This window comes from Pseudomonas sp. TH04 (assembly GCF_016651355.1).
GTDB classification, from domain to species: domain Bacteria; phylum Pseudomonadota; class Gammaproteobacteria; order Pseudomonadales; family Pseudomonadaceae; genus Aquipseudomonas; species Aquipseudomonas fluorescens.
On sequence record NZ_JAEKEA010000001.1, the window covers coordinates 4,237,495 to 4,292,559 of the forward strand.

At 58.8% G+C, this 55,065-nt stretch carries 60 protein-coding genes and 2 pseudogenes (2 of these 62 cut by a window edge); 51 read left to right on the plus strand and 11 right to left on the minus strand.

Features of this window, described 5'->3' with window-relative positions:
- The 31 genes from tuf to bfr form a co-directional block, all read left to right on the plus strand.
- Positions 1 to 685 carry the 3' portion of an elongation factor Tu gene (gene tuf, locus JFT85_RS18975; RefSeq protein ID WP_003176426.1) on the plus strand. The gene continues 509 nt to the left of window position 1, outside the view, so the window shows 685 of its 1,194 coding nt (coding positions 510–1,194); its start codon lies beyond the left edge, outside the window; its stop codon occupies positions 683 to 685.
- Between the two features lie 159 nt (positions 686 to 844).
- Positions 845 to 1,156, plus strand: coding sequence for a 30S ribosomal protein S10 (gene rpsJ, locus JFT85_RS18980; protein WP_003186070.1), 312 nt, complete (start codon positions 845 to 847; stop codon positions 1,154 to 1,156).
- Positions 1,157 to 1,237: 81 nt separating this feature from the next.
- Positions 1,238 to 1,873 carry a 50S ribosomal protein L3 gene (gene rplC, locus JFT85_RS18985; protein WP_003194649.1) on the plus strand — a complete coding sequence of 212 codons (636 nt, stop codon included), beginning with the start codon at positions 1,238 to 1,240 and terminating at the stop codon, positions 1,871 to 1,873.
- Between the two features lie 12 nt (positions 1,874 to 1,885).
- Entirely contained in the window at positions 1,886 to 2,488 is a 603-nt protein-coding gene (gene rplD / locus JFT85_RS18990) for a 50S ribosomal protein L4 (protein WP_017135963.1), read from the plus strand.
- Positions 2,485 to 2,784 (plus strand): 50S ribosomal protein L23, encoded by a 300-nt coding sequence (rplW, locus tag JFT85_RS18995; protein ID WP_002555488.1) that lies wholly within the window; start codon positions 2,485 to 2,487, stop codon positions 2,782 to 2,784. The genes rplD and rplW overlap by 4 nt, the downstream gene beginning before the upstream one ends.
- A gap of 14 nt (positions 2,785 to 2,798) precedes the next feature.
- Positions 2,799 to 3,623 carry a 50S ribosomal protein L2 gene (gene rplB / locus JFT85_RS19000; RefSeq protein WP_003210080.1) on the plus strand — a complete coding sequence of 275 codons (825 nt, stop codon included), beginning with the start codon at positions 2,799 to 2,801 and terminating at the stop codon, positions 3,621 to 3,623.
- A gap of 16 nt (positions 3,624 to 3,639) precedes the next feature.
- A complete protein-coding gene (gene rpsS / locus JFT85_RS19005) occupies positions 3,640 to 3,915 on the plus strand; it encodes a 30S ribosomal protein S19 (protein ID WP_002555486.1) in 276 nt (91 codons plus the stop codon).
- Positions 3,916 to 3,926: 11 nt separating this feature from the next.
- On the plus strand, positions 3,927 to 4,259 hold the full coding sequence (gene rplV, locus JFT85_RS19010) for a 50S ribosomal protein L22 (RefSeq protein WP_003103908.1): 333 nt from the start codon (positions 3,927 to 3,929) through the stop codon (positions 4,257 to 4,259).
- Between the two features lie 13 nt (positions 4,260 to 4,272).
- A complete protein-coding gene (gene rpsC / locus JFT85_RS19015; protein WP_003176422.1) occupies positions 4,273 to 4,959 on the plus strand; it encodes a 30S ribosomal protein S3 in 687 nt (228 codons plus the stop codon).
- 12 nt (positions 4,960 to 4,971) lie between these two features.
- A complete protein-coding gene (gene rplP, locus JFT85_RS19020; protein WP_003232424.1) occupies positions 4,972 to 5,385 on the plus strand; it encodes a 50S ribosomal protein L16 in 414 nt (137 codons plus the stop codon).
- Positions 5,385 to 5,576 carry a 50S ribosomal protein L29 gene (gene rpmC / locus JFT85_RS19025; RefSeq protein ID WP_002555481.1) on the plus strand — a complete coding sequence of 64 codons (192 nt, stop codon included), beginning with the start codon at positions 5,385 to 5,387 and terminating at the stop codon, positions 5,574 to 5,576. Before rplP ends, rpmC begins: the two co-directional genes overlap by 1 nt.
- Positions 5,577 to 5,578: 2 nt before the next feature.
- Positions 5,579 to 5,845, plus strand: a complete 267-nt coding sequence (rpsQ, locus tag JFT85_RS19030) for a 30S ribosomal protein S17 (RefSeq protein ID WP_003176419.1) — start codon at positions 5,579 to 5,581, stop codon at positions 5,843 to 5,845.
- A 23-nt stretch (positions 5,846 to 5,868) separates the two neighbouring features.
- A complete protein-coding gene (gene rplN, locus JFT85_RS19035) occupies positions 5,869 to 6,237 on the plus strand; it encodes a 50S ribosomal protein L14 (protein WP_002555479.1) in 369 nt (122 codons plus the stop codon).
- A gap of 11 nt (positions 6,238 to 6,248) precedes the next feature.
- Complete coding sequence (gene rplX / locus JFT85_RS19040) at positions 6,249 to 6,563, plus strand: 50S ribosomal protein L24 (protein WP_003176416.1); 315 nt, start codon at positions 6,249 to 6,251, stop codon at positions 6,561 to 6,563.
- Between the two features lie 20 nt (positions 6,564 to 6,583).
- On the plus strand, positions 6,584 to 7,123 hold the full coding sequence (rplE, locus tag JFT85_RS19045) for a 50S ribosomal protein L5 (RefSeq protein ID WP_003176415.1): 540 nt from the start codon (positions 6,584 to 6,586) through the stop codon (positions 7,121 to 7,123).
- Positions 7,124 to 7,136: 13 nt separating this feature from the next.
- Entirely contained in the window at positions 7,137 to 7,442 is a 306-nt protein-coding gene (rpsN, locus tag JFT85_RS19050) for a 30S ribosomal protein S14 (protein ID WP_003176414.1), read from the plus strand.
- Between the two features lie 207 nt (positions 7,443 to 7,649).
- A complete protein-coding gene (rpsH, locus tag JFT85_RS19055; protein ID WP_010566853.1) occupies positions 7,650 to 8,042 on the plus strand; it encodes a 30S ribosomal protein S8 in 393 nt (130 codons plus the stop codon).
- A gap of 12 nt (positions 8,043 to 8,054) precedes the next feature.
- Positions 8,055 to 8,588, plus strand: coding sequence for a 50S ribosomal protein L6 (gene rplF / locus JFT85_RS19060; RefSeq protein WP_003176412.1), 534 nt, complete (start codon positions 8,055 to 8,057; stop codon positions 8,586 to 8,588).
- Between the two features lie 10 nt (positions 8,589 to 8,598).
- Positions 8,599 to 8,949 carry a 50S ribosomal protein L18 gene (gene rplR, locus JFT85_RS19065; protein WP_017135964.1) on the plus strand — a complete coding sequence of 117 codons (351 nt, stop codon included), beginning with the start codon at positions 8,599 to 8,601 and terminating at the stop codon, positions 8,947 to 8,949.
- 3 nt (positions 8,950 to 8,952) lie between these two features.
- The gene (rpsE, locus tag JFT85_RS19070) at positions 8,953 to 9,453 is read left to right on the plus strand and encodes a 30S ribosomal protein S5 (protein ID WP_003176409.1); all 501 of its coding nucleotides are present in this window, start codon (positions 8,953 to 8,955) and stop codon (positions 9,451 to 9,453) included.
- A 2-nt stretch (positions 9,454 to 9,455) separates the two neighbouring features.
- Positions 9,456 to 9,632: a 50S ribosomal protein L30 gene (gene rpmD / locus JFT85_RS19075; protein ID WP_003176408.1), complete on the plus strand. Its 177-nt coding sequence runs from the start codon at positions 9,456 to 9,458 to the stop codon at positions 9,630 to 9,632.
- Positions 9,633 to 9,635: 3 nt separating this feature from the next.
- Positions 9,636 to 10,073 (plus strand): 50S ribosomal protein L15, encoded by a 438-nt coding sequence (gene rplO, locus JFT85_RS19080; protein ID WP_003176407.1) that lies wholly within the window; start codon positions 9,636 to 9,638, stop codon positions 10,071 to 10,073.
- Positions 10,074 to 11,402: a preprotein translocase subunit SecY gene (gene secY / locus JFT85_RS19085; RefSeq protein WP_016969470.1), complete on the plus strand. Its 1,329-nt coding sequence runs from the start codon at positions 10,074 to 10,076 to the stop codon at positions 11,400 to 11,402.
- Positions 11,403 to 11,430: 28 nt separating this feature from the next.
- A complete protein-coding gene (gene rpmJ / locus JFT85_RS19090; RefSeq protein WP_002555468.1) occupies positions 11,431 to 11,547 on the plus strand; it encodes a 50S ribosomal protein L36 in 117 nt (38 codons plus the stop codon).
- A 129-nt stretch (positions 11,548 to 11,676) separates the two neighbouring features.
- Complete coding sequence (gene rpsM, locus JFT85_RS19095; RefSeq protein ID WP_003210063.1) at positions 11,677 to 12,033, plus strand: 30S ribosomal protein S13; 357 nt, start codon at positions 11,677 to 11,679, stop codon at positions 12,031 to 12,033.
- Between the two features lie 30 nt (positions 12,034 to 12,063).
- Entirely contained in the window at positions 12,064 to 12,453 is a 390-nt protein-coding gene (gene rpsK / locus JFT85_RS19100) for a 30S ribosomal protein S11 (RefSeq protein WP_002555466.1), read from the plus strand.
- An 18-nt stretch (positions 12,454 to 12,471) separates the two neighbouring features.
- Positions 12,472 to 13,092, plus strand: coding sequence for a 30S ribosomal protein S4 (gene rpsD / locus JFT85_RS19105; RefSeq protein ID WP_003210056.1), 621 nt, complete (start codon positions 12,472 to 12,474; stop codon positions 13,090 to 13,092).
- Positions 13,093 to 13,114: 22 nt separating this feature from the next.
- Complete coding sequence (locus JFT85_RS19110) at positions 13,115 to 14,116, plus strand: DNA-directed RNA polymerase subunit alpha (protein ID WP_003176403.1); 1,002 nt, start codon at positions 13,115 to 13,117, stop codon at positions 14,114 to 14,116.
- Positions 14,117 to 14,157: 41 nt separating this feature from the next.
- Positions 14,158 to 14,544 (plus strand): 50S ribosomal protein L17, encoded by a 387-nt coding sequence (gene rplQ / locus JFT85_RS19115; RefSeq protein ID WP_003176402.1) that lies wholly within the window; start codon positions 14,158 to 14,160, stop codon positions 14,542 to 14,544.
- 249 nt (positions 14,545 to 14,793) lie between these two features.
- Positions 14,794 to 16,233, plus strand: a complete 1,440-nt coding sequence (locus JFT85_RS19120) for a catalase (RefSeq protein WP_207201042.1) — start codon at positions 14,794 to 14,796, stop codon at positions 16,231 to 16,233.
- 155 nt (positions 16,234 to 16,388) lie between these two features.
- A complete protein-coding gene (gene bfr / locus JFT85_RS19125; protein WP_015886133.1) occupies positions 16,389 to 16,853 on the plus strand; it encodes a bacterioferritin in 465 nt (154 codons plus the stop codon).
- A 64-nt stretch (positions 16,854 to 16,917) separates the two neighbouring features.
- On the opposite strand, the gene uvrA is transcribed toward bfr, so the two are convergent.
- Entirely contained in the window at positions 16,918 to 19,752 is a 2,835-nt protein-coding gene (uvrA, locus tag JFT85_RS19130; RefSeq protein ID WP_069553225.1) for an excinuclease ABC subunit UvrA, read from the minus strand.
- 178 nt (positions 19,753 to 19,930) lie between these two features.
- Between uvrA and JFT85_RS19135 the strand changes: the two genes are divergently transcribed.
- Both JFT85_RS19135 and JFT85_RS19140 read left to right on the plus strand, forming a co-directional pair.
- Positions 19,931 to 21,325, plus strand: coding sequence for an MFS transporter (locus JFT85_RS19135; protein WP_053258269.1), 1,395 nt, complete (start codon positions 19,931 to 19,933; stop codon positions 21,323 to 21,325).
- A gap of 9 nt (positions 21,326 to 21,334) precedes the next feature.
- The gene (locus JFT85_RS19140) at positions 21,335 to 21,862 is read left to right on the plus strand and encodes a single-stranded DNA-binding protein (protein WP_010467282.1); all 528 of its coding nucleotides are present in this window, start codon (positions 21,335 to 21,337) and stop codon (positions 21,860 to 21,862) included.
- A gap of 66 nt (positions 21,863 to 21,928) precedes the next feature.
- Here the strand turns inward: JFT85_RS19140 and JFT85_RS19145 are convergent, their stop codons facing one another.
- Positions 21,929 to 22,837, minus strand: a complete 909-nt coding sequence (locus JFT85_RS19145; protein ID WP_169875955.1) for a LysR family transcriptional regulator — start codon at positions 22,835 to 22,837, stop codon at positions 21,929 to 21,931.
- A 101-nt stretch (positions 22,838 to 22,938) separates the two neighbouring features.
- Here JFT85_RS19145 and tam point away from each other — a divergent pair, with 101 nt between their 5' ends.
- On the plus strand, positions 22,939 to 23,700 hold the full coding sequence (gene tam / locus JFT85_RS19150; RefSeq protein WP_053258267.1) for a trans-aconitate 2-methyltransferase: 762 nt from the start codon (positions 22,939 to 22,941) through the stop codon (positions 23,698 to 23,700).
- Between the two features lie 21 nt (positions 23,701 to 23,721).
- On the opposite strand, the gene JFT85_RS19155 is transcribed toward tam, so the two are convergent.
- Positions 23,722 to 24,285, minus strand: coding sequence for a cysteine hydrolase family protein (locus JFT85_RS19155; RefSeq protein ID WP_053258266.1), 564 nt, complete (start codon positions 24,283 to 24,285; stop codon positions 23,722 to 23,724).
- Between the two features lie 240 nt (positions 24,286 to 24,525).
- Here JFT85_RS19155 and JFT85_RS19160 point away from each other — a divergent pair, with 240 nt between their 5' ends.
- Both JFT85_RS19160 and JFT85_RS19165 read left to right on the plus strand, forming a co-directional pair.
- Positions 24,526 to 25,635 (plus strand): DUF3182 family protein, encoded by a 1,110-nt coding sequence (locus JFT85_RS19160; RefSeq protein ID WP_201230267.1) that lies wholly within the window; start codon positions 24,526 to 24,528, stop codon positions 25,633 to 25,635.
- Positions 25,625 to 26,380 carry an alpha/beta hydrolase family protein gene (locus tag JFT85_RS19165; protein WP_069551255.1) on the plus strand — a complete coding sequence of 252 codons (756 nt, stop codon included), beginning with the start codon at positions 25,625 to 25,627 and terminating at the stop codon, positions 26,378 to 26,380. Before JFT85_RS19160 ends, JFT85_RS19165 begins: the two co-directional genes overlap by 11 nt.
- Before the next feature lie 32 nt (positions 26,381 to 26,412).
- Here JFT85_RS19165 and JFT85_RS19170 read toward each other — a convergent pair whose 3' ends face one another.
- The 4 genes from JFT85_RS19170 to JFT85_RS19185 all read right to left on the minus strand — a co-directional run bounded on the left by JFT85_RS19170 (position 26,413) and on the right by JFT85_RS19185 (position 30,709).
- Positions 26,413 to 27,369: a lysylphosphatidylglycerol synthase domain-containing protein gene (locus JFT85_RS19170; RefSeq protein WP_053258263.1), complete on the minus strand. Its 957-nt coding sequence runs from the start codon at positions 27,367 to 27,369 to the stop codon at positions 26,413 to 26,415.
- The gene (clsB, locus tag JFT85_RS19175; protein ID WP_201230268.1) at positions 27,359 to 28,621 is read right to left on the minus strand and encodes a cardiolipin synthase ClsB; all 1,263 of its coding nucleotides are present in this window, start codon (positions 28,619 to 28,621) and stop codon (positions 27,359 to 27,361) included. The genes JFT85_RS19170 and clsB overlap by 11 nt, the downstream gene beginning before the upstream one ends.
- Complete coding sequence (locus JFT85_RS19180; RefSeq protein WP_053258261.1) at positions 28,618 to 29,397, minus strand: endonuclease/exonuclease/phosphatase family protein; 780 nt, start codon at positions 29,395 to 29,397, stop codon at positions 28,618 to 28,620. The genes clsB and JFT85_RS19180 overlap by 4 nt, the downstream gene beginning before the upstream one ends.
- Before the next feature lie 109 nt (positions 29,398 to 29,506).
- Positions 29,507 to 30,709, minus strand: a complete 1,203-nt coding sequence (locus JFT85_RS19185) for an MFS transporter (protein ID WP_053258260.1) — start codon at positions 30,707 to 30,709, stop codon at positions 29,507 to 29,509.
- Between the two features lie 176 nt (positions 30,710 to 30,885).
- Between JFT85_RS19185 and JFT85_RS19190 the strand changes: the two genes are divergently transcribed.
- On the plus strand, positions 30,886 to 33,006 hold the full coding sequence (locus tag JFT85_RS19190) for a mechanosensitive ion channel family protein (RefSeq protein WP_073638347.1): 2,121 nt from the start codon (positions 30,886 to 30,888) through the stop codon (positions 33,004 to 33,006).
- A 130-nt stretch (positions 33,007 to 33,136) separates the two neighbouring features.
- Here the strand turns inward: JFT85_RS19190 and JFT85_RS19195 are convergent, their stop codons facing one another.
- Complete coding sequence (locus tag JFT85_RS19195) at positions 33,137 to 37,384, minus strand: DEAD/DEAH box helicase (protein WP_201230269.1); 4,248 nt, start codon at positions 37,382 to 37,384, stop codon at positions 33,137 to 33,139.
- Positions 37,385 to 37,550: 166 nt separating this feature from the next.
- Between JFT85_RS19195 and JFT85_RS19200 the strand changes: the two genes are divergently transcribed.
- From JFT85_RS19200 to JFT85_RS19260, 14 genes and pseudogenes are all read left to right on the plus strand, one after another.
- Entirely contained in the window at positions 37,551 to 38,441 is an 891-nt protein-coding gene (locus JFT85_RS19200) for a sugar nucleotide-binding protein (protein ID WP_078827418.1), read from the plus strand.
- 480 nt (positions 38,442 to 38,921) lie between these two features.
- The gene (locus tag JFT85_RS19205; protein WP_242486544.1) at positions 38,922 to 41,792 is read left to right on the plus strand and encodes a PAS domain-containing sensor histidine kinase; all 2,871 of its coding nucleotides are present in this window, start codon (positions 38,922 to 38,924) and stop codon (positions 41,790 to 41,792) included.
- The gene (locus JFT85_RS19210) at positions 41,792 to 42,421 is read left to right on the plus strand and encodes a response regulator (RefSeq protein WP_201230271.1); all 630 of its coding nucleotides are present in this window, start codon (positions 41,792 to 41,794) and stop codon (positions 42,419 to 42,421) included. The genes JFT85_RS19205 and JFT85_RS19210 overlap by 1 nt, the downstream gene beginning before the upstream one ends.
- A gap of 201 nt (positions 42,422 to 42,622) precedes the next feature.
- A complete protein-coding gene (locus JFT85_RS19215; RefSeq protein WP_069551248.1) occupies positions 42,623 to 43,768 on the plus strand; it encodes a methyl-accepting chemotaxis protein in 1,146 nt (381 codons plus the stop codon).
- Positions 43,769 to 43,781: 13 nt separating this feature from the next.
- The gene (locus JFT85_RS19220; protein ID WP_053258253.1) at positions 43,782 to 44,150 is read left to right on the plus strand and encodes a response regulator; all 369 of its coding nucleotides are present in this window, start codon (positions 43,782 to 43,784) and stop codon (positions 44,148 to 44,150) included.
- Positions 44,151 to 44,183: 33 nt separating this feature from the next.
- The gene (locus JFT85_RS19225) at positions 44,184 to 44,501 is read left to right on the plus strand and encodes an STAS domain-containing protein (RefSeq protein WP_069551247.1); all 318 of its coding nucleotides are present in this window, start codon (positions 44,184 to 44,186) and stop codon (positions 44,499 to 44,501) included.
- A 4-nt stretch (positions 44,502 to 44,505) separates the two neighbouring features.
- Positions 44,506 to 46,659, plus strand: a complete 2,154-nt coding sequence (locus JFT85_RS19230) for a chemotaxis protein CheA (protein ID WP_242486545.1) — start codon at positions 44,506 to 44,508, stop codon at positions 46,657 to 46,659.
- A 47-nt stretch (positions 46,660 to 46,706) separates the two neighbouring features.
- A pseudogene (locus JFT85_RS28745) lies at positions 46,707 to 47,936 on the plus strand (methyl-accepting chemotaxis protein); the annotation flags it as partial.
- 192 nt (positions 47,937 to 48,128) lie between these two features.
- A pseudogene (locus tag JFT85_RS28750) lies at positions 48,129 to 49,103 on the plus strand (methyl-accepting chemotaxis protein); the annotation flags it as partial.
- A gap of 3 nt (positions 49,104 to 49,106) precedes the next feature.
- Positions 49,107 to 49,613: a chemotaxis protein CheW gene (locus tag JFT85_RS19240; RefSeq protein WP_053258250.1), complete on the plus strand. Its 507-nt coding sequence runs from the start codon at positions 49,107 to 49,109 to the stop codon at positions 49,611 to 49,613.
- 61 nt (positions 49,614 to 49,674) lie between these two features.
- A complete protein-coding gene (locus JFT85_RS19245; protein WP_069551245.1) occupies positions 49,675 to 50,223 on the plus strand; it encodes a chemotaxis protein CheW in 549 nt (182 codons plus the stop codon).
- Entirely contained in the window at positions 50,220 to 51,023 is an 804-nt protein-coding gene (locus JFT85_RS19250; protein ID WP_201230274.1) for a CheR family methyltransferase, read from the plus strand. Before JFT85_RS19245 ends, JFT85_RS19250 begins: the two co-directional genes overlap by 4 nt.
- Complete coding sequence (locus tag JFT85_RS19255) at positions 51,016 to 51,537, plus strand: chemotaxis protein CheD (RefSeq protein WP_053258247.1); 522 nt, start codon at positions 51,016 to 51,018, stop codon at positions 51,535 to 51,537. Before JFT85_RS19250 ends, JFT85_RS19255 begins: the two co-directional genes overlap by 8 nt.
- Positions 51,534 to 52,604, plus strand: coding sequence for a protein-glutamate methylesterase/protein-glutamine glutaminase (locus JFT85_RS19260; RefSeq protein ID WP_053258246.1), 1,071 nt, complete (start codon positions 51,534 to 51,536; stop codon positions 52,602 to 52,604). The genes JFT85_RS19255 and JFT85_RS19260 overlap by 4 nt, the downstream gene beginning before the upstream one ends.
- A 63-nt stretch (positions 52,605 to 52,667) precedes the next feature.
- On the opposite strand, the gene JFT85_RS19265 is transcribed toward JFT85_RS19260, so the two are convergent.
- The 3 genes from JFT85_RS19265 to JFT85_RS19275 form a co-directional block, all read right to left on the minus strand.
- Positions 52,668 to 53,366 carry an OmpW/AlkL family protein gene (locus JFT85_RS19265; protein WP_053258245.1) on the minus strand — a complete coding sequence of 233 codons (699 nt, stop codon included), beginning with the start codon at positions 53,364 to 53,366 and terminating at the stop codon, positions 52,668 to 52,670.
- A gap of 133 nt (positions 53,367 to 53,499) precedes the next feature.
- Entirely contained in the window at positions 53,500 to 54,021 is a 522-nt protein-coding gene (locus JFT85_RS19270) for a DUF3299 domain-containing protein (RefSeq protein WP_201230276.1), read from the minus strand.
- An 11-nt stretch (positions 54,022 to 54,032) separates the two neighbouring features.
- On the minus strand, positions 54,033 to 55,065 hold the 3' portion of the coding sequence (locus JFT85_RS19275; protein ID WP_201230278.1) for an ABC transporter permease. It continues 233 nt past the right edge of the window; only the last 1,033 of its 1,266 coding nucleotides appear in the window; the start codon falls outside the window, past its right edge — the gene reads right to left on this strand; the stop codon is at positions 54,033 to 54,035.

A 55,065-nucleotide genomic window follows, 5' to 3' on the forward strand; every position in this document is an offset into this window, starting at 1 on the left:
CATCATCGGTTCTGCTCGTATGGCTCTGGAAGGCAAAGACGACAACGAAATGGGCACCACGTCCGTTCGTAAACTGGTTGAAACTCTGGACAGCTACATCCCAGATCCAGTTCGTGTTATCGACAAGCCGTTCCTGATGCCAATCGAAGACGTGTTCTCGATCTCCGGTCGCGGTACTGTTGTGACTGGTCGTATCGAGCGCGGTATCGTTAAGGTTCAAGATCCACTGGAAATCGTTGGTCTGCGTGACACTACCGTCACCACCTGCACCGGTGTTGAAATGTTCCGTAAGCTGCTCGACGAAGGTCGTGCTGGCGAGAACTGCGGCGTTCTGCTGCGTGGTACCAAGCGTGACGACGTTGAGCGTGGCCAGGTTCTGGTTAAGCCAGGTTCGGTTAAGCCGCACACCAAGTTCGAAGCTGAAGTCTACGTACTGAGCAAAGAAGAAGGCGGTCGCCACACTCCGTTCTTCAAAGGCTACCGTCCACAGTTCTACTTCCGTACTACTGACGTGACTGGTAACTGCGAGCTGCCGGAAGGCGTTGAAATGGTTATGCCGGGCGACAACATCAAAATGGTTGTTACCCTGATCAAAACCATCGCAATGGAAGACGGTCTGCGTTTCGCTATTCGCGAAGGCGGCCGTACCGTTGGTGCTGGCGTTGTAGCTAAAATCATCGAGTAATTATCTCTTTTGAGATTGCCTTGATGTTTTGAAAAGGCCCCCGCTCAGCGGGGGCCTTTTTTATTGGGTTGACACCTATCTGGGCCGTCTATAGAATTGCGCCTCCTTTTAACGGGCGTATTGCGCTCGCTGGGAATAGCAGCCGGAGTCTGAAATCCAATGCAAAATCAGCAAATCCGTATCAGGTTGAAGGCTTTTGACCATCGCCTGATCGACCAATCCACCCAGGAAATCGTGGAAACCGCGAAACGTACTGGTGCACAAGTGCGTGGTCCAATTCCACTGCCTACCCGTAAAGAGCGGTTCACCGTTCTGGTCTCCCCGCACGTCAACAAAGACGCGCGTGACCAGTACGAGATCCGTACTCATAAGCGCGTACTGGACATCGTCCAGCCAACGGATAAAACCGTTGATGCACTTATGAAGCTTGATCTGGCGGCCGGTGTGGAAGTACAGATCAGCCTCGGCTAAGACTTGGGTCTTAGTCGTGTAACGCTCTGAAATGGGCGGCCATAGCGGGTGAAAGCCCCGTACACTCATGAGGTTTACAACATGACTATTGGTGTAGTCGGTCGTAAATGCGGTATGACCCGTATTTTCACCGAAGAAGGTGTCTCCATTCCGGTCACGGTCATTGAGATCGAACCGAATCGCGTCACCCAGTTCAAAACTGAAGAGACCGATGGCTATCGTGCAGTGCAAGTCACTGTCGGCGAGCGTCGTGCTTCGCGCGTGACTGCTGCTCAAGCAGGTCACTTCGCTAAAGCAAACGTTGCAGCTGGTCGCACTGTTATGGAGTTCCGTCTTGAAGATGGCGACTACCAGGCTGGCGATCTGATCAACGCTGAAATCTTCGCTGCTGGTCAACTGGTTGATGTAACCGGTCAGTCCAAAGGTAAAGGCTTCCAGGGTACGATCAAGCGTTGGAATTTCCGTGGCCAAGACAACACTCACGGTAACTCCGTTTCCCACCGCGTCCCGGGCTCTATTGGCCAGTGCCAGACTCCTGGTCGTGTATTCAAGGGCAAAAAAATGTCCGGTCATATGGGCGCTGAGCGCGTGACCGTGCAGTCCCTCGAAGTAGTGCGCGTCGACGCTGAACGCAATCTGTTGTTGGTCAAGGGTGCTGTTCCTGGCGCTACTGGCGGCAACCTGGTTGTACGTCCAGCGGCCAAGGCTCGCGGTTAAGGGGAAGCTGACATGCAATTAAATGTAAATGACGCTCAAGCGATCGAAGTTTCCGAACTGACGTTTGGCGGCGAGTTCAACGAGACGCTGGTTCACCAAGCAGTCGTGGCCTACATGGCCGGCGGCCGTCAAGGTAGCAAGCAGCAAAAGACCCGTTCCGACGTACGTGGTGGCGGTAAGCGCCCTTGGCGTCAGAAAGGTACTGGCCGTGCTCGTGCCGGTACTATCCGTAGCCCAATCTGGCGTGGCGGCGGTACCACTTTCGCAGCTCGTCCACAGGATCACACTCAGAAGCTCAACAAGAAGATGTATCGCGCAGCACTGCGCTCCATCCTTGCTGAACTCGTGCGTACTGATCGCCTGGTCGTGGTTCAGGACTTCGCTGTTGAAAGTCCAAAAACCAAAGATCTGCTGGGCAAACTGAACAACATGAGCCTGACCGATGTTTTGATCGTGTCTGAAGCTGTTGATCAGAACCTGTACCTGGCTGCTCGCAACCTGCCACACGTTGATGTACGTGACGTGCAAGGTTCCGATCCAGTTAGTCTGATCGCATACGACAAGGTGTTGATCACCGTGTCGGCCGTGAAGAAATTCGAGGAGCTGCTGGGATGAACCAGGAACGCGTATTTAAAGTTCTGCTTGGCCCGCACGTTTCCGAAAAGGCTACGGTTCTGGCTGACAAGAAAGGCCAGTTCGTTTTCAAGGTTGCAACTGACGCAACCAAGCTGGAAATCAAGAAGGCTGTCGAAAGCCTGTTCAGCGTGAAAGTTGAGCGTGTTACTACCCTGAATGTTCTGGGTAAGAGCAAGCGCACTGCTCGCGGTCTGGGCAAGCGTAATGACTGGAAGAAGGCGGTTATCTCCCTTCAGCCAGGCCAAGATCTCGATTTCAGCAGCAGTGCTGAGTAAGGAAGGGGTGCATCATGGCAATCGTTAAATGCAAACCGACTTCCCCTGGCCGCCGTTTTGTGGTCAAGGTGGTCAACCAGGAGCTGCATAAAGGCGCTCCTCACGCACCGCTGCTCGAGAAGAAATCGAAGACTGGTGGTCGTAACAACAATGGTCGTATTACCACTCGTCACATCGGTGGTGGCCATAAGCAGCATTATCGTCTGGTCGACTTCCGTCGCAACGACAAAGATGGCATCGCTGCCACTGTCGAGCGTATCGAATACGATCCAAACCGTACTGCTCACATCGCTCTGCTGCTGTACGCAGATGGCGAGCGTCGCTACATCATCGCCCCTAAAGGCGTGAGTGCTGGTGACCAGCTGATCGCAGGTGCTCTGGCACCGATCAAGCCGGGCAACGCTCTGCAACTGCGTAACATTCCAGTTGGTAGCACCGTACACGGCATCGAATTGAAGCCAGGTAAAGGCGCGCAAATCGCTCGTTCCGCTGGTGCTTCGGCTCAGCTGATCGCTCGTGAAGGTGTCTACGTGACGCTGCGTCTGCGTTCTGGTGAGATGCGTAAAGTGCTGGCTGAATGCCGCGCGACCCTGGGTGAAGTCTCGAACTCCGAGCACAGCCTGCGTTCGCTGGGTAAAGCTGGTGCCAAACGCTGGCGTGGCGTTCGCCCAACCGTTCGTGGTGTTGCCATGAACCCGGTTGACCACCCACACGGTGGTGGTGAAGGTCGTACCTCTGGTGGTCGTCATCCGGTATCGCCATGGGGCTTCCCGACTAAGGGTGCGAAGACTCGTGGTAATAAGCGTACCGACAAAATGATCGTCCGTCGTCGCAAGTAAATAGAGGGATACGACAGTGCCACGTTCTCTGAAAAAAGGTCCTTTTATTGATCTTCACCTACTGAAGAAGATCGAAGTGGCGGCGGAAAAGAACGATCGCAAACCAGTTAAGACCTGGTCGCGCCGTTCTATGATCCTGCCACAAATGGTCGGTTTGACCATCGCAGTACACAACGGTCGTCAACACGTCCCAGTTCTCGTTAACGAAGACATGGTCGGCCACAAACTGGGCGAGTTTGCCGGTACCCGCACATATCGTGGGCACGTGGCAGACAAGAAAGCCAAGCGTTAAGGGGTTAGGAAATGGAAGTAGCCGCTAAGTTGTCGGGCGCTCGAATCTCCGCCCAGAAAGCCCGCTTGGTCGCCGACCAGATCCGCGGGAAGAAGGTGGGCGAAGCGCTCAACCTGTTGGCTTTCAGCAGTAAGAAAGCCGCCGAGATCATGAAGAAAGTGCTGGAGTCGGCCGTAGCCAACGCCGAGCATAACGAAGGCGCAGACGTTGATGACCTGAAGGTCAGCACCGTTTTCGTCAACGAAGGGCGTTCGCTGAAGCGCATCATGCCACGTGCCAAAGGCCGTGCTGATCGCATCGTCAAGCGGTCTTGCCATATCACTGTCAAGGTTGCTGACAAGTAACGGAGTCGAAGAGATGGGTCAGAAAGTACATCCCATTGGCATTCGCCTGGGAATCGTCAAGGAGCACACCTCCGTCTGGTACGCAGACGGTCGGACTTATGCGGACTATTTGTTCGCTGATCTGAAGGTGCGTGAGTATCTCCAAGACAAACTAAAAAGCGCGTCCGTAAGCCGTATCGATATCCATCGTCCGGCGCAAACTGCACGTATCACCATCCACACCGCTCGTCCAGGTATCGTTATCGGGAAGAAAGGTGAAGATGTTGAGAAACTGCGTCAGGACCTGACCAAGCAAATGGGTGTGCCTGTGCACATCAATATCGAAGAGATCCGTAAGCCGGAGCTCGACGGTATGCTGGTTGCGCAGAGCGTAGCTCAGCAGCTGGAGCGTCGCGTAATGTTCCGTCGCGCTATGAAGCGCGCCGTACAGAACGCCATGCGCATTGGTGCCAAAGGCATCAAAATCCAAGTGAGCGGTCGTCTCGGCGGTGCTGAAATCGCACGTACTGAATGGTATCGCGAAGGTCGTGTGCCACTGCACACCCTGCGTGCCGACATCGACTATGCCAACTACGAAGCTCACACCACTTACGGTGTGATCGGTGTAAAGGTTTGGATCTTCAAAGGCGAAGTAATTGGTGGTCGCCAAGAAGAACTGAAACCACAAGCACCAGCGCCTCGTAAAAAAGCTGCTAAGTAAGGGGTACGCCAAATGTTGCAACCAAAGCGTACGAAGTTCCGCAAGCAGATGACAGGCCACAACCGTGGTCTGGCTCAGCGCGGTAGCAAAGTCAGCTTCGGCGAGTTCGCGCTGAAGTCTGTAGCTCGTGGTCGTCTCACCGCTCGTCAGATCGAGTCAGCGCGTCGTGCTCTGACCCGTCACGTAAAACGTGGCGGCAAGATCTGGATCCGTGTATTCCCGGACAAGCCGATCTCCAAAAAACCTCTCGAGGTTCGGATGGGTAAAGGTAAGGGTAACGTGGAATACTGGGTAGCCCAGATTCAGCCAGGCAAAGTCCTGTATGAAATCGAGGGTGTAACTGAAGAGCTGGCGCGTGAGGCTTTTGCCCTGGCTGCTGCAAAGCTGCCGCTCGCCACCGCCTTTGTTAAACGGACGGTGATGTGATGAAAGCGAATGAACTTCGTGAAAAATCCGCACAGCAGCTGAACGAGCAACTGCTCGGCCTGCTGCGCGACCAGTTCAATCTGCGTATGCAGAAAGCAACTGGCCAGTTGGGGCAGTCTCATCTGCTCTCGCAAGTTAAGCGTGACATCGCTCGCGTGAAGACTGTGCTCAACCAGCAGGCAGGTAAGTGATCATGGCTGAAGCCGAAAAGACTGTCCGTACGCTGACTGGCCGTGTTGTCAGCGACAAGATGGACAAAACCATCACCGTACTGATCGAGCGTCGCGTTAAGCACCCGATCTACGGTAAATATGTTAAGCGTTCGACTAAGCTGCACGCGCACGACGAAACCAATCAGTGCCACATCGGCGACAAAGTCACTATTCGTGAAACTCGTCCGCTGGCCAAGACCAAGTCTTGGGCACTGGTTGATGTTCTCGAACGCGCTGTGGAAGTCTAAGGACTAGGGGTCGGAGAAATTATATGATTCAGACTCAATCCATGCTCGATGTGGCCGATAACAGCGGCGCTCGCCGTGTTATGTGCATCAAGGTGCTGGGTGGCTCCCATCGTCGTTACGCTGGTATCGGTGACATCATCAAAGTTACCGTGAAGGAAGCAATTCCTCGCGGTAAAGTGAAAAAAGGCCAAGTGATGACTGCTGTTGTAGTCCGCACTCGTCACGGCGTACGTCGTGCTGATGGCTCCATTATCCGCTTTGATGGCAACGCTGCTGTTCTTCTGAACAACAAGCAAGAGCCGATCGGCACCCGTATCTTTGGGCCAGTGACCCGTGAACTTCGTACTGAGAAGTTCATGAAGATCGTCTCGCTCGCCCCAGAAGTGCTGTAAGGAGATCCGACATGCAAAAGATTCGTCGTGACGACGAGATCATCGTGATCGCCGGCAAAGACAAAGGTAAGCGCGGTAAGGTGCTTAAGGTTCTCGCTAATAACCGTCTGGTTATCGGTGGTCTGAACCTGGTTAAGCGTCATACCAAGCCTAACCCGATGTCGGGCGTACAAGGCGGTATCGTCGAAAAAGAAGCTCCACTGGACGCTTCTAACGTCGCCATTTTCAACGGCGAAACCAACAAGGCTGACCGCGTTGGTTTCAAAGTAGAAGACGGCAAGAAAATTCGTGTCTTCAAGTCGACCCAAAAAGCGGTTGATGCTTGAACACTGCTAGGTAGAAGACCATGGCACGACTAAAAGAGATTTACTGGAAAGAAATCGCACCGAAGCTTAAGGAAGAACTTAAGCTTTCGAACGTGATGGAAGTTCCACGCGTTACCAAAATCACCCTGAACATGGGTCTGGGCGAAGCAGTCGGTGACAAAAAAGTCATCGAGCACGCTGTTGCTGACCTGGAAAAGATCACCGGTCAAAAAGTCGTTGTGACTTACGCTCGGAAATCCATCGCTGGCTTTAAAGTCCGTGAAGGTTGGCCGATCGGCGTCAAAGTGACTCTGCGCCGTGAGCGTATGTATGAATTCCTGGATCGTCTGCTGTCGATCTCCCTGCCTCGGGTTCGCGACTTCCGCGGCCTGAATGCCAAGTCCTTCGATGGTCGTGGTAACTACAGCATGGGCGTGAAAGAGCAGATCATCTTCCCGGAAATCGACTACGACAAGATCGATGCTCTCCGCGGTCTGGACATTACCCTGACCACCACTGCCAAGAACGATGATGAAGGTCGCGCCCTGTTGCGTGCTTTCAAATTCCCGTTCCGCAACTGATTGGAGTAGGACCATGGCCAAGATGAGCATGAAAAACCGCGAGCTGAAGCGTCAGCTCACGGTTGCCAAGTACGCCAAGAAGCGTGCAGCACTGAAAGCAATCATCGTTGATCTGAACGCAAGTCCAGAAGCACGTTGGGAAGCGACAGTTGCTCTGCAGAAGCAGCCACGTGACGCAAGCGCTTCGCGCATGCGTAACCGCTGCCGCCTGACCGGTCGTCCACACGGCGTTTACCGCAAGTTCGGCCTCGGCCGTAACAAACTGCGTGAAGCGGCAATGCGTGGTGACGTACCAGGTCTGGTTAAAGCCAGCTGGTAAGTACTTCAACGTCCAGGTGGGCAGAATCGCAAGATACTGACCGCCGGTGACCTTGAATCTGGATCAAGCCCCTTTTGGGGCTTGTTTCATTTCCGGAGTATGTCTAAAATACGCGGCTCGCCTGAGCCCGTGTTTTTTATGCCCGGAGATTCTCGGCGACATATGTAGCCGCAAGGCTAATTTTTTTGTATTAGGAGCGTCTAGCCCATGAGTATGCAGGACCCGTTAGCGGACATGCTAACTCGTATCCGTAATGCCCAGATGGCTGAAAAGTCCGTCGTAAGCATGCCATCTTCCAAGTTGAAGGTAGCTGTTGCCAAAGTCCTGAAAGACGAAGGCTACATTGCGGGTTATCAGATCAGCAGCGAAACCAAGCCACTGCTGTCCATCGAGCTGAAGTACTTCGAAGGCCGTTCGGTCATCGAAGAAGTGAAGCGCGTTAGCCGTCCAGGCCTGCGTCAGTACAAGTCCGCTGAAGATCTGCCGAAAGTTCGTGGCGGTCTGGGCGTGTCTATCGTCTCCACCAACAAAGGTGTGATGACGGATCGTGCTGCGCGCGCTGCCGGTGTCGGCGGCGAAGTTCTTTGCACTGTGTTCTAAGGGGGGATAAGCATGTCTCGCGTCGCTAAGAACCCCGTTAAGCTGCCAGCCGGTGTCGAAGTAAAATTCGCAGGCCAACAGCTTTCGGTGAAGGGTGCCAAGGGCACTCTTGAACTGAACATCCATTCGTCCGTTGAGATCGTTGAAGAAGCTGGTGAGCTGCGTTTCGCTGCTCGCAATGGCGATCAACAAACTCGCGCAATGGCCGGTACCACGCGTGCGTTGGTAAACAACATGGTCCAAGGCGTAAGCCAAGGCTTCGAGCGCAAGCTCCAGCTGGTCGGTGTTGGTTACAAAGCGCAAGCAAAAGGCACGGTTTTGAACCTTGCCCTTGGCTTCTCGCACCCAGTGGATTACGAACTGCCGGAAGGCATCACCGCTGAGACCCCTAGCCAAACCGATATCCTGATCAAGGGTATTGATAAGCAGCTGGTAGGTCAGGTGGCCGCTGAGATCCGCGACTTCCGTCCACCAGAGCCGTACAAAGGCAAAGGTGTGCGCTACGCGGACGAAGTCGTCCGTCGTAAAGAAGCCAAGAAGAAGTAGGGCATAGCAAATGACCGACAAAAAAGTTACTCGACTGCGTCGCGCTCGCAAAGCACGCCTGAAAATGCACGAACTCGAAGTCGTGCGTCTCTGCGTGTACCGCTCGTCGCAGCACATCTACGCCCAGGTCATCTCGGCCGACGGCAACAAAGTCCTGGCAAGCGCCTCGACTTTGGATAAAGAACTGCGTGATGGTGCCACCGGCAACATCGACGCGGCCACAAAGGTTGGCCAGCTGGTCGCTACACGTGCTAAGGCCGTGGGCGTCTCGCAAGTGGCTTTCGACCGCTCTGGCTTCAAGTACCACGGTCGCGTGAAAGCGCTGGCTGATGCTGCTCGTGAAGCTGGGCTGGAGTTCTAAGTTATGTCAAATAACGACCAAAAGCGCGACGAAGGCTACATTGAGAAGCTGGTTCAAGTTAACCGCGTAGCCAAAACCGTTAAAGGCGGCCGTATCTTCACTTTCACCGCGTTGACCGTGGTTGGTGATGGTAAAGGGCGCGTTGGCTTCGGCCGTGGCAAGTCACGTGAAGTGCCTGCTGCGATCCAGAAGGCAATGGAAGCTGCTCGTCGCAACATGATCCAAGTTGATCTGAACGGCACCACGCTGCAGTACGCAATGAAGTCCGCCCATGGCGCTTCGAAGGTGTACATGCAGCCTGCTTCTGAAGGTACCGGTATCATCGCTGGCGGCGCTATGCGTGCTGTCCTCGAAGTTGCTGGCGTTCAGAACGTTCTGGCCAAGTGCTACGGCTCGACTAACCCGGTAAACGTGGTTCACGCCACTTTCAAAGGTTTGAAAGCTATGCAATCTCCTGAGTCCATCGCTGCGAAGCGTGGTCTGACTGTCAAGGAGATCTTCTGATCATGGCTACCGTTAAAGTAACGCTGATCAAAAGCATGACCGGCCGCATCCCTAACCACAAACTGTGTGTTAAAGGTTTGGGTCTGCGTCGCATCGGTCACACTGTAGAAGTCCAGGATACTCCCGAGAATCGCGGGATGATCAACAAGGCTTACTACATGCTGCGTGTAGAGGGTTAATCGATGAAACTCAATGATCTGAGTCCAGCGCCGGGTTCCCGTCGCGAAAAGCATCGTCCGGGCCGTGGTATCGGTAGCGGTTTGGGTAAGACTGGTGGCCGTGGCCACAAAGGTCAAACCTCCCGCTCCGGTGGCACCATCGCTCCAGGCTTTGAAGGCGGTCAACAGCCGCTGCATCGTCGCCTGCCTAAGTTCGGTTTCGTATCCCTGAAAGCCATGGACCGCGCAGAAGTGCGTCTGTCCGAGCTGGCTAAAGTGGAAGGCGACATCGTTACTGTGCAGACCCTGAAAGATGCCAACGTGATCAACGTCAACGTACAGCGTGTGAAAATCATGCTGTCCGGTGAAGTGACTCGCGCTGTCACTATCGGCAAGGGAATCGGCGCCACCAAAGGTGCGCGTTCGGCTATCGAAGCAGCTGGCGGCAAGTTCGAGGAATAAATGGCTAAGCAAGGTGCTCTCTCAGCGCTCGGCAAAGGCGGTATGTCTGAACTTTGGGCTCGTCTGCGTTTTCTGTTCCTGGCGATTATCGTCTACCGAATAGGCGCACACATCCCGGTTCCAGGTATCAACCCGGACCGACTCGCAGACCTGTTTCGACAGAATGAGGGGACCATTCTTAGCTTGTTCAACATGTTTTCCGGCGGCGCGCTGGAACGGATGAGCATCTTTGCACTGGGGATCATGCCGTACATTTCGGCATCGATCATCATGCAACTGATGACCGCCGTCAGCCCGCAGCTGGAGCAGTTGAAGAAGGAAGGTGAAGCTGGCCGTCGCAAGATTAGCCAGTACACCCGCTACGGCACTGTCGTCCTCGCCCTGGTTCAAGCTATCGGCATGTCCGTTGGTCTGGCGGGGCAGGGCGTTGCGTTCACTGGTGACTTTGGCTTCTATTTCGTCGCGGTATCCACGTTTGTGGCTGGTGCGATGTTCATGATGTGGCTGGGTGAGCAGATTACTGAGCGTGGTGTTGGTAACGGTATCTCGATGTTGATTTTCGCAGGTATCGTCGCCGGTCTTCCGAGAGCAATTGGGCAGTCTTTCGAGTCTGCACGTCAGGGTGATATCAACATCTTCGCTCTGGTTGCCATCGGTTTGCTGGCAGTAGCGATTATCGGTTTTGTGGTGTTCATTGAGCGTGGCCAGCGTCGTATTGCTGTTCACTACGCCAAGCGTCAGCAGGGCCGTAAGGTTTTTGCTGCGCAGACCAGCCACTTGCCGCTGAAAGTGAATATGGCCGGTGTTATTCCGGCAATTTTCGCGAGCAGCATTTTGCTGTTTCCGGCTTCGTTGGGTACCTGGTTTGGTCAGTCTGAAAATATGGGCTGGCTGCAGGACCTCTCTCAGTCGATCGCTCCTGGTCAGCCGTTGAATATTCTGCTGTTTAGTGCAGGGATTATTTTCTTCTGCTTCTTCTATACGGCGTTGATGTTCAATCCGAAAGACGTAGCGGAAAACCTGAAGAAGTCCGGTGCCTTTATTCCGGGCATCCGTCCAGGTGAGCAGTCTGCACGCTACATTGATGGCGTTTTGACTCGTTTGACCCTGTTCGGTGCTCTATATATGACGGCCGTGTGCTTGCTTCCCCAGTTCCTGGTGGTTGCAGCAAACGTTCCGTTCTACCTTGGCGGGACCTCGTTGCTGATCGTGGTCGTGGTTGTGATGGACTTCATGTCCCAAGTACAATCGCACCTCGTTTCGCACCAGTACGAATCCCTGATGAAGAAAGCCAACCTGAAGGGCTACGGCAGCGGCATGTTGCGCTGAGTACCCCATAAGGTTCGAGGAGTTGGTGATGAAAGTTCGTGCATCGGTGAAAAAGCTGTGCCGTAACTGCAAGATTATTCGCCGCGAAGGTGTTGTTCGAGTAATTTGCAGCGCGGAACCGCGTCACAAACAGCGCCAAGGCTGAGTGTGATCCGCTTGAAGCCCGGCAGCTAGTGCGCTGCCGGGTTGATTATTTGTTATTACAGCGATATTATCTCGCGCCCTATTTCTTGGCTTCCGGGGCGTAGGTAGCTGTCAATTGGAGTCCCACTGAATGGCCCGTATTGCAGGCGTTAACATTCCAGATAACAAGCACACTGTTATCTCGCTGACCTACATCTATGGTGTTGGTCGCACTACTGCGCAGAAAATTTGCGCAGACACTGGGGTAAACCCAGCCGCTAAGATCAAAGATCTGAGCGACGAGCAGATTGAGCTGTTGCGTGGCGAAGTGGCGAAGTTCACCACTGAAGGTGACCTGCGTCGCGAAATCAACATGAAAATCAAGCGTTTGATGGACCTCGGTTGCTACCGTGGTCTGCGTCATCGTCGTGGTCTTCCAGTACGCGGTCAGCGTACCAAGACTAACGCGCGTACCCGTAAAGGTCCGCGTAAGCCGATCCGCAAGTAATCGCCCACGCGAATCGACAGGAAAATTATCATGGCAAAACCTGCTGCTCGTCCTCGTAAAAAAGTTAAAAAGACAGTGGTTGATGGCATCGCCCACATCCATGCATCTTTTAACAACACCATCGTGACCATCACCGACCGTCAAGGTAACGCGCTGTCTTGGGCTACCTCTGGTGGTTCGGGTTTCCGCGGTTCCCGCAAGTCCACCCCGTTTGCTGCTCAAGTAGCTGCTGAACGTGCTGGTCAAGCTGCGCTGGAATACGGCCTGAAAAACCTCGACGTTAACGTCAAAGGTCCAGGTCCAGGTCGTGAGTCTGCTGTCCGTGCTTTGAACGGCTGTGGCTATAAGATCGCCAGCATCACCGACGTGACGCCAATCCCGCACAACGGGTGCCGTCCGCCGAAGAAGCGCCGCGTGTAATCCAGGAGATTGTAAAGAATGGCTCGTTACATTGGTCCAAAATGCAAACTCGCTCGTCGCGAAGGCACCGATCTCTTCTTGAAGAGCGGCGTGCGCGCGATCGAATCGAAGTGCAACATTGAAGCAGCACCTGGTATCCACGGCCAACGCCGCGGTCGCCAGTCCGATTACGGCACCCAACTGCGTGAAAAGCAGAAGGTCCGTCGTATTTACGGCGTTCTCGAGCGTCAGTTCAGCGGCTACTACAAAGAAGCTGCTGGCAAGAAAGGTGCAACCGGTGAAAACCTGCTGCAACTGCTCGAATGCCGTCTGGACAACGTTGTATACCGTATGGGCTTTGGTTCGACTCGTGCCGAATCCCGTCAGCTGGTATCGCACAAATCCGTCAGCGTAAACGGCCAAACCGTTAACGTTCCGTCGTACCAGGTTCGTGCTGGTGACGTTGTCGCGATTCGCGAGAAAGCAAAAAACCAACTTCGCATTGTCCAAGCTCTCGATCTGTGTGCCCAACGTGGCCGCGTAGAATGGGTAGAAGTAGACACTGAGAAGAAGTCGGGCGTTTTCAAGAACGTTCCTGCTCGCAGTGATCTGTCCGCCGACATCAACGAAAGCCTGATTGTCGAGCTCTACTCCAAGTAAGGGCTAGAAAATAGGTGCATCCATGCAGATTTCGGTAAATGAGTTCCTGACACCCCGCCACATTGATGTGCAGGTTGTCAGTCCAACCCGCGCCAAGATCACTCTCGAGCCTCTCGAGCGTGGTTTTGGCCACACCCTGGGCAACGCGCTGCGCCGCATCCTGTTGTCCTCAATGCCCGGCTGTGCAGTAGTCGAGGCCGAGATTGACGGTGTGCTCCACGAGTACAGCGCCATCGAAGGTGTACAGGAAGACGTAATTGAAATCCTGTTGAACCTTAAAGGTCTGGCTATCAAGCTGCATGGCCGTGACGAAGTTACGCTGACCTTGTCGAAGAAGGGTTCGGGGGTGGTTACCGCTGCCGATATTCAGCTGGATCATGATGTCGAGATCGTTAATCCCGATCACGTAATCGCTAACCTGGCGTCTAACGGCGCCCTGAACATGAAGCTCACTGTAGCTCGTGGTCGTGGTTATGAACCGGCCGACTCGCGTCAGAGCGATGAAGACGAAAGCCGCAGCATTGGTCGCTTGCAGCTTGACTCTTCGTTCAGCCCGGTTCGCCGCATCGCATACGTGGTGGAAAACGCCCGTGTCGAGCAGCGTACTAACCTGGACAAGCTGGTTATTGATCTGGAAACCAACGGTACTCTGGATCCTGAAGAGGCTATCCGCCGCGCTGCAACCATCCTGCAACAGCAGTTGGCTGCGTTCGTCGACCTCAAAGGTGACAGCGAACCAGTGGTAATCGAGCAGGAAGACGAGATCGATCCGATCCTGCTTCGCCCGGTTGACGATCTGGAACTGACTGTACGTTCGGCTAACTGCCTTAAGGCGGAAAACATTTACTACATCGGCGACCTGATTCAGCGTACCGAAGTAGAACTGTTGAAGACTCCGAACCTGGGCAAGAAATCCTTGACTGAAATCAAGGACGTTCTGGCCTCCCGCGGTCTGTCCCTCGGCATGCGCCTCGACAACTGGCCGCCTGCAAGTCTTAAGAAGGACGACAAGGCGACTGCCTGATCGTCGTAATCACCGAACGTGAGTTTGGTAAGGAATGAACCATGCGTCATCGTAAAAGTGGTCGTCACCTGAGCCGTACCAGCTCGCACCGCAAGGCCATGTTCCAAAACATGGCGGTGTCGCTGTTCGAGCACGAGCTGATCAAAACTACACTGCCGAAAGCTAAAGAACTGCGTCGCGTTGCTGAGCCGCTGATCACTTTGGCCAAGACAGACAGCCTGGCTAACCGCCGTCTGGCTTTCGACCGTACTCGTTCGAAAGCTATCGTTGGTAAGCTCTTCAACGACCTGGGCAAGCGCTACGCTACCCGTGAGGGTGGCTACCTGCGCATCCTCAAGTGCGGTTTCCGCGCTGGCGACAACGCGCCTATGGCGTACGTCGAGTTGGTTGATCGTGCTACTGCCGGCGAAGCTGTAAGCGCCGAGTAAGACGACAGTCTGCAACGAAAAACCGGGCCTAGTGCCCGGTTTTTTGTGGGCGGTAGAAAAGCCTTCTATATTCTTCAGGTCGCTACCGCGACGCTCTTACTAAACCAAAGCTATTTGCCAGGACGGTTCGTTAGTTATTTTCTATCAAAGTCCATGATTTAATGCATTTGATGGTGTCATCTTGATGGTCAATACTCCCTCCAAGCCGATTAGCCGGCAGTTCTTAGCCTGACCTGAGGAAGATTGAGCATGAGTAATATCCTTACTACCGCCAGCGGCGCACCCGTCGCGGATAACCAGAACTCCCGTACCGCCGGCCCGCGCGGTCCTTTGCTCCTTGATGATTTTCATCTGATCGAGAAGCTCGCGCATTTCAACCGTGAGAATATTCCTGAGCGCCGTGTACATGCCAAAGGTTCTGGCGCCCACGGTACGTTCACGGTTACCCGCGATATCACCCAGTACACCCGCGCCAAGCTGTTTGAAGCCGTTGGCAAACAGACACCTACGTTCCTGCGTTTCTCCACCGTGGGCGGCGAGCGTGGTTCGGCGGATACCGCGCGTGATCCGCGTGGTTTCGCTTTGAAGTTCTATACCGAAGAAGGTAACTGGGACATCGTGGGCAACAACACGCCGGTGTTCTTTATTCGCGACCCGCTGAAGTTCCCGGACTTCATCCACACCCAAAAGCGTGTGCCGCAAACGAACCTGAAAAGCGCGCAAATGGTCTGGGACTTCTGGTCTCTCTCTCCCGAGGCATTGCACCAAATCACAATTTTGTTTTCGGACCGTGGCACTCCAGATGGCTATCGTCATATGCATGGCTTCGGTAGTCATACCTACAGCTTGATCAATGCCAAAGGCGAGCGCCACTGGGTCAAATGGCACTACAAAACCAAGCAAGGTATCAAGAACCTGACTCCCGAGGAGGCAACCCGCATTGCCGGCACTGACCCTGATTACGCTCAGCGTGACCTGTTTGACGCGATTCAGCGCGGTGATTTTCCGAAGTGGAGTGTCAATATCCAGATCATGACCGAAGCTCAGGCCGTTGCTCATTACGAAAACCCCTTCGATGTGACCAAAACCTGGTCCCAGCAGGAGTTTCCGTTGATCGAGGTCGGCGAGCTGGAGCTGAACCGTAATCCAGTGAATTACTTCGCTGAGGTTGAGCAGGCATGCTTTGGTCCAAGCAACATGGTCCCGGGTGTGGGGCTGTCACCAGACCGCATGCTTCAAGGCCGTGTTTTCGCTTATGCCGATGCTCACCGTTATCGTGTCGGTACCAACCACCAGCAGTTGCCGATCAATTCGCCATTGAGTCCCGTCAATACTAATCAGCGTGACGGTTCCATGTCCTTTGGTTACGGTGGTGCGGCGCCTAACTACGAGCCAAACAGCGTTGCGGGTACGCCCCAACAAGCGCCTCAGTATGCCGAGCCGCCTTTGGCATTGAATGGTGCGGCAGATCGTTATGATCAGCGTGAGGATACCGACTACTACAGCCATGCCGGTGCGCTGTACCGGTTGATGGACGATGGTCAGAAAACTCTCCTGATCAACAACATTGTCGGTGCCATGGCTGGAGTCACCAGTGATGTGGTCCAGCGGCAGCTGCAACACTTTGTAAAAGCTGATGCTGATTACGGCCAACGTATCGCAAGAGGATTGGGCGTAACCATTAACTGACTCTAAACGATAAGCAGAACCGCCCTCATTTGGGCGGTTTTTGCGTTATTTCAGCTACTTTTCACCACAAATCTTCACTTTTCTGCCGTTGATCCCGTGACCTCCGGGTCATCATGGTTCAAACTACAGACTTTCAAGCAGGGAGATGTAGGGCGATGCAAGGTCACCCCGACGTAATCGATTACCTCAACACGTTGCTGACGGGCGAACTGGCAGCTCGTGACCAATATTTCATCCATTCGCGCATGTACGAAGACTGGGGCTTTACCGAGCTCTATGAGCGTATTAACCATGAGATGGAAGAAGAGGCACAGCACGCCGACGCACTGATGCGCCGCATTCTGATGCTCGAAGGCACGCCGCGTATGCGTCCAGACGACCTGGATGTGGGCACCACAGTGCCTGACATGCTCGCCGCTGACCTTCGCCTGGAGTACAAGGTGCGTGCCGCACTCTGCAAGGGCATCGAGCTCTGCGAGCAACACAACGACTATGTCACCCGCGAAATTTTGCGAGTCCAGTTGAACGACACCGAAGAAGATCACACCTACTGGCTGGAAAAGCAGTTGGGCCTGATCAAGCTGGTTGGCCTGGAAAATTACCTGCAATCGCAGTTCTGATTCCGGTTACAAAAAAGCCCCTGTCACCGCAACGTGACAGGGGCTTTTTCATGCGCCCGACCAATCAGGCTTTGTCGCGCGCCAATAACGGCTTCAAGTAGTAGCCGGTATGTGACTGCGGCATCTCCGAGACCTGTTCCGGCGTACCCACCGCGATGATCTGGCCACCCTTGGAGCCGCCTTCCGGCCCGAGGTCCACCAGCCAGTCGGCGGTCTTGATCACATCAAGGTTGTGCTCGATCACCACCACTGTGTTGCCGTGGTCACGCAAGCGGTGCAGCACGTCCAGCAATTGCTGAATATCGGCAAAGTGCAAGCCCGTAGTCGGCTCATCGAGGATGTACAGCGTCTTGCCGGTATCGCGCTTGGACAGCTCGCGAGACAGCTTCACTCGCTGCGCCTCACCACCGGACAAGGTGGTCGCCGACTGCCCCAGCTTGATGTACGACAGGCCTACATCCATCAATGTCTGCAGCTTGCGCGCCAATGCAGGCACCGCGTCGAAGAACACCCGGGCTTCCTCGATGGTCATCTCCAGGGTTTCGTGGATGCTTTTGCCCTTGTACTTGATCTCCAGGGTTTCGCGGTTATAACGCTTGCTCTTGCACACATCGCACGGCACGTAGATGTCCGGCAGAAAGTGCATCTCAACCTTGATCAGGCCATCGCCCTGGCACGCTTCGCAGCGCCCGCCCTTCACGTTGAACGAGAACCGGCCAGGCCCGTAACCGCGTGAGCGAGACTCCGGCACACCCGCAAACAGTTCGCGTATCGGTGTGAACAACCCGGTATAGGTCGCCGGGTTGGAACGCGGTGTGCGGCCAATCGGGCTTTGGTCGATATCGACCACCTTGTCCAGGTGTTCCAGGCCTTTGATGCTGTCGTGTGCAGCGGCCTCCAGCGTGGTGGCACCATTCAGGGCGGTGGCACTCAGCGGAAACAGCGTGTTGTTGATCAGCGTCGACTTGCCAGAGCCGGAAACGCCGGTCACACAGGTCAGCAGGCCGAGAGGGATTTCCAGGTCCACATTGCGCAGGTTGTTGCCGCGCGCTCCCTTGAGGTGCAACGCCATCTTTTTGTTACGCGGCGTACGCTTGGCGGGCACTTCGATCTTCACCCGGCCGGACAGGTACTTGCCGGTCAGCGAATCCGGATGAGCCATCACTTCGGCAGGTGTGCCTTCGGCGACGATGTGCCCACCGTGCACACCTGCACCCGGGCCAATGTCGACCACATAATCCGCCAGGCGAATCGCGTCTTCATCATGCTCGACCACGATCACGGTGTTACCGATATCCCGCAGGTGTTTAAGCGTTCCCAGAAGGCGGTCATTGTCGCGTTGATGTAAGCCAATCGACGGTTCATCAAGGATGTACAAAACGCCCACCAGGCCGGCACCAATCTGGCTGGCCAACCGAATCCGCTGGGCTTCACCGCCAGACAGCGTGTCGGCGCTGCGATCCAGGGACAGATAATCCAGGCCAACGTTGACCAGGAACTGCAAGCGCTCGCGGATTTCCTTGAGGATCTTGTCGGCAATTTCCCCACGACGTCCGGTCAGCTTGAGCACACCAAAGTATTCGCAGGCATCGCCGATCGGCAGGTTGGTCACCGCCGGCAAGGTCTTCTCACCGACCCACACATGGCGCGCCTCGCGACGCAGGCGAGTGCCCCGGCAGTCCGGGCACGGTTGGGTACTGAGGAACTTGGCCAGCTCCTCGCGCACGCTCGCCGATTCGGTTTCGCGATAGCGCCGCTCCAGGTTCGGCACGATGCCCTCGAACGGGTGCGAGCGTTTGACGATATCGCCACGGTCGTTCAGGTATTTGAAGTCGACGTTCTGCGAACCACTGCCGTGCAGGATGACTTTCTGCTGTTCTGCCGGCAGTTGGTTGAATGGCACTTCCAGGCTGAACTTATAGTGGGACGCCAATGACCCGAGCATCTGGAAGTAATAGACGTTACGCCTGTCCCAGCCGCGTATGGCACCCTCCGCCAATGTCAGGTCACCATTGACCAGGCGCTTGATGTCGAAGAACTGTTTAACCCCCAGGCCATCACAGGTCGGGCAGGCGCCAGCCGGGTTGTTGAACGAAAACAGCTTGGGTTCGAGTTCGCTGATGGCGTGGCCGCAGATCGGGCAGGCGAAACGTGCGGAGAAGATGATCTCTTCACCCGGCTCGTCATCCATCGGCGCGACCAGTGCAATGCCATCCGCCAGCTTCAGTGCGGTTTCGAACGATTCCGCCAAACGCTGCTGCAAGTCGGCGCGCACTTTGAAGCGATCGACCACTACATCAATCGAATGCTTTTTCTGCTTGTCGAGCTTCGGCGCTTCGTCCAGCTCATAGAGCTTGCCGTTGATGCGCGCGCGCACGAAACCCTGGGCGCGCAGTTCCTCGAAGACCGAAAGGTGTTCGCCCTTGCGCTCGCGAATGACCGGCGCCAGCAGCATCAGCTTGGCGCCCTCAGGCTGGGCCAGCACCAGGTCAACCATTTGGCTGACAGTCTGGGCTTCCAGGGGAATGTCGTGGTCCGGGCAGCGCGGAATGCCTACGCGCGCATACAGCAGACGCAGGTAGTCGTAAATTTCGGTGATGGTGCCCACGGTGGAGCGTGGGTTATGGGAAGTCGACTTCTGCTCGATGGAAATCGCCGGCGACAAACCTTCGATGGTGTCGACGTCAGGTTTTTCCATCATCGACAGGAATTGCCGGGCATACGCCGACAGTGACTCTACATAGCGACGTTGACCTTCGGCATACAGCGTGTCGAACGCCAGGGACGATTTGCCGGACCCGGACAAGCCGGTGATGACGATCAGTTTGTCCCGGGGCAGGGTCAGGTCGATGTTCTTCAGGTTGTGGGTTCTAGCCCCACGAATCAGGATCTTGTCCAAGATGGCCTCGCACGGCGGGCGTAAATAATGCAGGAGTATACGGCTAAAGACTGGATGAATATACACTGTCAAAGTGCCGGGTGCAGCCTTACATGAAAGCTGCGCGGCAAAGCGCCGCATATACCCTCTCTATCGATGGGACTGGTAGAATCGCCGCCGGTTCACACGAGGTTTTTCCATGCACGATCCCCACAGCGAACGCATGAGTAGCGGCGAGACCCGAGCAGCAAGCGGTCTGGCCCTGGTGTTCGCCTTCCGTATGCTTGGCATGTTTATGGTGTTGCCGGTGCTGGCGACCTATGGAATGGATCTCGCAGGCGCGACCCCCGCCCTGATCGGCCTGGCGATTGGCGCCTATGGCCTGACCCAGGCACTTTTTCAGATTCCGTTCGGGATCATTTCCGATCGTATCGGCCGGCGGCCGGTGATTTACCTGGGGCTGATCGTGTTCGCCCTCGGCAGCGTGCTCGCGGCTCAGTCAGATTCGATCTGGGGCGTGATTGCCGGGCGCGTGCTGCAAGGCGCCGGCGCGATTTCCGCCGCCGTCATGGCGCTGCTTTCGGACCTGACCCGCGAACAACACCGTACCAAGGCCATGGCCATGATCGGTATGACCATCGGCTTGTCGTTCGCTGTGGCGATGGTTGTCGGCCCGTTGCTGACACGTGCCTTTGGTTTGCACGGGCTGTTCCTCGCCACCGGCGGTATGGCGCTGTTCGGGATCGTGATCGTTGCGTTCATGGTGCCGCGCTCCACCGGCACGCTGCAGCACCGCGAATCCGGCGTCGCACGCAAAGCATTGCTGCCGACGCTCAAGCACCCGGACCTGCTGCGCCTGGATTTAGGTATCTTCGTATTGCACGCGATGCTGATGTGCAGCTTCGTCGCGCTGCCCCTGGCACTGGTCGAAAAAGCCGGCCTGCCCAAGGAACAGCACTGGTGGGTCTATCTGACCGCGCTGTTGATCTCGTTCTTCGCCATGATCCCGTTCATCATCTACGGCGAGAAGAAACGCAAAATGAAACGAGTTCTCCTGGGCGCCGTCGCGACATTGATGCTCACTGAGCTATTCTTCTGGAAATTCGGCGACAGCCTGCGGGCGCTAGTAATCGGCACCGTGGTGTTCTTCACCGCGTTCAACCTGCTGGAGGCTTCGTTGCCTTCGCTGATCAGTAAAGTTTCACCGGCGGGCGGCAAGGGCACGGCCATGGGGGTGTATTCCACCAGCCAGTTCCTCGGTTCGGCGCTGGGCGGCATCATGGGTGGCTGGATGTTCCAGCATGGCGGTTTGTCGGTTGTGTTCCTCGGATGCGCCGGGCTGGCTGCACTTTGGCTGGCCTTTGCTGTTACCATGCGCGAACCTCCGTACGTCACAAGTCTGCGCCTGCCGTTGTCGCCCGAAGCAATTCGTGAAGCTGGCCTGGTAGAGCGCCTGAAGGCCGTCGTCGGGGTAACAGATGCAGTAGTGGTCGCTGAAGAGGCGGCCATTTACATCAAATTGGACACCGAATTATTGGATCGCGCGACGCTCGAGCAACTGGTCAACCCAGTGCCGACAGCGCGCCCAGCTTAGGAGAACGTTATGGCCCGTGGGGTTAACAAAGTCATATTGGTCGGTACATGCGGCCAGGATCCCGAAGTTCGCTACTTGCCTAACGGTAACGCCGTGACCAACCTGAGTCTGGCGACCAGCGAACAGTGGACTGACAAGCAGACCGGCCAGAAGGTCGAGAAGACCGAATGGCACCGCGTGTCGATGTTCGGCAAGGTTGCAGAGATCGCCGGTGAATACCTGCGCAAAGGTTCGCAGGTCTACATCGAAGGCAAACTGCAAACCCGCGAGTGGGAAAAAGACGGCATCAAGCGTTACACCACTGAAATCGTGGTCGACATGCAAGGCACCATGCAACTGCTGGGCGGCCGTCCACAGCAGGGCGATCAACAAGGCGGGGGCAATAACTACCAGCAGTCCGCTCCGGCCCCACGCCAGCAGGCTCCGCGCCCGCAGCAGTCGGCACCGCAACAATCGCGTCAGGCGCCGCCTCCACAACAGGCCGCTCCACAGCCTGCTCCGGATTTCGACAGCTTTGATGACGATATCCCGTTCTAAGGTCTCAGACCCGGAACGCGCGAAACCCCCGATGGCCAAGCCTCGGGGGTTTTTTATTGCCCACGCTCAAGCCTCCCTCGCAGCCGCTGTCACTACCAGCTCCTTGAAACGCTGCAAAACCGCCGAGCCGTCACCGAGGCGCGTCGCCAAATGCAACGGCGCTACCAGGCTGCGGCACTCCGTGAGTTCGCGATAAACAATGCCGTCGCCGCGCAACCGTTGCATCGACGCCGGTACGATAGATACCCCAAGGCCCGCCGCCACCAGGCTCAGCGTCGCGGTCATGCGCGGTGCCTCCTGGACCACTTGCGGGCTGAACCCGGCTTCCCGGCAGGCCACCAGAATTGCGTCATACAAACCCAGCCCTACGCGGCGGCGGTAAAGCACAAACGCTTCGGTTGCCAGGGCGGCCAAGGGCAGGGGTGATAGAGCGTCGAGTGCCAGCGGATGGTCGGTCGGCAGCGCCAGCAACATGGGCTCCACCAGAATCGGTTCGTCCTGCAGCGAGCGGGTGCCAGTGAGCGGCGAGCGGATAAACGCGGCATCGAGTTTTTCATGGGCCAGCGCGTCCAGCAGCTCACCGGTGCCGGCTTCTTCCAGCACCACCGAGACACCGACAAAGGTTTCGCGAAACAGCCGCACTATGCTGGGCACAAAAGGATGCAGTGCCGCCGAGCTGGTAAACCCAATCGCCAGTCGGCCCCGTTCACCCCGAGCCGCGCGACGAACCACATCGGCTACATCGTCGGCCCGCGCCAGGAGTGCGCGCGCTTCATCCAGCAACGCCAGTCCAGCCGTGGTCGGGCGCACACCGCGAGGCAAACGCTCCATCAATACAACGCCGAGTTCGGCTTCCAGGCTTTGCAGCATTCGCGTCAGCGGCGGTTGTTGCATGCCCAGGCGTTCTGCGGCGCGGGTGATATAGCCTTCCTCGGCAATCGCCACGAAGGCTTTAAGCTGGCGAAGTTCCAACATAGGCATACTTTCAAGGTATGGGAGGTTGCCAATCCTGGCATTTGTTCTCATGGCTCACAAGATTTAGGCTGTCGCCAACCTCAAAAAGAAGGAGCGCCGCGATGACCTGGTCAGCCAAGCAGTACACGATGTTTGAACAACAACGTACGCGTCCGGTCCGTGACCTGGTCGCGGCGATTCCCGCAACCGACGTGCGCACCGCCGTCGACCTGGGCTGTGGCCCTGGCAATTCCACTGAGGTATTGGCCGCACGCTTCCCGCAGGCGCACGTCACCGGTATGGACAGTTCCGACGATATGTTGGTCGATGCCCGCAAGCGCCTGCCGGCACTGAACTTCGAATTAGCGGATATCGGCGCCTGGAATCCCGCACACACCTTCGACGTGATTCTGGCCAACGCTTCCCTGCAATGGCTGCCGAATCACGCCACGCTCTATCCGCACCTGATCAACCAACTGACGCTGGGCGGCACACTGGCGGTGCAGACTCCGGATAACCTCGACGAGCCTGCCCATCGACTCGCTCGCGCAGTCGCGGCCGAAGGGCCATGGTCGGTAAAGATTGGCGCGGTTAAACACAATGAGCGGCACACAGCGAGCTACTACTACGAGCTGCTGAGCAAACATTGCAGCACTGTCGACGTGTGGCGCACCACTTACCTGCACCCGCTGGCGGATCATGCGGCAGTGGTGGAGTGGTTCAAGGCTTCGGCGTTACGGCCGTTTCTCGCGCCATTGTCCGATAGCGAAAAAACCGCGTTCCTGCAGGACTACCAGGCGCGGATTACCCAGGCCTACCCAGCCCTGGCCGATGGCACCGTGTTACTGCCCTTCCCGCGCCTGTTCATCATCGCGACGCGCTGAAACCCGGCAAACAAGCGGTGGTCACACAGCCGCCGCTTGGCTCTGCAGATACTCATCCGCCGACATCACGCTGGCGTAGGCAAAGCCCAGCGATGCCATAAAAGCCCCCTGCACTTGGGCCGCCGGAATCACCTGCCCGTTGAACTCCAGATCCCGCGTAGCACACGCATCGTGAATCAACGTGACCTTGTAGCCCAGGTCCGCGGCCGCGCGCACGACGCCGTCGATGCACATATGGCTCATGCTCCCAACCACCACCACTTCGGTGATGGCGCGTTGTTCCAGGACGGCCTGTAGATCGGTGCCGCGAAACGCATTCACGAAGTGTTTAAGCACCACTGGCTCACTGCCTTCGTTCAGCACCTTGGCGTGCAGGTGCGCGCCCTCGGAACCCGGCGTGAAGAAAGGCGCGTCTTCGGAGGTGAACTCATGGCGTACATGAATCACGGCATCGCCCGCCTGACGAAACGCCTGCAGTAGCTGGGCTGCCTTGTCCGCCGCAGCCTCTACGCCGTCGAGCGGCCACTTGCCCTGGGGGAAGTAGTCGTTTTGTATGTCGATCAGGATGAGCGCTTGCTTGGCCATAACGGGTTCTCATGATGGGTGGATAGGCCCAGTATCTTAGCTGGCGCCGGAGAAGAGGGCGGGGCGAGTCGTGCAGAACGCCGCGTATTTAGCGCGGCTTCGTGCAGAATCAGGCAGGCCTACTGCCATTACTTTTTCAGTAACGGATTGATTTAACAACCCTCCTGTTCCGCCGCGCCTTGGCTTGATCCGTGCAACCCTCTCTGCACACACACATGGCAGGATGGCCAAGGGGGACGCATGACCCCGACTCAACGAAAAAAATGGGTGGTTGCTCACTCCACGAGAGACGGTGCGCCGCAGCACGAAGTCGACACCAACCGCGCCTTGGCGCGATGGCTGGCGCAGATACTCGGGCTTAAATTCGGCGGCAGCTATGACCCCCAACGCCATAGCGACCGTGACCTGTATCTGTTGCCCACGCAAACGCTGATCGGCGCGGCCCAAGCACTGCGCCTGAATGTAAAAGGGCCGCAAGACCTGTGGGGTGGCTATGTCGATTACGATTTTATCTGCACCAAAGCCATCACTCATGGCCTGTTAAGCCCGGATGCCACGGCGCCTGAGGGCTGGTCGCCGTTGTTTGGCGAGCGCGTGCGCGACGTTGTTCTTGAGGGTTTCAGCGTGTTCGCGTTGCAGGATGCGCGGCCCGCTGCCAGGCGCTTGCTCAGTCGCGGGCCGATTCGTCTGAAGCCCGTGCATGCCTGCGCTGGGCGCGGCCAGGCAGTTATCCACAGTGTCGACGCATTCGAGGCCCTGCTGGCCCGGCCCGATGCAGCGCAGCTGTTCAGTGAGGGCGTGGTGCTGGAGCAAGACCTGCACGAGGTAGTTACCCATAGCGTGGGCCAGAGTTTTATCGGCGATCACCTGTTCAGCTACTGCGGCGAGCAATACCTCACTCAGGACGGGCAGGGCGAAGACGTCTACGGCGGCTCCGACTTACTGGTGGTGCCCGGTGCTTACGAGGACTTGTTAATGCTCGACCTGCCCGCCGACGTGCGCGAGGGCATCGAACAGGCGCGGGTTTTCGACAGCGCCGCCAACCAGGCCTACCCTGGTTTCTACGCGTCACGACGCAATTACGACATCGCCCAAGGCCTGGACAGTGATGGCCAACGCTGCAGCGGCGTGCTTGAACAGTCCTGGCGCATGGGGGGCGCCAGCAGCGCAGAGGTCGCGGCGCTGCAGAGCTTCATCAATAACCCCGGCCTGCGCGCTATTCGTGTGTCCTCGGTGGAAACCTACGTGGACCAGGCGCTGCCGGCGGATGCCATTGAGGTGTACCGCGGCCCGGCCGAAAACAGCGACTTTCTTCTCAAGTATGTGACGGTTAATTCTTATGACGGCTAGAAGCGAAAGCATTGCGATCGATATCGACGACGAACAGATGAGCGGCACGTTCCTGACCCCCAAATCGAAGGTCCCAGGCGTGCTGTTTGTGCACGGCTGGGGCGGTAGCCAGGAACGCGACCTGGAGCGGGCCAAAGGCATCGCCGGCTTGGGGTGTGTGTGCCTGACGTTCGACCTGCGTGGGCATGCGAGCACCGGTATCCCGTTGTCCCGCGTCACTCGCGAAGACAACCTGCGCGACCTGTTGGCCGCGTACGACCGGTTGCTGTCACACCCGGCCATCGACACCTCGGCGGTGGCGGTGGTGGGCACCAGTTATGGTGGCTACCTGGCGGCGATTCTCACCTCATTGCGCCCGGTGCGTTGGCTGGCGCTGCGGGTGCCGGCGCTTTACCGTGATCAGGAATGGCTCAAACCCAAGCGCGACCTGGATAAGGCCGACCTGATGGATTACCGCAGCACACGGGTGCACGCCGAAACCAACCGCGCCCTGCATGCCTGTGCGCAATTCACCGGCGATGTGCTGATTGTCGAATCGCAAACCGATGACCATGTGCCGCACGCCACCATCATGAGCTATCGCGCGGCATGCCAGCAGACCCACTCCTTGACCCACCGCATCATCGACGGCGCAGACCATTCGCTCAGCGATCCGGTATCGCAGCAGGCCTACACGTCGATCCTGGTCGACTGGATTACCGAGATGGTCGTGGGCGAGCGCTTGAGCATCATCCAATCCCAATAACGGCGGCGCTTTGGGGAGCCTTCAACACCTGGTCAAGCAGGGGTTTTCTTCACCCGCAACGCTTTGGCTTTGGCTTCGACCGCGAGGTACATGACCAGCGCAATCAGCAGCGGCAAAATAAAGTAGATCGCCCGGTAGGCAATCAACCCGGCAAGCAAACTGCCGCGCGACGCTTCATGTTGCATCAGCGCGATAAACACCGCCTCCAGCACCCCCAGCCCGGCCGGGATATGGGTGATGACCCCGGCAATCGCGCTGATCAGCAGGACCCCCAGCACCAACGGATAGTCCAACTTGGCCGGCAACAAGGTAAAGATCACCGCCGCCATCAATGACCAATTCAACGCGCCCAACGCTAACTGCAAACACGCCATGCGCAGCGACGGTAAATTGATCTCGATGCCTTTGATCGACCACGCGCGTTTTTTCGAAAACCGGCAGGCCGCCAGATACCCGAGACTGGCCAGCACCAGCAACACACCAATGCCCTGCAACGCATCGGTGCTGACCTTCCAGCCCGGCGGCATCGTCACCCAGCCGCTGCTGAACACCACGCCGGCCAATGCCATGTAACCAAACCAATTGGTCGCCAGGCTCAGCCCAAGAATCTTCGCGATATTGCTGGTGCTCACCCCGAGCCGCGAGTACAGCCGGTAACGCATGGCGATCCCGCCGACCCACGCGCTCAGGTTGAGGTTGAACGCGTAGCTGATGATCCCCACCGGCAAGATCTGCTTCCAGCGCAATGGCTGGCGAACATAGGTGCGCCCGATCAGGTCGAAGCTGGCGTAGACGAGGAAACTGCACAAGGTCAGCCCACCGGCCATCAACAATGTGCGCAGCTTGAAGTCGCCGAGCGTCTGCAGCACTTCGCTCCAGTCGATGCGCCGCGCCAGCAGGGTGAACAGCACGATCAGCAGCAGGAAGAAGCCAATCGTCAGCGGCTTCTTCCAGCGTTTGAATCGCGAACCCTCAGTATCAGCGTTCATCGGGCTGGCTCTGGAATGGTTTCAAACGGGGTTTATGCGCCGGTAGCCAACCCGTCAGCGCGGGGAAATGGCGCATCACATGAAATACCAGGAAACCGACGGTCAATCGCCACAGCCACAGCCGTGGCTTGCGGTTTTCCGGCATGGTCCGGCAATGGTCTTTGGCGAGGATGGCCAAGCGTTCATACAGCTGTTGGTTGAAGGCGCGGTCGCGAATCAGCACGTTGGCTTCCAGGTTCAGCGACAGGCTCAACGGGTCGAGGTTGCTTGAACCCACGGTGCTCCAATGGTCATCCACCAGCGCGACTTTGCCGTGCAGCGGGCGTTGGCAATACTCGTGAATCACCACGCCGTCCTTGAGCAAATAGTCATAGAGCATGCGCGCCGCCAGCTTGGCCAATAGCACATCAGGCTGGCCCTGCATGATCAATTGCACCTGCACGCCACGGCGCGCGGCGTTGCGAATTTCGCGCAGCAGGCGGTAGCCGGGAAAGAAATACGCGTTGGCGATTACCACACGTTGCTGGGCCTTGCTCAGCGCGTGGATATACGCTTCTTCGATGTCGTCGCGATGCTGCACGTTGTCGCGGTAGATCAGGCGGACAAGGCCGTCGCTATTATCAGTTGCCCACAGCGCGGGCCGTTGCTGGCGCCGCCGCCAGCCGCGCCGCGTGCGCACCTGGCGACCACTTTGTGCAAGGGCGAAATGATGCAGGTCGGCCACCGCCGGGCCGGTCAATCGCAGCGCATAATCCTGTTTGGCTTCGGGGCCGAAATCCCCGAGGTGGTCGGCAGAAAAGTTGATCCCGCCGATAAACGCCACGGTGGCGTCCACCACCACAATCTTGCGATGCAGGCGGCGAAACCAGTTGGTGCGAACCCCCAACATTTTTGGTGCCGGGTCAAACATCTGCACCTCCACACCCGCCGCTGCCAGCTCGCCGAGAAAAGCCGGGCTCAGTTCGCCGCAGCCAAACCCATCGAGGCTGACCACCACCTTCACGCCACGTTGCGCCGCCTCTATCAGAATGCCCTGCAACTCATGGCCGACCTTGTCTTCAAACAGGATAAAGGTCTCCAGCAGAATCTCCCGCTGCGCCTTGCGCATGGCGTCGAAGACGCTCGGAAAGTACGCCTCGCCGTTTTCCAGCAGCTCGATCTGGTTGTTGCTCTGCCAGCCGTAATCGAGATCACGCGCTTTCGCTTCATCCGGCGGCTGGTCGGTGGCGATGTGTTCTACCGCAACGTTCATAACTCGATCTCCACTGACAGCGGCACATGGTCAGACAAATGCGACCACGGCCGGGTCGTCAGCACCTTGGGGTTACGAATGTTCAAGTTGCGCACATAGATGCGATCCAGCGGCAGCAACGGCAGGCGTGCCGGGAAGGTTCGGGCGGGCTTGCCGTGGGTTTCGACGAACACTTCCTTGAGGCCGCTCTGGCTCAGGTCAGCCTGCTGGCGCCAGTCGTTGAAATCACCGGCGACGATCAGCGGCGTATCGGCGGGGATCTCGCGAATGCGCTGTTCCAGCAAGCGCAATTGTTGCTGGCGATGCGCCTCGCGCAGGCCCAGGTGCATGCAGATCGCATGCACCTCCTGCCCGGAGCCGGGCAAGCGCAGCACACAATGCAGCAGGCCACGGTTTTCATGGCCGCTTTGCGAAATGTCGAGGTTGTCGTAGCGGATGATCTGAAATTTCGACAGCAGCGCATTGCCATGGTCGCCATGCGGGTAGACCGCATTGCGACCGTAGGCGAATTGCGGCCAGATGCTGTCGGCGAGGAATTCGTACTGCGGCATGTTCGGCCAGTCACTGTAGTGCTGAGGGTGGCGTTCGTGAGTGCCGTGAATCTCCTGCAGGAATACGATATCGGCGCCCACGCTGCGCACCGCTTCACGCAGCTCGGGCAGAATGAAACGTCGATTCAACGCAGTGAAGCCCTTGTGGATATTGACCGTCAGCACCGTGAAGCGCGTGATAGCGACGCTGGGGGTAATGGGCACCCAGTCGGGAATCGCAGCCATGATTGCTCCTGTGAAAGAGTGGGGGCGTGGCCCCCGTTTAAGGCTGACTGCGATGTTTCGATGAAAGTTTCCACCTTCCTACGGACGGCACGCTCAAGACACGGCGGGATCAGTGGCCGGCCATCACGCGCGTCGAGGGCTCGGCATACACCGGTCCCCGTCGGTCAAGGCGGCCGCTCCAGGCGGTCAGCGCGAGGGCGACCAACACCACCAGGCCGCCGATCCATGCGGTATGGATCAGCCCCATGTGCGCCACGATCAAGCCGCCGGCCCACGCGCCCCCGGCGATTCCCAGGTTAAACGCGGCGATGTTCAAGCCCGAGGCCACATCCACCGCCTGTGGCGTGTGATGTTCGGCCTGGCGCACCACGTACACCTGCAGGCCCGGCACGTTGCCGAACGCGACTGCGCCCCACACCCAGACGGTGGCCAGCGCCAACCATGGGTTGCTGGCGGTCAGGGACAGGATGAACAGCACCGCGGCGAGCAGCGCAAAGATGATTGTCAACGCGCTGATCGGGCCGCGTTTGTCCGCCAGCTTGCCGCCCCAGATATTCCCGGCGGCTACCGAGATGCCATACACCAGCAATACCAGGCTCACAGTGCCGGCGCTGAAGCCTGCGATGTCCTGGAGGATGGGGGCCAGGAAGGTAAACGCGATAAACGAACCGCCGTAGCCGATGGCGGTCATGGCGTACACCAGCAACAAGCGCGGCTGCTTGAGCACCTGCAGTTGTTGCAGCAGGGATGCGGGCTTGCTGTGGGCGATGGTGTTCGGCACGTAGATCAAACTGCCGATAAAGGCGAGCACACCCAGCGCCGAGACGGCGAGGAAGGTTTCCCGCCAGCCGAAGTGCTGGCCGATAAAGGTGCCCAGCGGCACGCCGGTGACCAGCGCGACGGTCAAGCCGGTAAACATGATCGCAATCGCACTGGCGGCTTTTTCCTTCGGCACCAGGCTGGTGGCGATGGTTGAGCCAATCGAGAAAAACACCCCGTGGGCCAGGCCGGTGACGATCCGCGCCAGTACCAGCGATTCATAGCTCGGTGCCTGCCAGGCCAGCAGGTTGCCGAGGGTAAACAGCACCATCAGCGACAGCAGGAGTAATTTACGTGGCACCTTGCCGGTGAGGGCAGTGAGCACTGGCGCGCCGATGGCTACGCCCAGGGCATAGAGGCTGACCAACAGGCCGGCGGACGGCAGGTCAACGCCGAGATCGGCGCCGATTGTGGGTAACAGGCCAACGATGACGAACTCGGTGGTCCCGATGGCAAAAGCGCTGAGGGTCAGCGCGAGCAACGCAATAGGCATGGCTGCAACTCCGGTGGGTGTGATTCAGGAGCGCAGTGTCTGGGTTTGGCCTATGCGGAAAAAGGCAGCGATCGGCATTTGATATTTGCCCTGGGCGCAAAGGTGCCGAACGGGGGGAACGATCAAGGCTCAAACCCGTCAGTTCCTTACAGACCTTGCTGATGGAGCCCGGTGTTTTGCTGAATCTAAAAACTGCATTACTGTTTGGCGCGCTGCTGTTCTTTGGCAATGGTGCGTTGCAAGCCGCGACACCGGCGCCCGCCGCCGCACCGGCCACAGCCGCAGCCGAAACCAAGCCCGAGCTGTTGGTGGAAGGCGGCCTGTTGGGGGCCATCAGCTCCAGCATTGACGACGTGCAGGACAAACTCGACCTCAATCAGAACCTCATTGACGCCTGGCGCTTGCGCGCCGACCGTGCGGCGGATGAAGTGGGGCGCCTGGTCAACCAGACCGCCGAACGTTCGCCGTGGAGCGTGGCAGGCGATTTCCTGTTGCTGTCCGGCGTGTGGGCGGGGGCCTTTGCGGTGTTGACACTGCTGGCGCGCGTCATCGTGCGGCGCTTGAGTCGGCGGCGTTTCGTCGAGCGGCGCGCGCGTCTGCAAGCGGTGCTTGGGTATGTGTTGCCGTATACGATCCCGGCGCTGATCTGCCTGCCGCTGACCCTCTACGTCAGCCACTTTTTACCCACGTCAGTGGGGCGCGCGCTGGCGCTGTGTTTCGCCTACGCTACCAGCAGCGGGATCTTTTCCACCTCGATGCTGTTGTGCGTGATCGTCATGTTCAACCTCGGCCACAAGCGCCCGGCGGTGCAGATCATTCGTGACTACTGCCCCAAGCCGCTGTTCCTGATCGGCTTTCTCGCCGCCCTCAGCGACGCGTTGACCAGCCCGCAAATCGCCCGCCAGCTCGGCGGCAATATCACCAGCAGCATCGCGGTCTTTACCGGCCTGTTTGCCGCGGTGATTTTCGGCGTGCTGGTGGTGCGTCTGCGTCGCCCGGTCGCGCATTTGATCCGCAACCGGCCGTTGGCCCAGCGCCTCAAGCACCCGGCGCTGCAGCAATCGCTGCGGGTGTTTTCCGGGCTGTGGTACTGGCCGATTCTGTTGATGGTGCTGGTCTCGGCAATCAACCTGATCGGTGCCGGTGACGACAACCAGAAGGCGCTGCGTTGCGCGCTGTTCACCACGATTCTGTTGATCGGCACGGTGTTCCTCAGCACGGTTTTACAGCACCTGTTCAAGTCCCGCAGCCAGGTGGCGATCCAACGCAGCAGTGCCTACAAGGAGCGCTTCCTCAGCCTGCTACACGCGATCTTGCGCATTGCGATGGCCATCGCCTTTATCGAACTGCTTGGGCGCATCTGGGGCGTGTCGCTGTTCGAATTTGCCCAGCGCAACGCAGTCGGCCGGGCGATCAGCGATTCGCTCAGCAGTATCGGCCTGATCCTGCTGATGACCTGGTTGTTCTGGGTGGTACTCGACACCGCGATCCAGGAGGCGCTCAAGCCACCGGTGAACAAACGCTCCAGCCGCCAGCCGAGCACGCGGGTCAAAACCATCCTGCCGCTGCTGCGTAACGCGGTGAAAATTGTGCTGGTGGTGATTTGCGCGATCACCACGATGGCCAACCTTGGCATTAACGTGGCGCCGCTGCTGGCCGGTGCCGGTGTGGTCGGCCTGGCCATCGGTTTCGGTTCCCAGCAACTGGTACAGGACGTCATCACGGGCCTGTTCATCATCATCGAAGACACGTTGTCCATCGGCGACTGGGTGGTGCTCGACTCCGGCCACGCCGGCACCGTCGAAGGCCTGACCATCCGCACCCTGCGCCTGCGCGACGGCAAGGGGTTCGTGCACTCGGTGCCGTTCGGGCAGATCAAGGCGGTCACCAACCAGTCGCGGCAATTTGCCTATGCGTTCTTCTCGGTGCAGTTCACCTATGACACCGATGTGGACAAAGCCGTGGAACTGATCCGCGAGACCGGGCAATCGATCGGCGATGACGTGTTCCTCAAGTACAACCTGCAAGGGCCGCTGGAAGTCTTTGGCGTGGACAAGATGGACCTCAACGGCGTGGTGCTCACCGCGCAATTCCGAACGGTGTCGGGCGGGCAATATGCGGTGAGTCGCGCGTTTAACCAGCGCTTGAAAAAGCTTGTGGATAACTGCGATGCGGTGCACTTCGCGCAGACTTATCCACAGCAGGTGCTGTTGCCCAAGCGCACGGCGCGGGTGGATGAGCCGGATGAAGAGGTGCCGGCGTCGCTGGTGTTGACGGAGCAGCCGCGTACCCAGTAGCTATGGGACGGCTGGTCGGGCCTCATCGCGGGCAAGCCCGGCTCCCACACTCGACCGAGTACAGGGTTGGAATACGGTCAAAATGTGAGAGCGGGCTTGCTCGCGAAGAGGCCCTCAAAGCCAACCCACTTCAATGCCTGATCAACTTCTCCTGAATCGCCCGCAGATCCTGCTCCAGCAGAATCTGCTGCTTGCCGCCGACCATCACCGCCGCCGGCACGCCGTCACGGTACACAATCCGATTGCCGCTCACCGCCGGCACCTTGTTCCCCGGCAGCAGTGTGCCCACCAGGTTCAGCGGATCAGCCCCGCACACGGCAATCAAACTGCCGTCATGCGGCCTGCGCCGTACTTCGCGCAACAACGGGATGGCTTCCGGCAGCGCAAACTGCTCGCCCGCCAGCCCGCTGACAAACCGCCCGCCACGAATCTCGCCGCGCGCCTCCAGCCGATGGAAGGTGTGCAGCAGTTCGCGCCAGCTCGGCAGCCAATCCGCCTCGCGTTCCAGCAGCCGCCAGAACACCACGCCATAGCGGCGCAGCAAGGTCAGCGCCACGTGCTCCAACGTCTCCGCCGAGTGCGGCCCGGCGGCGGCGGACGAGCGGCGCACCAAGGCCCAGCGCCCGGCGTCGTCCATGCCGCCGACATACGCCCCGCGCCCGCGCCGGCTGCTGCGCGCCAGGCGCTTGCTGGCGGGTGTGGTGAGGGCGCGCAGGCCGGCGAAGCTGTCGGCGTTCACCAGCCCCGCGCCTACCAGTTCCTGTAATGCGATCTCCAGTTCGCTGCGCAGCAGATGGGCCTCGTGCACCAGCTCATCGAAAAACAGCGCGCCGTGTTCGCGCAGGGCCAAGTGGACTTTCTGCGCCTTGGGCGACAGCGTGGTGCTGTCGGTGAGTTCGGTTAGGCCGCTCCACAACGGCACTTGGCTGCGGGGCAGCAGCACCACGGGCGTACTGCGCAGCGCAATGGCGCTGGCCTTGTTGCTCAAGCGCGTCCACACCAGTTTGCCGCTGCGGCACAACTCGTCGAGCCAGGTCGAGGTGTAATCCTTGAGTCGAGCGCTGAGCAAGTCACTGTCCCAGGCCGACGTGGCGGCAGCGTAGCCTTCGAACTGGCCGACAATCTGCGGCAACATCGCACTGCCGTGGCCGCGCGTGCCGTCGGACAGGTGCTGCCAATCGAACAAAAAGCGCATGAAGTCCTGCAATGTCACCGGCTCGATTTCCCGGCGCAGGCGCCTGACCGTGTAGCGATGAATCCGCGCGAGCAGATGCCGCTCACACCATTGCTCGTGCGTGGCGCCGGGGCTGAAACGGCCGCGCAGCACGTAGCCTTCCTGTTCCAGGCGCGCCAGTGCCGGCGTGACGTCTGCCACCGGCAGGGCCAGCGGCGCTGCAATTTCGCTCAGGCTCAGCGGGCCGAACCCGCCAAGGCGGGCACGCAGCACTTCCGCCAGCGCATCCTCGACAGTCCAGGGCTCATCGAAGCCCGGCAGCAACGGCAGGTTGTTGGGGTAGATCGCCTGCACACAACTCAAGCGCTCCACGGCGACCCAAAGGCCATTCTTGAGTTGATAGGCGCGCCCGCCCTTGGCCAAGGCGTGCAGCCACTGGGCCCATTGCGGTGTGACCTCATCCGCGGCGATGCAGGCCAGGCTCATCAACGCCTCATGCATTTCGTCCAGGCTGTTGGGGGCCGGCCACGCATCCTCGCGCACGCCGGCGATGGCTTCGGCATCCAGTGCGCCGAGGTCGTCGGTGCTGTGCGGGTCGCTCCAGCGCCGGTTAAGCACCGCCTGAGTGCGGCGTTCTTCCAGCGGGGCGTCGTCGAGAAAGGTGTAGGGGCGCGCGCTGAGAATTTCCGCGGCCATGGGCGAGGGCGCGGGCAGGTCGCGGCTGATCAGGCGCACCTCGCCGCGTTCCATGCGCCGCAACAGGGTCAGCCAACCTTCGCTGTCCATGGCTTCGTGCAGGCAGTCGTCGAGGGTTTGTTCCACCAGCGGGTGTTCGGGTATCTCACGCTCGCCGGCGAGGTTTTCCAGGCAGGCGATCTGGTCGGGAAACACGCTGGCAATCAGGTCTTCGCTCTTCATGCGCTGGATCTGCGGCGCGACCTTGCGCCCGCTGGTATAACGCGGCAATGCCAGGGCCACACTGGCATTCCAGCGCCAGCGCACGCCGAACAGTGGCGCATCCAGCACCGCCTGGATCAGGATGTGCTCGGCGCTGTTGCTGTTCAGGTAGCGCCACACCTCATCGAGCTCAAAGCTGTGGCTGGTGGACAGCGACAGCACGATCGCATTCTCACTGGCCGCCGCCTGCAATTCGAAATTGAAGGTGCGGCAAAAACGCTTGCGCAGGGCCAGGCCCCAGGCGCGGTTGAGGCGGCTGCCGAACGGTGTATGGATGATCAATTGGGTGCCGCCGGAGGCGTCGAAAAAGCGCTCCATGATCAACGTGTCCTGGGACGGCAGGGCACCAAGGGCCAGGCGCGCGCGGGCCAGGTAATCGAGGATTTGTTCGGCGCTGGCGTGGTTCAGGCCGAGGCTGGCGGTGAGCCAGTCCTGAGCGGGTTGCAGGTCGACGGGGGTGGCGCTGAGCAGCGCGTCCAACTGCGCCTGAAAACGCGCCACGGCCGCCGACAATTCATGGCTGCGCCCCGGTGCTTCACCGAGCCAGAACGGGATGGTCGGCGGTTGGCCATGGGCATCCTCGACGCGTACTTTGCCGGCCTCGACCCGCAAGATCCGGTAGGACGTGTTGCCGAGCTGGAAGATATCCCCGGCGATGCTTTCGACCGCGAAGTCTTCGTTGACGCTGCCGATATTCAAGCTCTGAGGTTCAAGCAACACGCTGTAGTCAGCGTTATCCGGGATGGTGCCGCCGCTGGTCACGGCGGTCAGCCTGGCACCACGGCGGCCGCGCAGGGTGTGGGTTACGGCGTCGCGGTGCAGGTAGGCGCTGCGGATGCCCTGGCGGCCGTTATAGCCGTCGGCGAGCATCTGCAACAGCGCCTGGTAGTGGCGCGGGTCGAGGTTGGCGTAGGGCGCGGCGCGCTGGATCAGCGCCAGTAGCGCCTGCTCCGTCCATTCACGGGCGCTGACTTCGGCGATGATCTGTTGGGCGAGTACGTCCAACGGCGCGACCGGGATGTGCAAGGTGTCCAGCTCGCCCCGACGCACGCAGTCGAGCAAGGCGGCGCATTCGATCAAGTCGTCGCGGGTGGTGGCAAACAGGCGGCCCTTGGGCGTGCCGCCGACCTGGTGGCCGGAGCGGCCGACCCGTTGCAAAAAGCCGTTGATCGAGCCAGGTGAGCCGATCTGGCAGACGAGGTCGACATCGCCAATATCAATCCCCAACTCCAGCGACGCGGTGGCGATCAGTACTTGCAGCTCGCCGGCCTTGAGCCGTTGCTCGGCGTCCAGGCGCATTTTTTTGGCCAGGCTGCCATGGTGGGCGGCGACGCAGGTCTTGCCCAGGCGCTCGCTCAAGTGCCGGGCCAGGCGTTCGGCCAGGCGTCGGGTGTTGACGAAGATCAGGGTGGTGCGGTGTTCGCGGGCGAGCGTGGCGAGGCGGTCGTAGACCAATTCCCACACGTCATTGGCCATCACCGCCGACAGCGGCACCGGCGGCACTTCAATACCCAGGTCGCGGGGGCGGGCGTGGCCGATATCGACGACGGCGCATTCACGGCCAGTGCCGACTAAAAAGCGCGACACCGCCTCGATAGGCTTTTGTGTGGCCGACAGGCCGACGCGGGTCAGCGGCTCGCTGCACAAGCCTTGCAGGCGTTCCAGGCTGAGGGCCAGGTGGCTGCCGCGTTTGCCGGCGGCGATGGCGTGGATTTCGTCGATGATCACCGTGCGGGTGCTGGCGAGCATGTGCCGGCCGGAGTCCGAGCCGAGCAGCACATAGAGCGATTCGGGGGTGGTCACCAGAATATGCGGCGGGCGTTTGCGCATCTGCGCACGGTCTTTTTGCGGGGTGTCGCCGGTGCGCACGGCGGTGCGGATCGCAAGCGGCGGCAGGCCCATGCCCTGCAACTGCGCGGTGATACCGGCCAGTGGGTTTTGCAGGTTGATCTGGATATCGTTGGACAGCGCCTTGAGCGGCGATACATACACCACCAACGTTTCATCCGGCAGTTGCCCGCCGTTGGCCAGGCCCTGATGCACCAGGTCGTCCAGCACCGCGAGGAATGCCGTCAGGGTTTTACCGGAGCCGGTGGGCGCGGCGATCAGTGTCGAGCGGCGCTGGCGGATCAACGGCCAGGCCTGGGCCTGGGCGCGGGTCACCGAGGGGAACGTGCTGCGGAACCAGGCGCTGACGGCGGGGTGGAAACCGTCCAGGACCGTGTCCGTTGATTCGGGAAGGCTCATTCACAATTTATGCGGCCGGCCGGTGCAACTTGCAACCCCGCACTTTATAAGTGACGGTTGCGCTACAAACCCGCAAAATGCAACGATTCTGGCAAACACCCACGGCATGGCTCACAAGGCCGCCGATAATAACCATCGTTCCAAACAGACCGGGCCTGCACACTCTATGCGAATGCGCCTTATGTTACTGGGCGGCGGGAATGCCCTCGGGCAGGCGCTGATTCGCCTCGGTGCAGAGGAAGACATTGGTTTCCTCGCACCCAAACCGCCCCAAGACGGCTGGGATGCCGCAAGCCTCACCCAATTGCTCGACGACACCCGTCCCGATGCGTTGATCAACCTCGCCTACTATTTCGACTGGTTCCAGGCGGAAGCGGTCAGCGAAACCCGCTTGGCTGCCCAGGAGTTCGCGATCGAGCGCCTGGCCGAACTGTGCCAACACCACAACATCACCTTGCTGCAACCGTCCAGCTACCGCGTGTTCGATGGCTCGCGTGCCACCGCCTACAGCGAAAAGGACGAGCCGGTGCCCTTGGGCCTGCGTGGCCAGGCGTTGTGGCGCATTGAGCAAAGCGTGCGCGCCACCTGCCCGCAACACGTGATGCTGCGTTTTGGCTGGCTGCTGGATGACAGCGTCGACGGCACCCTGGGGCGCTTCCTGGCCCGTGCCGAGAAGCCGGATGAATTGCTGATGGCCGACGACCGACGCGGTAACCCGACGCCAGTGGATGATGCCGCACGGGTAATCATCTCAGTGCTCAAGCAACTCGATTGCGCGGCGCCGCTGTGGGGCACGTATCACTACGCCGGCCATGAGGCGACCACACCATTGGCGCTCGGCCAGGCGATTCTCACCGAAGCGCGCAACTACCATCCGCTGGCGATCGAGTCCCCGACCGCCCAGGCCCACGCGGCACGGCCGGATGCGGCCGATGAACCGCAACATGCGGTGCTGGCCTGCAAGAAAATCCTCCACACCTTTGGCATCAAGCCACGGGCATGGCGGGCGGGGTTACCGGCGTTGCTGGATCGGTTCTACCGGCACGGCCAAACATAGAAAAAAGGCGCCTGAAACAGGCGCCTTTTTTCTATGGAAGCGGTTTTTTGCACAATACCAAGCCGACCGTCCCCCTATTACGTTCTTCCAAAAGTGGCGGTTTCTGGCAATTAAGTCGGCGCTCTAAAGTTGATGCTCATCCTCGCGGGCTTAATTCGTTATAGCGTGGGATTAATATTAATTGATCGCCAAGTTTTTCAAGTGGCCGACGTGCGAGCAACGCCAGGGTGGCTGCCGCGTAGAGCGCGGACTGGCGGTCTCGCGAGGCATGTTTTGCGTTGCCTGGCTAATTTTCTTCGTTCAACCGTGGCTTTGCTAGACTCGCCAGGCAGGTATTCAATTGACCGGGTTGAGTGACAGCGTTTTTAGTTGATGACTAAGGTCTTATTTAACCGGGGCTAATAATCTTTTTATTATTGTTGTGATGCGGCATTTCCCGGCGGGAAGAATGATTGGCAACGGATGCTTCTGGGAGCTGTGATGGCTGATGAAGGGATGCTGAAAACCCTCGAGAGCGTGCTTGGCTGTCTTTCGGGAGTGGTTGTGGCGTTGGACCGCGATGCCAGGGTTATCACCGGCAACCCGGCGTTCCTGGAGGTGCAGCGCCAACAGGCGGTATGCCCTGACGTGGCCGGCGAGTTTCTTTCACTGCTGCGGCCTGAAGACCACGGGCTTTTTTATGCTGCGGTTAAACAAGCTGAGGGCAACGAACGCGCTTTTTTCGACGCCGCCGCCACCGGGTCAGGTCGGTTGAGCGTAGCCATGACGCGGTGGCAGGCGCATTATTTTATTGTTGAAATTACCCCCATTATGGCCTCTGCGGCGCCTTATCCGGGAAACGAACGTTTCGCTGATATTCCCCTTAGGTCCATTTTTGACTCTTCCGGTACGGGGTTGGCGCTGGTTGCTCTGGACGGACGTTGGCTGAGGGCCAATGGCGTCACCTGCACACTGCTTGGCTACAGCGAAGCGCAGTTGCAAACCACGACCTTCATGGCCCTGACCCATCCCGAAGACCGCGACGTCGGCAAGCAATTGATTGAAGAGTTGATTCGCGGTGCCAGGCATGGCGCCACGCTGCATAAACGTTATATCCACCGCAACGGGCAGGTGGTCTGGGTCAGGTTGACGGTCGGGATGGTGCGCGACGAGCAGGGGCAACCGTCCTGCTTTGTGTCTCAACTGGAAGACATCACCGAGAACTGGCAGCTTCGCGAAACGCTGATGGGCAGCGAGCTGAAATTTCTCACGCTGGCGGAAAACTCGCCGAATATCATCGTGCGTTACGACTGCAACCTGCAGCGCGCCTACGTCAATCCGGCCTTTCTGCTGTTGACCGGAATGACCTATGCCGAGTCGATCGGCACGCGTCCTGACGCGCACGCGGGTGACTATCTGAGCCAATTGCGGCATGTTTTGGAAACGGGCGAAACGGCGCAATTTATAAACACCTGGACGATTGCTGATGGCAACGACTATGTGAGTTGTGCGGTCAGCCTGATGGCCGAGCGCAGCAATAACGGCGCGGTGATCGGTGTGCTGGCGCTGGCCCACGACATTACGGAGATGCGCAAACAGCAGGTGCTGGAAGACGAGCGTCTGGGTATTTTCGAAAACATGGCCATGGGCGCTTCTCTGCAGGAAACGCTGGCGTTACTCGTGGGTTATCTGCAACTGGCCTTACCCCACAGATCCTGCGGCGTGCAGCTCGTAGGGGCCGAACATGTCGGCGCGGCTGCGCGCATGCCTGCGGCCTGCTGGTCCGAACCCATCGTCGACAAACAAGGCCAGGTGCTGGGCACTTTCGAGTTATCCCAGCCTTTCGGCGCTGCGCCGCATGAGCGCGAAATTCAACGCGTGCGCCAGATGTGCCACATTGCTGCGATTGCTATTGAGCGCTGGCGCTCGGAATCACTTCTGCGCGAGCGCGAGCGCCGTTACCGCAATATTTTCGACCACACCCTGGATATGCTCTGTCTGCTGGAGGTGACGCCGGCCAGCGGGCTGCAGTGCGTCGAGGCCAACCCCGCGTTGTTAAACGCGCTGGGCAAATCCCATGGTGATGTCACCGGCGCGGCGCTCGAATCGATATTCGGTCGTTTAAATGCGCAAAAAATCCAGGGGCTCTGCGAGCAGTGCATGACCGCCGGGCGGGTGGTGGAGGCCGATGAGGGCATGGTGCTTCGCAATGAGGTGCGGCACGTGCATTTAACCCTGGTGCCAGTGGCTGATACTGCGGGTGCGGGCTCACGGATATTGGTGATTGGCCGCGACATTACCCTGTTGGTCAGGGCTCGCCAGAAGGAGCTCGAACGCCAGCACGATATCAATGCGCTGGTTGAAAACAGCCCGGATGCTGTCGCTCGGTTAAGCGCTCATGGCTACGTGCTCTACGTCAATGCACGGTTGAAAGAATGGGTGGGCGCAGCCGCACCGGAGCTGACAGGAATGCCCATGGACGCGGTGGCCCCTCTCAATAACCAGTCCCAGTTGTTTTGCGAATTGGTGGCTCAGGTGATTCGAGAGAATAAAGCCACGGAGCAGGAGTTTCGACTCTCGGGATTGAAGACTGCGCCCAAAGTGGTGCTGATCCACTTCGTTCCCGAAGTGGACGGCAAGCGGGTGGTCAGCGTACTGGCGGTGGGGCGGGACATCTCCAGGCTGCGTGCTGCCGAGCGGCGCCTGGCCAACTCCAATGCACAATTGCGTGACCTGTCGACCCGCCGCGAAACGGCGCGCGAAGAGGAGCGCAAACTGATCGCCAGGGAGATCCATGACGAGCTGGGCCAGCACCTGACAGCACTGCGCATGGGCATCTCGTTATTGCGCTTCCAGTTTGGCGCCACGACGCCTGAACTCACCCCCCAAGTTGAGCGGTTGATGGTGCTGACCGATAAAACGATCCAGGTCGTGCGCAATGTTTCTACCAGCTTGCGACCGTCCGCGTTGAACCTGGGGCTGGTCTCTGCGCTTGAATGGCTGACGACCGAATTCGTCACCTTGACCCAGGTTCCGTGTGTACTGCACCTGCCTATAATTCCTCTGACGCTGCCTGAAAGCCACGTTACCGCTGCGTTCCGCATCGTGCAGGAGTCGTTGACCAATATCGCCCGCTACGCCAGCGCGACACAGGTCAGCGTTACCCTGAGCCCGCAGGAGACGCATTGGTTGCTGGAAATTCAGGATAACGGCAAGGGGTTTGACCCGGACGTGGTCGGCGGCCAGACGTTGGGCTTGGCCGGGATGCGTGAACGTGGCCTGATGTTGGGCGGCAAAGTGATCATTTTCAGCCATCCCGGACAGGGCACGACTGTCCAGGCGTTCATTCCAATGCACAAGGAAACGTATTGATGATTCGCATGCTGATCGCCGATGACCACACCATCATGCGCGAGGGGCTCAAGCAGTTGTTCATGCTGGTCACCGACGTCCAGGTAGTGGCCGAAGCCGAGAGTGGCACGCAACTGATTGAATTGTTGCGTCAGGTCGAGATCGACCTGTTGCTCCTGGACATGAACATGCCAGGCATCAGTGGCGAGATTTTGATCGCGCGTCTGCATACCCAGTACCCAACGCTGCCGATTTTGGTGTTGAGCATGCATAACGAAATCCACATTGCCCAACGTGCACTGCGCGCCGGAGCACTCGGTTATCTCACCAAAGACCGAGATCCCGAGACCTTGCTGGTGGCCATACGCAGGGTCGTCAGCGGTCAACGCTACCTCGACCCCGCGCTGGCAGAACAGATCGCGCTGCAAAGCAGTGGCTTGAAGCAACAGACCTTTGTCGAAAGCCTCTCCGATCGAGAGTTCCAGATCCTGCGTTTGCTGGCTCACGGCATGAGCGTCAACCAGATCGCCGAACAGTTGGTCATCAGTAACAAGACCGTCAGTACCCACAAAACCCGGCTGATGGACAAGATGGGGTTCAGCTCCACCGCCGACATTGTTCGGTTCGCCATGACCTTGGGTATTTCTTGAACGGCACATTTGGGTAGGGATTTTCCTACCCGATTTTCCGGTATCCCTACCCTAGAATAGGGATGGTCTGATGGTCGTCATGCCATTATTTAGCCAGTATCTCTCTCAAGCAATCTAACCACCGATCAACCGGTCAGGATTGCGTTGACTGGGAGACACATCGTGAGCGAACAGACCCCCACCCCTTCGGCTGCTTTGACGATGTTTCCCGTCGCTTTTTCGGGCCTGTTGGGCGGCCTTGCGGTGGCCTACAGCGACGGCTTCGGCGCAAGGGCTGTGGGCGCGGGGGGCGTGGTGTTGCTGGTTTGCATCGGTCTGGGACTTTGGGCACACCGCACGCACCAGGCGCATTGGCGCCGCCTGTGCCAGCCGCTTGAGCAACCGGTCGCGGGCTCGGTGGCACTGGCCGTCGATTCGGGCCTGGCAGACGTATGCCAGGGCGTGCTTCCGGTCTGGTCCCGGCAGATAGAAGCCGCCCGCCAGCTCAGCGAAACCGCCATCCTCAAGCTCAGCGAGCGTTTCGGCACGCTGTCAGCAAACATCAGTCACAGCGTGTCCAGCCTTGGTGGCCAGGATGCTTCCCAGCAACTGGTCGACTTACTGGAAGTCGGCCAACGTGACCTTAATTCCATCGTACTGGCCCTGCGTGCTGCGCTTTCCAATAAAGAGAACGAACTCAAAGAGGTCATGCAGCTGTCCAGCTTCACTGAGCAACTTCAGCAGATGGCCAAGTTTGTCGGCGACATCGCCAGCCAGACCAACCTGCTGGCCCTCAACGCGGCCATCGAAGCTGCCCGTGCCGGTGACGCGGGGCGAGGTTTTGCGGTGGTCGCCGATGAGGTGCGTAAGTTGTCGAGTATGTCCGGCGAGACCGGGCGCAAGATCAGTGAAACGGTGATTACCGTCAACGCCGCGATTGCACGCACGGTGCAAATGTCCCGCCACCACGCCGAACAAGACACCTTGACCCTCGCCGACTCGGAGCGGGTGGTCTCGCAGGTTATCGAGCATTTTCGCGGCAACGCCCAGACCATTGTGCGTAACAGCCATGACCTGCAGCAGCAAAGTGCAACGGTCGCCGACGAAATAGCCCAGGTGTTGGTGGCCCTGCAGTTTCAGGACCGCGTCAGCCAAATGCTGACATTGATCACTCGTGACCTGGGCAAGTTGCAGGAGCAGTTAGATCAGCGTCACCAATCGAGCCTGAGCGGGCATGCCCTTGCCCCGATGCTCAGTGAGCAATGGCTGCAAGAGCTTGCAACGGCTTACACCATGCCTGAGCAACACGCTATTCACGGTGGCAAGCCACACGCCAAGGCCGACGCCAGCGAAATCACCTTTTTCTAGAGGAGCTTTTCCGATGAGCAAAACCATTCTGATCGTCGACGACTCGGCATCCATCCGGCAGGTGGTGAGCATCACGCTCAAAGGCGCAGGTTACGACGTGATCGAAGGCTGTGATGGCAAAGATGCGCTGAGCAAACTGGATGGACGCAAAATTCACCTGATTGTCAGTGACGTGAACATGCCCAACATGGACGGTCTCAGCTTCGTCAAGGCCGCCAGGCTGTTGCCGGCCTACAAATTCACGCCCGTCATCATGCTGACCACGGAAGCCAGCGATGCGATGAAGCAGCAAGGCCAGGCCTCCGGCGCCAAGGCCTGGATGGTCAAGCCCTTTCAGCCGGCGCAGATGCTCACCGCGGTCTCCAAGTTGATTTTGCCCTAGCGATGGCCGGCGACCGCTGGCCAGGAGGTTTCCATGAATAGTCCCGTCCCGATGCTGCGTCGAATCCAGGTCATGGAAGGCCCTCTGACGATCTACACGGCCAGTGAACAAAAAGACGTGTTGTTGTCGCTGTTTCCGCTGGCCCATGAGGTCGAATTGGACTTGTCCAACGTCGACGAACTGGACAGCGCCGGTTTGCAATTGTTGATCCTCATCAAACGCGAGTCCCTCAGGGAGGGCGCGCAACTGCTGCTGAGCAACCATAGCCCGACGGTCATTGAAGCGTTGCGGCTCAGCGGTCTTGAGGACTTCTTCTCCAATACGGCTATCGCCCAATCGAGCGGAGCCTGATCCCATGGCCCAGCCTATGAACATGGACGACGTGCTGCAGACCTTCATCGCTGAAAGTCGCGAGCTGCTGTTGCAGATGGAAGACGCGCTGCTGCAGATCGAGCAGTCTCCCCACGACATGGACACCATCAATGGCCTGTTCCGGGTGGCCCACACCATCAAAGGTTCGGCCGGCTTGTTTGGCTTGATGCCCATCGTTGAGTTCACCCATGTCGCTGAAAGCGTGCTGGACCGGGTACGTAGCCTGGAGGTCCGCGTCGATGAGGCGCTGAGTGCGTTGTTTCTCGACGCCCGTGACCACATCGCTCAATTGATCGACCTGCTGGCCGAAGATGGCAACCTGGATCGGTTGGACGAACCTTTGCAGGTCCGAGGCCTTCGTCTGGTTGACCGGCTCGCCTTGTACCTGGACGCCTCGGTAGCGACGGCGGCACCGGCCCATCAAGGCCCGCTGTCGGCGGATGCCCAGGATACCCAGGATACCGGCCCCGGCCACTGGCATTTGTCCCTGCGCTTTGGTCCGGATGTGTTGCGCAATGGCATGGACCCCTTGGCATTCCTGCGCTACCTGAGCACGTTGGGACGGTTGCTGCAGACCGTCACGCTGTTCGACGCGTTGCCGCCTATCGCGTCCATGAACCCGGAAACCAACTACCTGGGCTTTGAGCTGGCGCTGGCCAGCGACGCCTCCCGGGAGGTCATCGACGGCGCGTTTGACTTTGTTCGCGATGACGCGCTCGTGCAGATCCTCGCGCCGCACGCCTCTGTGCAAACGTGTCGGGCGCACATCGACGCACTGCCGGAAGGCAATGACGAGTTGCTTGAGTTACTGGTTCGCTGCGCCAGCCTGACGGCGTCGCAAGCCGTGCTCGTCGCCCAAGAGGGGCAGCCGGCAGCGGCCGAACCGCGGGGTGAACTTGACGCACTGCCGGATGCGGCCGCGCCGTCGATCAAGGCCGGTAAAGGCACCGCGAGTAACGATGGCAATCTGATTCGGGTCGATGCCGCCAAGCTGGATCAACTGATCAACCTGGTCGGTGAGCTGATCATCGCCGGTGCCGGCGCCAATCTGGTGGCGGTGCGTAGCGGCATAGGCGAGATGATCGAGGCCACCAGTCTGTTGTCTCGGTTGGTTGAAGAGGTCCGTGATTCGGCGTTGACCCTGCGCATGGTGCAGATCGGAGCAACCTTCACGCGTTTCCAGCGAGTGGTACGCGACGTGTCCAAAGAATTGGGCAAAGACATCGTATTGCGCATTGGCGGCGGCGAAACCGAGTTGGACAAAACCGTCGTCGAGCGGATCGGTGACCCGCTCACGCACTTGGTGCGAAATGCCATGGACCACGGCATCGAGGCCGCGTCCACTCGCCTGCTGCGGGGCAAGCCCGAGCAGGGCACCGTACGCCTGAATGCTTATCACGAGTCCGGCAGTATCGTCATCGAAGTGTCGGACGACGGCGGCGGATTGGCCAAGGACAAAATCCTGGCGAAGGCCCGCGAGCGTGGCCTGGTGGCTGAAGGTCAGGTACTGCCAGACAAAGACATTCTGAATTTGATTTTCGAACCCGGGTTTTCCACGGCCGATCAGGTCAGCAACCTGTCCGGCCGAGGGGTCGGCATGGACGTGGTGAAAAGGAATATCACGGCGTTGCGCGGCAGTGTGAGCCTGGAAAGCGAAGAAGGGCTGGGCACGACGGTGCGCATCCGTTTGCCGCTGACGCTGGCGATCATTGACGGGTTTCTGATCGGCGTCGGCAAGGGTTCTTATGTCATCCCGCTGAACATGGTGGAGGAGTGCATCGAGCTCGCCTCTGGGCGGGATGCTGATGCGGGCTACCTCGACCTGCGTGGCGATGTGCTGCCGATCCTGCGGCTGCGGGACATGTTTGATGTGCAAGAACCGGCCGGCAGCCGAGAAAACGTGGTTGTCGTGCACTACGCGGGGCTGCGTGCCGGCCTGGTGGTTGATCGCTTGCAGGGGGAGTTTCAAACCGTAATCAAGCCACTCGGCAAAGTGTTCGGTGAAGCCCATGGGCTCGGGGGATTCACGATCCTGGGCAACGGCGCGGTTGCGCTGATTCTGGATGTTCCCAATTTGTTAGGACTCGTTGCCAAGGAAGCCAATAACCGTTCGATTCCAAGTCCTCAGTCGACTTAATGAAGCGTCATCAGGAGTTCCTCGCCATGACCGTTATCAAAAATATAATGTTGTTGGTTTTCACGGCAGTGCTGGGTGTCCTCGTATTGGGTGGCACCAGCCTGTACCTGGCCGGTGAAATCAATTCGAGCGCCAGTTACGGCAACGCCAACACGGTGCCCAGCCTGCTGGAAATCGACCAGGTCGCAACGGCTGTAGGCGACCTTCATGGTTTGCAATGGCAGCACTTGAACGATCCCGGGAAAAGTGTCCTCCCGGGTTACGCGCAGAGCGTGGCACAACACTTCAGTTCAATTGGCAAAGCCCTGGATCACTATGAGGCCGAGTTGGTCTCTGACGACCATGACGCGTCGCTGTTGAAACAACTGCGCGCCCACTTGGGTGAATTGACCGCCTCGCAGGGGCAGTTCGACAAGCTCATCAACGAAGGCGACCAAGCCTCGGCGCGGGCTTTGATTGAGGCGAGCCAGCCATTGCAGGCGTCGGTGCTGAAGGTGGTCAGTGACCTGCGTGAATACAACCTGGAACTGGGGCGCAAGGGCCAACTGCTGGCCACCGCCACTGAGAAGAATGCGCGCTACATCATTCTGTTGGTGAGCGGTTTGACCCTGTTCGCGACCGTGCTGATCGGAACATTCCTGGGCCGAAACCTGATGCGCCAACTGGGTGCTGAACCCGCCGTGGTTCGCGACTTTGCTGCACGTCTGTCCGCCGGTGACCTGAACGCAAAAGCAACCCTCAAGGCGGGTGACACCACCAGTCTGATAGCGAGCATGCAGCAGCTGGGGCAGGGCTTGCACGAGTTGATTGTGGAGATGGACCGAATGTCCGCTGCCCACGACAAAGGTGACATTGACGTGCAGATCGCGGCCGATCGCTTTCAAGGCAGTTACCGCTCCATGGCCCAGGGCATCAACGATATGGTCAACGGCCACATCGCGGTGAAGAAAAAAGCCATGGCCTGCATTCGCTCATTCGGTGAGGGTGATTTGTCGGCGCCTCTTGAGTCATTCCCCGGCAAAAAAGCGTTTATCAATGAAAATATCGAGCTGTTACGCACCAATGTCCTGGCGCTGATCAATGATATGAAGCACATGTCCAGCGAACACGAAAAAGGTGACATTGACGTCATGATCGATGTCGATCGCTTCCGCGGCTCGTACCGTGATATCGGTCAGGGCATCAATGAGATGGTCAGCGGCCACATCAACGTCAAGAAGAAAGCCATGGCCTGTATTCGCGCGTTCGGCGAAGGCGATCTGGCGGCGTCACTGGAGCAATTCCCGGGCAAAAAAGCCTTTATCAATGAGAACATCGAGCAGCTGCGCGCCAATATCCTCGCGCTCGTCGAAGACACCACCCAGATCAGTGACAGTGCGCTGATCGGCAAACTGGACACCCGGCCTGACGTCGCGCGGCACCAGGGCGATTTCCGCCGCATCATTCAGGGTATCAATGGTTCTCTGGACGCGATCATCGAGCCGATTACCGAAGCGATGGACGTGTTGTCGGCAATGTCCAACGGTGACCTGACCCGCAGCATCACCGGTGACTACCAAGGCAAGTTCCTGGAACTCAAGACCTCGGTCAACGGCACCGTGGAAAAACTCTCGGAAATCATCGGTGAAGTGCGCGGCTCAGCCGATTCGCTGTCCAGTGCCTCGGAAGAAATCTCCGCCACCGCCCAAAGCATGAGCCAGTCGGCCTCCGAGCAAGCGGCTTCGGTGGAGCAGACTTCTGCATCGATGGAGCAAATGTCCGCGTCCATTGCCCAGAACACCGAAAATGCCAAGGTGACCGATGGCATGGCGGGCAAGGCCAACAAGGAAGCCTCGGAAGGCGGCCGAGCCGTGAAGGATACCGTGGCGGCGATGAAGACCATCGCTGAAAAAATCGGCATCGTCGACTCTATCGCTTACCAGACCAATTTGCTGGCGCTCAATGCCGCGATCGAAGCCGCGCGGGCCGGTGAGCACGGCAAAGGGTTCGCGGTGGTGGCGGCAGAAGTGCGCAAACTGGCCGAGCGCAGCCAGATTGCCGCACAGGAAATCAGTGAAGTGGCCAAGAACAGCGTGGCCTTGGCTGAACGGGCGGGCAACCTGCTGGATGAGATTGTGCCTTCGATTGCCAAGACCTCTGACCTGGTGCAGGAGATCGCCGCAGCCTCGGAAGAACAGTCCATCGGGTCCGAGCAAATAAACAGTGCGATGTCGCAGATGAGCCAACTGACTCAGCAAAACGCTTCAGCCTCCGAAGAGCTGGCGGCGACTGCCGAGGAAATGAGTGGCCAGGCCGAGCAGTTGCAGGAGCTCATGGGCTTCTTCACCGTACAAACCAAACGTGCCGGGCGCACTGCCTCGCTACCCACCATCAGCCGTGCAGCGTTAACGCTGGACGCCGACAATCGTTCGGTGGAGGGCGGGTTCGTCCGCTTCGGGAGTTGACCCATGAGTGCCTCAGCCAGTGTGTCGGACGGGCTTGAACGGCAGACACCCGTTGATGAGCCTTTGCAGTACCTGACCTTCTTGGCAGATCAGGAAATGTACGCGGTCAATACCCTGAGTGTTCGCGAAATCATCGAATACAACCAGGTGACGACCGTGCCGATGATGCCGACATTTTTACGCGGGGTGATTAATCTTCGCGGTTCGGTCGTGCCGGTTGTCGACCTCAAGGCACGGTTTGGCAAGGGCGTGACGGTACTGGGCAGCCGTACGTGCATCGTCATTCTGGAGGCGGCGAAGCAGGGCGAGTCATTGGTCTTGGGGGTGGTGGTCGACTCGGTCAGCGAGGTGATCGAGATACTCGATATCGATATCAAGCCCACCCCGGCGTTCGGCAATCATATTCGCGCTGACTTCATCCAGGGGATGACCAAGGTGCGCGGTGAGTTTGTGACGCTGCTGCAAATTGAGCATGTGTTGTGTGTCGATGAGATAGCCGGCTTGATGTGAGCGTGGCGCGTAGGGCCGCGTCTTCAGGCGCGTCCGGAATGTAATGGGTCCGAGGTGAATCATGGCGCTATCCATCGAAAGTCCAGGCAATACCCCAGTCTCAAGCCCGAGCCAATACCTCACCTTTGAACTGGGCGATGAAATGTTCGCCGTGGGCACGCTCAATGTGCGGGAGATCATCGAATATGGGCCGATCACCAGCGTACCGTTGTTGCCCTCCAGCATACGTGGCGTGATCAACCTGCGCGGCGCTGCGGTTCCCGTGCTGGACCTGGGGGTGCGTTTTCGTGGTGAGCGCACGGTGCAGACCTCAAGGACGTGTTTTGTGATCCTCGAAGTCCAGTCCGGCGCGGCGCGCAAGCTCGTGGGGATCATTGTCGATGCGGTCAGTGAAGTGCTTGAAATCGCCGATCAGGACATCGAACCCTCGTTGAACTTCGGCAGCGATGTCAGGGCTGACTTTCTACTGGGCATCGGTAAGTTGGAGAGCGGCTTTGTGCTGTTGCTGGACATCGGTCGGGTGTTGTCCCTGGAGCACGTGGAGGTGCTGGCCACCCTCGAATCCTCGTTGCCTGCAACGCCCGATTCTTCTTTGGGAACGTCTTTATGAACGTGATTCTCTCCGACACTGAGTTTCTGCAATTTCGTGACCTCATTCATCGAATCGCCGGCATCAGCCTGTCCGATGCCAAAAAGCAGTTGGTGAGTGCTCGGCTGGCCAAGCGACTGCACCTATTCAAGCTCACTAACTACGGGGCTTACTACAAGCTATTGATGAAGGACAGTGCGGAGTTGCAGGTGGCGGTCGACATGTTGACCACCAACGAAACCTACTTTTTTCGCGAGCCCAAGCATTTCGATTTCCTGCGCGATGTGGCGCTCCCCGAACTGCGCTGCAGCGGGCCTTTACGCATCTGGAGTGGCGCCTGCTCGACCGGTGAAGAGCCGTATACCTTGGCGATGGTCCTGGCGGACAACCTCGCGGGCCGGCCCTGGGAGATTGTGGCGTCGGACATCAGCAGCCGGGTGTTGGACAAAGCCCGGATAGGGCGTTACCCCCTTGAAGGTACGCGCGGCATTCCTGAAGCGCTGCTCAACAAGTATTGCCTCAAGGGCGTTGGCGCCAACCATGGCTGCTTCATGGTCGATCGTGCACTGGCTGCGCGGATCGATTTCCAGGCGATCAATTTGAATAATCCGTTACCCAAACTCGGCATGTTTGACGTGATCTTTCTGCGTAACGTGATGATCTATTTTGATAACGACACCAAAGTGCAGGTGGTCCAGCGACTGATCAACCATCTCAAACCCGGCGGGTATTTTCTGGTGAGCCACTCGGAGAGCCTCAATGGCGTGACCGATGAACTGCGACTCATCAAACCTTCGATCTACCGGAGGCCACGTGCCTGAAAACAGAGTGCCCCAAGAGGTTTTTCTGAATCCCGGAGAGTGGTTTTTCGGCGCTGGCGAGATTCGGCTGCGCACGGTGCTGGGGTCGTGTGTGGCACTGGTGTTCTGGCACCCCCGGCGCTTGTTGGGCGGCATGTGCCACTTCCTGTTACCCCAACGCGCAGTGCCGAACTCGCACGCGTTGGACGGGCGTTACGGCAATGAGGCGCTGGCATTGTTACTCGGTCGAATTCACGCGAGTAAGGCCCGACCTGCCGATTTCAGAATCAGCGTATTCGGCGGCGGGAACATGTTTCCCGGGCTGGCGCGTTCGGACAAACACTACGTCGGGCAACGCAATGTCGAACAAGCCCGGCGCCTGCTCGACCTGCACCATTTGCATTGTCACAACTTCCACGTGGAAGGCGTGGGTTACCGAACCGTGGTGTTCGACCTTGCCAACGGCAACATTGAACTCAACTACCTGGCCTTGCAGAAACAACCCGTCAGCCCTCTTGGAGAGCGTGCGACATGAGCCTGATAAAAGTACTGATCATTGATGATTCAGCAGTGGTTCGCCAGGTTCTGACGGCGACCCTGGGGCAAGACCCGGCCATCGAAGTCATCGGCGCGGCAGCGGACCCGGTGTTCGCCATGGACAAAATGAACAAGCAATGGCCGGATGTGATTGTGTTGGACATCGAGATGCCACGCATGGATGGCATTACCTTTCTGAAAAAATTGATGGCGGAACACCCGACGCCGGTGGTCATCTGTTCGACCTTGACCGAGAAAGGCGCGGCCACCACGATGCAGGCACTCGCTGCGGGTGCGGTCAGCATCGTTACCAAGCCACAACTCCATTTGCGCCAGTTTCTGACCGAAAGTTCCGATGAACTGGCGGGTGCCGTCAAGGCCGCCGCCCGGGCCAACATGAAGCGGATGGTGCCTTCCAGCGAGCGGGTTCCCGTGAGGCTGAGTGCCGACGTCATACTGCCTGCGGGCACCCAGGCGATGGCGCGCACCACCGAAAGTATCGTCGCGATTGGTACGTCTACCGGCGGCACTCAGGCCCTGGAGCTGGTGTTGACCGCTCTGCCCAGGGTCTGCCCCGGAATAGTCATCGTGCAGCACATGCCCGAACACTTCACGGCTGCATTTGCCGAGCGCCTGAATCGACTCTGTGAGATTGAAGTCCGAGAGGCGAAGAATGGCGACCGGGTTATCCCCGGTTGCGCGCTGATTGCCCCCGGTGGTCGGCACATGGTGCTCAAGCGCAGCGGTGCGCAATACCAGGTTGAAATTGTCGACGGTCCGCCCGTAAGCCGGCACCGTCCCTCCGTTGATGTGCTGTTTCGCTCCGTCGCCCGCAGTGCCGGAGCTAACGCGCTGGGCATCATCATGACGGGGATGGGGGACGATGGCGCCCGTGGGCTGAAAGAAATGCATGACAGCGGTGCCCACACCCTCGGCCAGGATGAAGAGTCCTGTGTGGTGTACGGAATGCCTAAGGAAGCGTTCAAGCTGGGCGCGGTGGAGCGTGAGTTGCCGCTTGAACATATTTCTGCGGCGATTCTGCAATCCATTCATCAGCGCCGCTGACTCCTCTTAGTGAGGAGAATAAAAAAGACCCTGTAAAAACAGGGTCTTGGATGGGATAAAAACCTAGAACTTGTAGCCGATACCGACCATGTACACCATTGGGTCGACGTCCACATTGACCTTGGCGCGCGTGCCTTGGCCCAGCGCGTTGTTGTCCACGGTGGCCTTGGTGCTGATGTCGATGTAGCGCACCTGGGCGTTGACCATCCACTTGTCGTTGATCATGTAGTCGGCGCCGACCTGCGCGGCCCAGCCCCAGGAGTTTTCCGCCTTGAAGTTGCTGAACCCGGCTTGCTGGGCGCTGCTGCTGACGTGCTCGTCGTAGATCCAGGTGTAGTTGATACCGGCGCCCACGTACGGCTGGAATGCCAACTTGCTGTCCAGCGGGTAGTACACGATGCTCAGGGTCGGCGGCAGGTGTTTCAGGGTGCCGAGCTTGCCGTTGGCGGCGCCGAGCGCGGTGTTCTTGATCTTCACGTCGTGCTCGAACGGCGTGGCCGCCAGCAGTTCGATACCCCAGTGGCTGGTGAACATGTAGGCGAAGTTCAAGCCCAGTTGAGTGTCGCTGCTCATGGTCGCCTTGCCGCCCAGGTTGGTGCCCGCCAAGGGGCCCTGGTCAACCTTCACGCTGCTGCTGTCTGCTTTCGGGTTAACGGTGATTGCACCGGCGCGAATCAGAATATCGCCCGCTTCGTGAGCGTGGACGGCAGGGGCGGCGAGGGCGAGCGCGAAGAGGGACGCGCCGAGCAGGGACTTGTTCATGGGAGCTCCAGAAGGACGTTAAAAGTTGTACGTCCAATGGTAGAGATCGTTCCGTTCGATCCTTTGACTCAGCTCAATGAAAGGGTAACCACGGATCAAAAACCGTGGGATCTGTGCTGTTCTTGAGCAAGGCTCATTCCTGCAGCTCGTAGACGTAAATCTTCTCGGCATCCATTTGGTAGCCGGCATCCGCCAGCTCACTGGATGACGGTTTGACCTGCATCGAGCCCTCGATCCAATACGGCTGGTACAGCTCGTCAAGCTTTACCCCGACTTCGCTTTTCACATGCACGATCTGGTTCGACGGCGGCGGCGGTACGTGAATGCACGCGCCGAAATACGGCACCAGCAAAAACTCGGTGGTGCGGCCCTCCTCGCTGACTTCCAGCGGCACGATATAACCCGGCAAGCGAATGTGCTGGCCGTCGAGGCTCTGTACCACCGGTGCGTTGGGCAGGTCCTGCTTGGCTGCGGGCGCCGCCTCGACCGACAACGCGTCGGCCATGTTCGACAGGTCGTGCAGCGGCTTCATATTGGGAATTTCCGGCGGCGCGTCCGGCGGGATCATCTCCTGCCAGGACAGGTCCTTGGGCTGGTCGGCCGCCCACGCGGGCACGGCTACCAGTAGCAACAGGGCAAACAGGGCACGGCACATCGAAGCCTTCCTCATAAACGTATGGACAGGCCATCGGCCAGGGATTGTCGATAGGCGCGCCACGCGGGCACGCTGCCCATCAACAGCGCTGCTGCCAGGATACCGGCGAGCAAGGTCCATTCATATTCGCTGGGCCATGACATCGGCAGGTCCAGGCCATAGTTGGCCTGCAAATACCCGCGCGACGCGGCGATGCACACGTACAGCAGGCCTGTGCCTGCAACCACGCCGGACAGTGCCAGCGCGAAGGCTTCGAAGATCAGCAGTGTTGCGATGTGCCAGGGGCGTGCGCCGACCGAGCGCAGGATCGCCATCTCACGGCGGCGCTCGTTGAGGCTGGTGAGGATCGCCGTGAGCATGCCGATCAGGCCGGTCAGCACCACGAACAGCGAGATCACGAACAGCGCTTTTTCGGCGGTGCCCATCATGCTCCACAACTCTTGCAGCGCCACACCGGGCAGGATCGCCAGCATCGGCTCACTGCGAAATTCGTTGATCTCGCGTTGCAGCGCGAAGGTGGAAATTTTGTTGTTCAAGCCGAGCATGAACGCAGTGATCGCCTGCGGGGTCAGGTCCATATTGCGCGCCTGATCGGCGCTGATGCGGCCTTTGCCTTGGGCGGGTACGCCGTTGTGCCAGTCGATATGAATCGCTTCCATACCGCCGAGACTGATGTGCAGCGTGCGGTCTACCGGCGTGCCGGTGCGCTTGAGAATGCCGACCACGGTGAACGGTTTGTCATCGTGTTTGACCAGGCTGACCACTGCCACACCGTGGGCCAGCACCAGCTTATCGCCGAGCTTGTAATGCAGGGCGTCGGCGACTTCAGCACCCAGCACCACTTCGAACGGGTCGGTGGCGAAGGCGCGGCCGCTGGCCAGTTCGAGGTTCTGCTTGCGGCCGTACTGGTAGTGCTCGAAGTAGGCTTCGTTGGTGCCCATCACCCGGTAGCCACGGTGCGAGTCGCCAAGGGAAATCGGGATTGCCCATTTCACTTGTGGGTCGGCGGCGAAGTGCTCGTAGCTGTCCCAACGGATGTTGTTG

Bases quoted from the DNA above. Each gene is read 5' to 3' on its own strand.
- JFT85_RS19185 (WP_053258260.1), bottom strand. From the start codon at position 30,709: ATGCCTATTGCGTTGCTCGCGCTGACCCTCAGCGCTTTTGCCATCGGG.
- JFT85_RS19120 (WP_207201042.1), top strand. From the start codon at position 14,794: ATGAGTAATATCCTTACTACCGCCAGCGGCGCACCCGTCGCGGATAAC.
- rplP (WP_003232424.1), top strand. From the start codon at position 4,972: ATGTTGCAACCAAAGCGTACGAAGTTCCGCAAGCAGATGACAGGCCAC.
- JFT85_RS19140 (WP_010467282.1), top strand. From the start codon at position 21,335: ATGGCCCGTGGGGTTAACAAAGTCATATTGGTCGGTACATGCGGCCAG.
- JFT85_RS19220 (WP_053258253.1), top strand. From the start codon at position 43,782: ATGAGCAAAACCATTCTGATCGTCGACGACTCGGCATCCATCCGGCAG.
- rpsJ (WP_003186070.1), top strand. From the start codon at position 845: ATGCAAAATCAGCAAATCCGTATCAGGTTGAAGGCTTTTGACCATCGC.
- rplX (WP_003176416.1), top strand. From the start codon at position 6,249: ATGCAAAAGATTCGTCGTGACGACGAGATCATCGTGATCGCCGGCAAA.
- rplV (WP_003103908.1), top strand. From the start codon at position 3,927: ATGGAAGTAGCCGCTAAGTTGTCGGGCGCTCGAATCTCCGCCCAGAAA.
- JFT85_RS19135 (WP_053258269.1), top strand. From the start codon at position 19,931: ATGCACGATCCCCACAGCGAACGCATGAGTAGCGGCGAGACCCGAGCA.
- JFT85_RS19225 (WP_069551247.1), top strand. From the start codon at position 44,184: ATGAATAGTCCCGTCCCGATGCTGCGTCGAATCCAGGTCATGGAAGGC.
- JFT85_RS19165 (WP_069551255.1), top strand. From the start codon at position 25,625: ATGACGGCTAGAAGCGAAAGCATTGCGATCGATATCGACGACGAACAG.
- rpsC (WP_003176422.1), top strand. From the start codon at position 4,273: ATGGGTCAGAAAGTACATCCCATTGGCATTCGCCTGGGAATCGTCAAG.
- rplE (WP_003176415.1), top strand. From the start codon at position 6,584: ATGGCACGACTAAAAGAGATTTACTGGAAAGAAATCGCACCGAAGCTT.
- JFT85_RS19155 (WP_053258266.1), bottom strand. From the start codon at position 24,285: ATGGCCAAGCAAGCGCTCATCCTGATCGACATACAAAACGACTACTTC.
- rpsD (WP_003210056.1), top strand. From the start codon at position 12,472: ATGGCTCGTTACATTGGTCCAAAATGCAAACTCGCTCGTCGCGAAGGC.
- JFT85_RS19265 (WP_053258245.1), bottom strand. From the start codon at position 53,366: ATGAACAAGTCCCTGCTCGGCGCGTCCCTCTTCGCGCTCGCCCTCGCC.
- rplO (WP_003176407.1), top strand. From the start codon at position 9,636: ATGAAACTCAATGATCTGAGTCCAGCGCCGGGTTCCCGTCGCGAAAAG.
- JFT85_RS19250 (WP_201230274.1), top strand. From the start codon at position 50,220: ATGAACGTGATTCTCTCCGACACTGAGTTTCTGCAATTTCGTGACCTC.
- rplD (WP_017135963.1), top strand. From the start codon at position 1,886: ATGCAATTAAATGTAAATGACGCTCAAGCGATCGAAGTTTCCGAACTG.
- JFT85_RS19205 (WP_242486544.1), top strand. From the start codon at position 38,922: ATGGCTGATGAAGGGATGCTGAAAACCCTCGAGAGCGTGCTTGGCTGT.
- rpsN (WP_003176414.1), top strand. From the start codon at position 7,137: ATGGCCAAGATGAGCATGAAAAACCGCGAGCTGAAGCGTCAGCTCACG.
- JFT85_RS19195 (WP_201230269.1), bottom strand. From the start codon at position 37,384: ATGAGCCTTCCCGAATCAACGGACACGGTCCTGGACGGTTTCCACCCC.
- bfr (WP_015886133.1), top strand. From the start codon at position 16,389: ATGCAAGGTCACCCCGACGTAATCGATTACCTCAACACGTTGCTGACG.
- JFT85_RS19110 (WP_003176403.1), top strand. From the start codon at position 13,115: ATGCAGATTTCGGTAAATGAGTTCCTGACACCCCGCCACATTGATGTG.
- rpsM (WP_003210063.1), top strand. From the start codon at position 11,677: ATGGCCCGTATTGCAGGCGTTAACATTCCAGATAACAAGCACACTGTT.
- JFT85_RS19160 (WP_201230267.1), top strand. From the start codon at position 24,526: ATGACCCCGACTCAACGAAAAAAATGGGTGGTTGCTCACTCCACGAGA.
- rpsK (WP_002555466.1), top strand. From the start codon at position 12,064: ATGGCAAAACCTGCTGCTCGTCCTCGTAAAAAAGTTAAAAAGACAGTG.
- JFT85_RS19270 (WP_201230276.1), bottom strand. From the start codon at position 54,021: ATGTGCCGTGCCCTGTTTGCCCTGTTGCTACTGGTAGCCGTGCCCGCG.
- rpsH (WP_010566853.1), top strand. From the start codon at position 7,650: ATGAGTATGCAGGACCCGTTAGCGGACATGCTAACTCGTATCCGTAAT.
- JFT85_RS19200 (WP_078827418.1), top strand. From the start codon at position 37,551: ATGCGAATGCGCCTTATGTTACTGGGCGGCGGGAATGCCCTCGGGCAG.
- rplF (WP_003176412.1), top strand. From the start codon at position 8,055: ATGTCTCGCGTCGCTAAGAACCCCGTTAAGCTGCCAGCCGGTGTCGAA.
- JFT85_RS19215 (WP_069551248.1), top strand. From the start codon at position 42,623: ATGTTTCCCGTCGCTTTTTCGGGCCTGTTGGGCGGCCTTGCGGTGGCC.
- JFT85_RS19260 (WP_053258246.1), top strand. From the start codon at position 51,534: ATGAGCCTGATAAAAGTACTGATCATTGATGATTCAGCAGTGGTTCGC.
- rpmC (WP_002555481.1), top strand. From the start codon at position 5,385: ATGAAAGCGAATGAACTTCGTGAAAAATCCGCACAGCAGCTGAACGAG.
- JFT85_RS19170 (WP_053258263.1), bottom strand. From the start codon at position 27,369: ATGAACGCTGATACTGAGGGTTCGCGATTCAAACGCTGGAAGAAGCCG.
- rplB (WP_003210080.1), top strand. From the start codon at position 2,799: ATGGCAATCGTTAAATGCAAACCGACTTCCCCTGGCCGCCGTTTTGTG.
- JFT85_RS19145 (WP_169875955.1), bottom strand. From the start codon at position 22,837: ATGTTGGAACTTCGCCAGCTTAAAGCCTTCGTGGCGATTGCCGAGGAA.
- JFT85_RS19240 (WP_053258250.1), top strand. From the start codon at position 49,107: ATGAGTGCCTCAGCCAGTGTGTCGGACGGGCTTGAACGGCAGACACCC.
- rplR (WP_017135964.1), top strand. From the start codon at position 8,599: ATGACCGACAAAAAAGTTACTCGACTGCGTCGCGCTCGCAAAGCACGC.
- rplC (WP_003194649.1), top strand. From the start codon at position 1,238: ATGACTATTGGTGTAGTCGGTCGTAAATGCGGTATGACCCGTATTTTC.
- JFT85_RS19245 (WP_069551245.1), top strand. From the start codon at position 49,675: ATGGCGCTATCCATCGAAAGTCCAGGCAATACCCCAGTCTCAAGCCCG.
- rplW (WP_002555488.1), top strand. From the start codon at position 2,485: ATGAACCAGGAACGCGTATTTAAAGTTCTGCTTGGCCCGCACGTTTCC.
- clsB (WP_201230268.1), bottom strand. From the start codon at position 28,621: ATGAACGTTGCGGTAGAACACATCGCCACCGACCAGCCGCCGGATGAA.
- rpsE (WP_003176409.1), top strand. From the start codon at position 8,953: ATGTCAAATAACGACCAAAAGCGCGACGAAGGCTACATTGAGAAGCTG.
- rpmD (WP_003176408.1), top strand. From the start codon at position 9,456: ATGGCTACCGTTAAAGTAACGCTGATCAAAAGCATGACCGGCCGCATC.
- secY (WP_016969470.1), top strand. From the start codon at position 10,074: ATGGCTAAGCAAGGTGCTCTCTCAGCGCTCGGCAAAGGCGGTATGTCT.
- JFT85_RS19210 (WP_201230271.1), top strand. From the start codon at position 41,792: ATGATTCGCATGCTGATCGCCGATGACCACACCATCATGCGCGAGGGG.
- tam (WP_053258267.1), top strand. From the start codon at position 22,939: ATGACCTGGTCAGCCAAGCAGTACACGATGTTTGAACAACAACGTACG.
- rpmJ (WP_002555468.1), top strand. From the start codon at position 11,431: ATGAAAGTTCGTGCATCGGTGAAAAAGCTGTGCCGTAACTGCAAGATT.
- rplQ (WP_003176402.1), top strand. From the start codon at position 14,158: ATGCGTCATCGTAAAAGTGGTCGTCACCTGAGCCGTACCAGCTCGCAC.
- rpsQ (WP_003176419.1), top strand. From the start codon at position 5,579: ATGGCTGAAGCCGAAAAGACTGTCCGTACGCTGACTGGCCGTGTTGTC.
- JFT85_RS19230 (WP_242486545.1), top strand. From the start codon at position 44,506: ATGGCCCAGCCTATGAACATGGACGACGTGCTGCAGACCTTCATCGCT.
- rplN (WP_002555479.1), top strand. From the start codon at position 5,869: ATGATTCAGACTCAATCCATGCTCGATGTGGCCGATAACAGCGGCGCT.
- JFT85_RS19180 (WP_053258261.1), bottom strand. From the start codon at position 29,397: ATGGCTGCGATTCCCGACTGGGTGCCCATTACCCCCAGCGTCGCTATC.